The 57,671-nt window shown below is 42.0% G+C and carries 53 protein-coding genes (2 of these 53 running past the window's edge); 9 read left to right on the forward strand and 44 right to left on the reverse strand.

The genetic code is table 11. The features are described 5' to 3' along the window. Nucleotides 1-20,374, forward strand: the 3' portion of a protein-coding gene (locus tag LY387_RS08185; protein WP_234496023.1) for a tandem-95 repeat protein. Its footprint begins 8,708 nt before the window's first position; the window shows 20,374 of its 29,082 coding nt (coding positions 8,709-29,082); the start codon falls outside the window, past its left edge; the stop codon is at nt 20,372-20,374. Nucleotides 20,375-20,729: 355 nt separating this feature from the next. After that, the gene (locus LY387_RS08190) at nt 20,730-22,082 is read left to right on the forward strand and encodes an ISNCY family transposase (RefSeq protein ID WP_234496077.1); all 1,353 of its coding nucleotides are present in this window, start codon (nt 20,730-20,732) and stop codon (nt 22,080-22,082) included. 274 nt (nt 22,083-22,356) lie between these two features. On the opposite strand, the gene LY387_RS08195 is transcribed toward LY387_RS08190, so the two are convergent. The 10 genes from LY387_RS08195 to LY387_RS08240 all read right to left on the reverse strand — a co-directional run bounded on the left by LY387_RS08195 (nt 22,357) and on the right by LY387_RS08240 (nt 28,779). Next, nucleotides 22,357-22,866 (reverse strand): hypothetical protein, encoded by a 510-nt coding sequence (locus LY387_RS08195; RefSeq protein ID WP_234493726.1) that lies wholly within the window; start codon nt 22,864-22,866, stop codon nt 22,357-22,359. Further along, nucleotides 22,853-23,194 (reverse strand): hypothetical protein, encoded by a 342-nt coding sequence (locus tag LY387_RS08200; RefSeq protein ID WP_234493727.1) that lies wholly within the window; start codon nt 23,192-23,194, stop codon nt 22,853-22,855. The genes LY387_RS08195 and LY387_RS08200 overlap by 14 nt, the downstream gene beginning before the upstream one ends. A 49-nt stretch (nt 23,195-23,243) precedes the next feature. After that, nucleotides 23,244-23,399 carry a hypothetical protein gene (locus tag LY387_RS08205; RefSeq protein WP_234493728.1) on the reverse strand — a complete coding sequence of 52 codons (156 nt, stop codon included), beginning with the start codon at nt 23,397-23,399 and terminating at the stop codon, nt 23,244-23,246. Then, the gene (locus tag LY387_RS08210; RefSeq protein WP_234493729.1) at nt 23,400-24,575 is read right to left on the reverse strand and encodes a zonular occludens toxin domain-containing protein; all 1,176 of its coding nucleotides are present in this window, start codon (nt 24,573-24,575) and stop codon (nt 23,400-23,402) included. Nucleotides 24,576-24,585: 10 nt separating this feature from the next. Continuing rightward, the gene (locus tag LY387_RS08215) at nt 24,586-24,903 is read right to left on the reverse strand and encodes a DUF2523 family protein (protein WP_234493730.1); all 318 of its coding nucleotides are present in this window, start codon (nt 24,901-24,903) and stop codon (nt 24,586-24,588) included. Between the two features lies 1 nt (nt 24,904). After that, nucleotides 24,905-26,587, reverse strand: coding sequence for a hypothetical protein (locus tag LY387_RS08220; RefSeq protein ID WP_234493731.1), 1,683 nt, complete (start codon nt 26,585-26,587; stop codon nt 24,905-24,907). Between the two features lie 119 nt (nt 26,588-26,706). Beyond that, on the reverse strand, nt 26,707-26,919 hold the full coding sequence (locus tag LY387_RS08225) for a phage coat protein (protein WP_234493732.1): 213 nt from the start codon (nt 26,917-26,919) through the stop codon (nt 26,707-26,709). 12 nt (nt 26,920-26,931) lie between these two features. Further along, on the reverse strand, nt 26,932-27,168 hold the full coding sequence (locus LY387_RS08230; RefSeq protein ID WP_234493733.1) for a hypothetical protein: 237 nt from the start codon (nt 27,166-27,168) through the stop codon (nt 26,932-26,934). 9 nt (nt 27,169-27,177) lie between these two features. Further along, nucleotides 27,178-27,465, reverse strand: coding sequence for a G5P family DNA-binding protein (locus tag LY387_RS08235; RefSeq protein WP_234493734.1), 288 nt, complete (start codon nt 27,463-27,465; stop codon nt 27,178-27,180). Between the two features lie 9 nt (nt 27,466-27,474). Beyond that, nucleotides 27,475-28,779 (reverse strand): phage/plasmid replication protein, II/X family, encoded by a 1,305-nt coding sequence (locus tag LY387_RS08240; protein WP_234493735.1) that lies wholly within the window; start codon nt 28,777-28,779, stop codon nt 27,475-27,477. 145 nt (nt 28,780-28,924) lie between these two features. Between LY387_RS08240 and LY387_RS08245 the strand changes: the two genes are divergently transcribed. Further along, on the forward strand, nt 28,925-29,110 hold the full coding sequence (locus tag LY387_RS08245; protein WP_234493736.1) for a hypothetical protein: 186 nt from the start codon (nt 28,925-28,927) through the stop codon (nt 29,108-29,110). A 383-nt stretch (nt 29,111-29,493) separates the two neighbouring features. Here the strand turns inward: LY387_RS08245 and LY387_RS08250 are convergent, their stop codons facing one another. After that, nucleotides 29,494-29,742, reverse strand: coding sequence for an HU family DNA-binding protein (locus LY387_RS08250; RefSeq protein WP_234493737.1), 249 nt, complete (start codon nt 29,740-29,742; stop codon nt 29,494-29,496). Between the two features lie 338 nt (nt 29,743-30,080). On the opposite strand from LY387_RS08250, the gene LY387_RS08255 reads away from it, so the two are divergent. After that, on the forward strand, nt 30,081-31,433 hold the full coding sequence (locus tag LY387_RS08255) for an ISNCY family transposase (RefSeq protein ID WP_234496077.1): 1,353 nt from the start codon (nt 30,081-30,083) through the stop codon (nt 31,431-31,433). A 274-nt stretch (nt 31,434-31,707) separates the two neighbouring features. On the opposite strand, the gene LY387_RS08260 is transcribed toward LY387_RS08255, so the two are convergent. From LY387_RS08260 to LY387_RS08305, 10 genes are all read right to left on the reverse strand, one after another. Further along, nucleotides 31,708-32,217: a hypothetical protein gene (locus tag LY387_RS08260; protein WP_234493726.1), complete on the reverse strand. Its 510-nt coding sequence runs from the start codon at nt 32,215-32,217 to the stop codon at nt 31,708-31,710. Next, a complete protein-coding gene (locus LY387_RS08265; RefSeq protein ID WP_234493727.1) occupies nt 32,204-32,545 on the reverse strand; it encodes a hypothetical protein in 342 nt (113 codons plus the stop codon). Before LY387_RS08265 ends, LY387_RS08260 begins: the two co-directional genes overlap by 14 nt. A 49-nt stretch (nt 32,546-32,594) precedes the next feature. Further along, a complete protein-coding gene (locus LY387_RS08270) occupies nt 32,595-32,750 on the reverse strand; it encodes a hypothetical protein (RefSeq protein WP_234493728.1) in 156 nt (51 codons plus the stop codon). Next, nucleotides 32,751-33,926: a zonular occludens toxin domain-containing protein gene (locus tag LY387_RS08275; RefSeq protein WP_234493729.1), complete on the reverse strand. Its 1,176-nt coding sequence runs from the start codon at nt 33,924-33,926 to the stop codon at nt 32,751-32,753. It abuts the gene before it with no gap. 10 nt (nt 33,927-33,936) lie between these two features. Then, on the reverse strand, nt 33,937-34,254 hold the full coding sequence (locus tag LY387_RS08280) for a DUF2523 family protein (RefSeq protein WP_234493730.1): 318 nt from the start codon (nt 34,252-34,254) through the stop codon (nt 33,937-33,939). A gap of 1 nt (nt 34,255) precedes the next feature. Next, nucleotides 34,256-35,938, reverse strand: coding sequence for a hypothetical protein (locus LY387_RS08285; protein ID WP_234493731.1), 1,683 nt, complete (start codon nt 35,936-35,938; stop codon nt 34,256-34,258). 119 nt (nt 35,939-36,057) lie between these two features. Then, nucleotides 36,058-36,270, reverse strand: a complete 213-nt coding sequence (locus LY387_RS08290; protein ID WP_234493732.1) for a phage coat protein — start codon at nt 36,268-36,270, stop codon at nt 36,058-36,060. A gap of 12 nt (nt 36,271-36,282) precedes the next feature. Then, complete coding sequence (locus LY387_RS08295) at nt 36,283-36,519, reverse strand: hypothetical protein (RefSeq protein ID WP_234493733.1); 237 nt, start codon at nt 36,517-36,519, stop codon at nt 36,283-36,285. 9 nt (nt 36,520-36,528) lie between these two features. Then, nucleotides 36,529-36,816 (reverse strand): G5P family DNA-binding protein, encoded by a 288-nt coding sequence (locus LY387_RS08300; RefSeq protein WP_234493734.1) that lies wholly within the window; start codon nt 36,814-36,816, stop codon nt 36,529-36,531. 9 nt (nt 36,817-36,825) lie between these two features. Continuing rightward, complete coding sequence (locus LY387_RS08305) at nt 36,826-38,130, reverse strand: phage/plasmid replication protein, II/X family (protein WP_234493735.1); 1,305 nt, start codon at nt 38,128-38,130, stop codon at nt 36,826-36,828. 145 nt (nt 38,131-38,275) lie between these two features. Between LY387_RS08305 and LY387_RS08310 the strand changes: the two genes are divergently transcribed. After that, nucleotides 38,276-38,461, forward strand: coding sequence for a hypothetical protein (locus LY387_RS08310; protein WP_234493736.1), 186 nt, complete (start codon nt 38,276-38,278; stop codon nt 38,459-38,461). A 383-nt stretch (nt 38,462-38,844) separates the two neighbouring features. Here LY387_RS08310 and LY387_RS08315 read toward each other — a convergent pair whose 3' ends face one another. Further along, entirely contained in the window at nt 38,845-39,093 is a 249-nt protein-coding gene (locus LY387_RS08315; protein WP_234493737.1) for an HU family DNA-binding protein, read from the reverse strand. 338 nt (nt 39,094-39,431) lie between these two features. Between LY387_RS08315 and LY387_RS08320 the strand changes: the two genes are divergently transcribed. After that, the gene (locus LY387_RS08320; protein WP_234496077.1) at nt 39,432-40,784 is read left to right on the forward strand and encodes an ISNCY family transposase; all 1,353 of its coding nucleotides are present in this window, start codon (nt 39,432-39,434) and stop codon (nt 40,782-40,784) included. A 274-nt stretch (nt 40,785-41,058) separates the two neighbouring features. Here the strand turns inward: LY387_RS08320 and LY387_RS08325 are convergent, their stop codons facing one another. The 10 genes from LY387_RS08325 to LY387_RS08370 all read right to left on the reverse strand — a co-directional run bounded on the left by LY387_RS08325 (nt 41,059) and on the right by LY387_RS08370 (nt 47,481). Further along, entirely contained in the window at nt 41,059-41,568 is a 510-nt protein-coding gene (locus tag LY387_RS08325; RefSeq protein WP_234493726.1) for a hypothetical protein, read from the reverse strand. After that, on the reverse strand, nt 41,555-41,896 hold the full coding sequence (locus LY387_RS08330; RefSeq protein WP_234493727.1) for a hypothetical protein: 342 nt from the start codon (nt 41,894-41,896) through the stop codon (nt 41,555-41,557). The genes LY387_RS08325 and LY387_RS08330 overlap by 14 nt, the downstream gene beginning before the upstream one ends. 49 nt (nt 41,897-41,945) lie before the next feature. Further along, complete coding sequence (locus LY387_RS08335; protein ID WP_234493728.1) at nt 41,946-42,101, reverse strand: hypothetical protein; 156 nt, start codon at nt 42,099-42,101, stop codon at nt 41,946-41,948. Beyond that, the gene (locus LY387_RS08340; protein ID WP_234493729.1) at nt 42,102-43,277 is read right to left on the reverse strand and encodes a zonular occludens toxin domain-containing protein; all 1,176 of its coding nucleotides are present in this window, start codon (nt 43,275-43,277) and stop codon (nt 42,102-42,104) included. Nucleotides 43,278-43,287: 10 nt separating this feature from the next. Then, entirely contained in the window at nt 43,288-43,605 is a 318-nt protein-coding gene (locus LY387_RS08345) for a DUF2523 family protein (protein WP_234493730.1), read from the reverse strand. Nucleotide 43,606: 1 nt separating this feature from the next. Then, entirely contained in the window at nt 43,607-45,289 is a 1,683-nt protein-coding gene (locus LY387_RS08350; protein ID WP_234493731.1) for a hypothetical protein, read from the reverse strand. A gap of 119 nt (nt 45,290-45,408) precedes the next feature. After that, the gene (locus LY387_RS08355; RefSeq protein ID WP_234493732.1) at nt 45,409-45,621 is read right to left on the reverse strand and encodes a phage coat protein; all 213 of its coding nucleotides are present in this window, start codon (nt 45,619-45,621) and stop codon (nt 45,409-45,411) included. 12 nt (nt 45,622-45,633) lie between these two features. Then, the gene (locus tag LY387_RS08360; protein WP_234493733.1) at nt 45,634-45,870 is read right to left on the reverse strand and encodes a hypothetical protein; all 237 of its coding nucleotides are present in this window, start codon (nt 45,868-45,870) and stop codon (nt 45,634-45,636) included. A gap of 9 nt (nt 45,871-45,879) precedes the next feature. Next, entirely contained in the window at nt 45,880-46,167 is a 288-nt protein-coding gene (locus tag LY387_RS08365) for a G5P family DNA-binding protein (RefSeq protein WP_234493734.1), read from the reverse strand. A gap of 9 nt (nt 46,168-46,176) precedes the next feature. Further along, complete coding sequence (locus LY387_RS08370; protein WP_234493735.1) at nt 46,177-47,481, reverse strand: phage/plasmid replication protein, II/X family; 1,305 nt, start codon at nt 47,479-47,481, stop codon at nt 46,177-46,179. Nucleotides 47,482-47,626: 145 nt separating this feature from the next. Here LY387_RS08370 and LY387_RS08375 point away from each other — a divergent pair, with 145 nt between their 5' ends. Next, a complete protein-coding gene (locus LY387_RS08375; protein ID WP_234493736.1) occupies nt 47,627-47,812 on the forward strand; it encodes a hypothetical protein in 186 nt (61 codons plus the stop codon). Nucleotides 47,813-48,195: 383 nt separating this feature from the next. On the opposite strand, the gene LY387_RS08380 is transcribed toward LY387_RS08375, so the two are convergent. Beyond that, entirely contained in the window at nt 48,196-48,444 is a 249-nt protein-coding gene (locus LY387_RS08380) for an HU family DNA-binding protein (RefSeq protein ID WP_234493737.1), read from the reverse strand. Between the two features lie 338 nt (nt 48,445-48,782). Between LY387_RS08380 and LY387_RS08385 the strand changes: the two genes are divergently transcribed. Beyond that, the gene (locus LY387_RS08385) at nt 48,783-50,135 is read left to right on the forward strand and encodes an ISNCY family transposase (protein WP_234496077.1); all 1,353 of its coding nucleotides are present in this window, start codon (nt 48,783-48,785) and stop codon (nt 50,133-50,135) included. Nucleotides 50,136-50,409: 274 nt separating this feature from the next. Here LY387_RS08385 and LY387_RS08390 read toward each other — a convergent pair whose 3' ends face one another. The 10 genes from LY387_RS08390 to LY387_RS08435 form a co-directional block, all read right to left on the reverse strand. Next, nucleotides 50,410-50,919 (reverse strand): hypothetical protein, encoded by a 510-nt coding sequence (locus tag LY387_RS08390; RefSeq protein WP_234493726.1) that lies wholly within the window; start codon nt 50,917-50,919, stop codon nt 50,410-50,412. Next, nucleotides 50,906-51,247, reverse strand: coding sequence for a hypothetical protein (locus LY387_RS08395; protein ID WP_234493727.1), 342 nt, complete (start codon nt 51,245-51,247; stop codon nt 50,906-50,908). The genes LY387_RS08390 and LY387_RS08395 overlap by 14 nt, the downstream gene beginning before the upstream one ends. Nucleotides 51,248-51,296: 49 nt before the next feature. After that, the gene (locus LY387_RS08400) at nt 51,297-51,452 is read right to left on the reverse strand and encodes a hypothetical protein (RefSeq protein ID WP_234493728.1); all 156 of its coding nucleotides are present in this window, start codon (nt 51,450-51,452) and stop codon (nt 51,297-51,299) included. Further along, a complete protein-coding gene (locus LY387_RS08405) occupies nt 51,453-52,628 on the reverse strand; it encodes a zonular occludens toxin domain-containing protein (RefSeq protein WP_234493729.1) in 1,176 nt (391 codons plus the stop codon). Nucleotides 52,629-52,638: 10 nt separating this feature from the next. Continuing rightward, on the reverse strand, nt 52,639-52,956 hold the full coding sequence (locus LY387_RS08410; protein ID WP_234493730.1) for a DUF2523 family protein: 318 nt from the start codon (nt 52,954-52,956) through the stop codon (nt 52,639-52,641). Between the two features lies 1 nt (nt 52,957). Continuing rightward, nucleotides 52,958-54,640, reverse strand: a complete 1,683-nt coding sequence (locus tag LY387_RS08415; RefSeq protein WP_234493731.1) for a hypothetical protein — start codon at nt 54,638-54,640, stop codon at nt 52,958-52,960. Between the two features lie 119 nt (nt 54,641-54,759). Further along, entirely contained in the window at nt 54,760-54,972 is a 213-nt protein-coding gene (locus LY387_RS08420) for a phage coat protein (protein ID WP_234493732.1), read from the reverse strand. A gap of 12 nt (nt 54,973-54,984) precedes the next feature. Then, entirely contained in the window at nt 54,985-55,221 is a 237-nt protein-coding gene (locus LY387_RS08425) for a hypothetical protein (RefSeq protein ID WP_234493733.1), read from the reverse strand. Nucleotides 55,222-55,230: 9 nt separating this feature from the next. Further along, complete coding sequence (locus tag LY387_RS08430; protein ID WP_234493734.1) at nt 55,231-55,518, reverse strand: G5P family DNA-binding protein; 288 nt, start codon at nt 55,516-55,518, stop codon at nt 55,231-55,233. A gap of 9 nt (nt 55,519-55,527) precedes the next feature. After that, nucleotides 55,528-56,832: a phage/plasmid replication protein, II/X family gene (locus LY387_RS08435; RefSeq protein WP_234493735.1), complete on the reverse strand. Its 1,305-nt coding sequence runs from the start codon at nt 56,830-56,832 to the stop codon at nt 55,528-55,530. Between the two features lie 145 nt (nt 56,833-56,977). Here LY387_RS08435 and LY387_RS08440 point away from each other — a divergent pair, with 145 nt between their 5' ends. After that, nucleotides 56,978-57,163, forward strand: a complete 186-nt coding sequence (locus LY387_RS08440; protein ID WP_234493736.1) for a hypothetical protein — start codon at nt 56,978-56,980, stop codon at nt 57,161-57,163. A 383-nt stretch (nt 57,164-57,546) separates the two neighbouring features. Here the strand turns inward: LY387_RS08440 and LY387_RS08445 are convergent, their stop codons facing one another. After that, nucleotides 57,547-57,671, reverse strand: partial view of an HU family DNA-binding protein gene (locus LY387_RS08445; protein WP_234493737.1) — the 3' portion only. Its footprint extends 124 nt past the window's final position; the window shows 125 of its 249 coding nt (coding positions 125-249); its start codon lies off the right edge, out of view; its stop codon occupies nt 57,547-57,549.

Consider the following 57,671-nt stretch of genomic DNA (forward strand, 5'->3'; position numbering starts at 1 on the left):
CCAAGTCACAGACGGCGAACTCGTTGATGACAACATCATCAACATCAACTTTGAAGCCGTGAACGACGCGCCAATTGTCTCTGGTCCAATTGTACTCTCTACTGACGAAGACGTTGGTATTACTTTCAGTGTCGACGATCTGCTCGCTAACGCCAGCGATATCGAAGGCGATGACCTGACTATCTCTGATATCACATACAATGGTGACGACGGCGAACTTGTTGATAATGGCGATGGTACATACACCTTCATGCCGGATGAAAATTTCAACGGTGACATTGATATCAACTACAGCGTTTCCGACGGTCAAGACACAACAGAAACGCACTTAGATCTTACTGTTGTTCCAGTCAACGATATTCCTGTGCCGGGTGCTCCGCTACAGACTCAAATGCTCGAGAATGGCTCAATTGTCATTGAAGCAAAAGACTTGTTGTCTGGAGCGAGTGATGTAGACGGCGACATTCTCCATATTGAGAACTTACTGCTAGCCGACCAGACACAAGGTACGTTAACAGACAATGGCGATAACACCTTTACCTTCGAACCAGCAACGGATTTCCATGGTGAAGTGAACCTTACGTTCGATATTAGCGACGGACAAGCAAGCGCACCTAGCACCGCTTCAATTGATGTTGAAATGGTTAATGAAGGTCCTGAAGTGTCGGGCCCATTAGATGCGAGTGTCGATGAAGATGGCTCAATCACTATCACACAAGAGGAATTACTAGCGAATGCTTCTGATGTTGATGGCGACTCGCTAGAAGCGACAAATCTTCAAACCAACGACCTTAACGCGACAATTGTAGAAAACTCAGATGGCAGTTTCACCATTACACCAAGCCAAGATTTCAATGGCGAGATTGAGTTCACCTATGATGTCACGGATGCGATAGAGACGGTCTCGACAGGTCTGAACTTGACCGTCAATCCAGTCAACGATCTTCCTGATGTTCCTGACCTAAGCTTCGCTACTCAAGACGGTGAATCTATTACGTTGACCCAAGAGCAGTTGTTAGAGCAAGCAACCGACATTGATGGTGATGCGCTTACCGCTATAAACGTTACCAGCCAGAATGACAGTGTTGAAGTGGTTGATAATGGAGATGGTACGTTCACCATAACTACCGACCAAGGTTACTTTGGTAATGCAGATCTCACGTTTGATGTCAGTGATGGTACAGACGTTGTTAGCGCTAATATCGATCTAAAAGTTGAGTTCGTTAATGATGCGCCTGAGGCGGACGCCGTATCGGCGACTATCGATGAAGATGGCAGTATTGTCGTCACCCAAGAAATGTTGCTAGAAAACGCTAGCGATATTGATGGCGATGACTTGTTCGCGACAGGACTTACAACCAACGACCCTAACGCAACTGTCGTAGATAATGGCGATGGTACCTATACCGTTACACCTTCAGAAGACTTCAACGGCCAGATCCAGTTCGATTATGAAGTCAACGATGGTGAACTGAGTACAACAACTCAGTTGAACCTCGACGTAACCCCTGTTAATGATGCACCTGAAGTACAAGCCGCCAACTATTCAATTGATGAAGACGGCACGATCACCTTCACTCAAGAGGATCTATTAAGTGGAGCGACCGATGTTGATGGTGATGACTTAACGGTCACCGACGTTGCCTACAGTGGCTCTGATGGCGCTATGGTAGCTAATGATGATGGTACATTTACCTTTACGCCGAATGAACACTTTAGCGGTGAACTTCAATTTGACTTCACGGTGTCAGATGGCACAACAGAAGTGCAACAAACTATTGATCTTAATGTCGAAGCAGTGGCTGATGCACCAGATTTAACGGTGACCGATGGCGATGGCCAGAGCGTTATGGATTCGACCATTGTTACAGCGCCAGGTGAGGTTGTAGAACTCAACATTGGGGCAAGCCTCGTCGACCAAGATCTATCCGAAACGCTCACTGTTGATATCGATGGCGTACCAGAAGGCACCGTCATTCGCTACGACAATGAAGCGGTTCTTAATGATCAAGACAACGGTATTACCAGTTACAACGACTCTGAAATTACCGTGACCTTTGAGGGTGAGACAGCTGGCTTCCAAAATGCAGCGGGTTATTACAAAGTTGATGACGAAGGTAACATCACTGGAGTCGAGGTTGTTTACGAGAATGCGTCACAAGTAGGAGGTGGTGGTGACCTTGTACCAGGACAGGACTCTTTTACTTTCCAAGTAGATGAAGGTGAAAGCTTCAACCTATTCTTGATACCTAACGGCTTTAATTACAATGACTTTGACTCAATGCAAGACGGTAGTTTTGAGTTTAGAGCAGCTGACGGTTCTCCAGCTACAATGGACACTGTCGATCCTCAGTTAGTCTTTGTCGATGCCAACGGTGACACTACAGTAATACAAGGTCAGTTCGGTGATACCGTGTTCCACGGTGGTTCAAGCGCTCAACTCAACCAAGATGGCATGGAGCACACTCGCACAACCGTCAATGAAGATGGTGAGTTAGTCTATGGATTTGAAGATCTATATGGCGGGGGCGATGCCGACTTCAGTGATTTCAACTTTACGATTGATGTCGGTGAGGTGAACAGTCAGATTTATAGTGGTGAAATAGTTGTAGGCGAGGATGGTAATGTTGTTTTACCGACTGTAGCGATTGATCAGACGCTCGAGTTCACACTGCCAGAAGAGGTCGTTGATCCGTTTGACATCACGGTAAGTGCAACCGCGACAGAGCTATCCAATGATGATTCCGAGACCGTCTCGACAACCATTACTATCGATGTAGAACACGCCCCTGAAGCAACCGGTGTCCAAGCGACGGTTGAAGAGGACGGTTCTATTACCATTACTCAAGAAGAGTTACTAGCTAACGCGAGCGATCTTGATGGTGACGACTTAACGGCGTTGAATCTGTCGACTGACGACGAAAACATAACGATTACGGCCAACGAAGATGGCTCGTACACACTTACACCAGATGCAGACTTCAATGGTGATGTTCAATTTACCTTTGATGTATCCGACGGTGACCAAATCGTCACAACGAATCTGGATCTTACTGTATCACCAGTTAACGACGGTCCCGTGGCACAGGACCTCGCCTATACGGTGGAAGAAGATGGTTCTCTCACCTTTACCGATGCACAGCTACTTGCCAATGCAAGTGATGTCGATGGCGACGCGCTTACTGTTGAATCTGTTGACTACAACGGTGCTGAAGGGGTCTTTACTAACAACGGTGACGGCACCTATACCTTTGCGCCAAATGAGAACTTCTCTGGCGATGTTGATTTATCATTCCAAGTCTCAGATGGTACAGAGACAGTCACTGCCAATATCGATATCACCGTCACCGAAGTGAATGATGCGCCTGTTGCTGGTTCGACATCCTATTCGGTTCTTGAAGATAACTCGATCACTATTAATGATGGTCAGCTCCTTGCGAACTCAAGCGATGTAGAGGGAGGGGTGTCGGTTTCAGAGGTGACATACAGTGGGACCGATGGCGTGTTTGCCGATAACGGTGATGGCACTTATACCTTCACGCCAAACGAAAACTTCTCTGGTGATATCAGTCTAGATGTCAAAGTAGCCGATGAAAATGGTGAGATTGTAGAGACGAGTGCTGGTATTAACGTCATTGAAGTCAATGACCCACCAATAGCCGGGCCAACGTCTTACACGATCAATGAAGACAGTGTTCTAACATTTAGTGAATCACAGGTTCTAGCGAATGCATCTGACATAGAGGGCGACGTATCTCTGGTTGGCATCAGCTACGATGGTCCGGACGGTATCTTCTCTGTCAACGGTGATGGGACTTGTAGTTTTGCACCAAACGAGAACTTCAACGGCGAAGTCCAGCTTAACGTTACGATTAAAGACGAAAGCGGCGCAACGGTCGATACTGTCATTAATGTTGATGTACTTCCTATCAACGATGCACCAGTTTCTGGAGACTTGGCTTACTCAGTCGATGAAGACGGTAGTGTGACATTGTCACAAGAGCAACTTCTGTCACAAGCCTCTGACGTAGAGGGCGATGAGTTAACCGCTTCAAATCTCAGCGCCGGAGATAATGCAACTGTCACTGCGAATGAAGACGGCTCATTTACCATTACACCTGACGCCGACTTCAATGGCGATATCGACCTAAGCTTCGATATTTCTGACGGCACTGATACAACCGTTGCGACTGCTGATCTGACTGTCAATCCGGTTAATGATGCGGCAGTGGTAGAAGATGTCGGCTACACCATCCAAGAAGATGGTTCATTGACGTTTACTGATGAGCAACTACTCGCCGGCGCCTCAGATATTGACGGCGATGATTTATCCGTAGCCGATGTTTCATACGCAGGCACAGACGGTGTATTCACCGACAATGGTGACGGTACCTACACATTCTCACCAAACGAAAACTTCAATGGTGACGTAAACTTAAGCTTCTCTGTTAGCGATGGCACAACGACCACCGAAGCAAACATTGATGTGACTGTTGAGTCTGTCAATGATATTCCAGTGGCCGGTTCAACCACATACTCAGTGAATGAAGACGGAATCATCACAATCTCAGATGATCAGCTTCTAGCGAATAGCTCTGATATTGAAGGCGAGGTGAGTGTAAGCGATGTGTCTTACTCGGGCACCGACGGTATCTTCACGAACAACGGCGATGGTACCTATAGCTTCGCACCAAACGAAAACTTCAATGGAGATGTAGCACTCGATGTAACCATCATCGATCAAGATGGTGCAACGGCAGAGACAACCGCAGGCATTGACGTTATCGCTGTAAATGATGCTCCAGTATCGGGTGATTTAGCCTATGGCGTTGATGAAGATGGTTCGATAACCATCAGTCAAGAACAGCTATTGGCACAAGCATCGGATGTCGAAGGTGATGTGCTCACTGCGGCAAATCTTGAGGCAGGAGACAATGCGACAGTTACGGCGAATGATGATGGCTCATTTACCATCACACCGGATGCCGATTTTAACGGCGATATCGACCTGACTTTTGATATCTCGGATGGCACAGACACCATCGTGGCTAACGCTGATCTCACAGTCAACCCGATAAACGATGCGGCTGTTGTAGAAGATGTCGGCTATACGATTCAAGAGGATGGATCGCTTACCTTTACAGACGAACAGCTATTGGCTGGCGCATCGGATATAGATGGCGATGACCTGTCTGTGGCGGATGTGTCTTATACCGGTACTGATGGTGTCTTCACTGATAATGGCGACGGCACCTATACCTTCTCACCAAACGAAAACTTCAATGGCGAAGTGGACCTAAGCTTCTCAGTAAGTGATGGCACGACTACGACTGAAGCTAATATCGATGTGACGGTTGAGTCGGTAAACGATATTCCTGTGGCAGGTTCAACATCTTACTCTGTAAATGAAGATGGTGTTATTACTATCTCAGACAACCAACTTCTTGCAAACAGCTCTGATGTCGAAGGAGAGGTTGCCGTTGATGATGTCTCTTACTCAGGTTCTGATGGTATCTTCACCGATAACGGCGATGGTACATACAGCTTCGCACCTAACGAGAACTTTAACGGTAATGTGAGCTTAGATGTCGTTGTAGTTGATGAAGACGGCGCGTCAGTTAATACCTCTGCAGGTATAGAAGTCATTGCTGTCAATGACGCTCCAGTCTCTGGTGACCTAGCGTATAGCATTGACGAAGATGGTTCTATCACGCTATCGCAAGAGCAGCTATTGTCACAAGCAAGCGATGTCGATGGTGATGAACTGACAGCTGCAAACCTAAGTGCAGGAGCAAACGCTACAGTCACTGAAAATGAAGATGGTTCATTTACCATCACGCCAGATGAGAACTTCAATGGCAGCATCGACCTAAGCTTCGATATCTCTGACGGCACTGAAACCATAAGTGCGGGCGTGGATTTAACTGTCGATCCTGTCAATGATCTACCAACTACTTCCGATACATCGGCGAGGGTAGATGAAGACCACTCAATTACGATCACTCAAGAACAGTTGTTGGCAAACGCCGCTGATATCGATGGAGATGATTTAACGGCTTCTGATCTCACGGCAGAAAACGCGACTATCGATGATAACGGTGACGGCACATTCACTATTACACCGGATGAAAACTTCAATGGACACATTGATGTAGGCTACAGTATTAGCGATGGTGATACACCAATCGCCGCTAACCTAGGTCTAACCGTCGATCCGGTTAACGACGCACCAATAGTCTCTGCCGATGTAGCCATCACCATTGAAGAAGATGGCTCGTACACCATCACCCAAGAAGAGCTACTGCAGTTTGCGACTGATATCGAAGACGATGATATGACCGCAATCATCGGCGAGCAGGGTGATGACACGACTGTCACTGGTACAGTACTCGATGCTGAAACCAGTAATCCTGTCGTTGGAGCAGAAGTAACGCTCACTGACTCTGCAGGCAACAGCTATACCACAGTAACGGACGAATCAGGTAACTACTCAGTCAGCGGCTCTGTCGTCGACCAAGGTACCGTATCCATTGAACAAGAAGGTTCAATCAGCACCAGCTTTATCGTTCCGGCAGGTGAAGATACTAACGGTGGTGTAACTGCGCTATCGGAAGTGTTGGAAGAAACCGATATGCGTGTTGTGGTCACCTGGGGTGAGCAGCCAACGGATATGGATAATCACCTATGGCTATATGACACAGAGACTGGCGCAGAGCTCGACCACATCTTCTGGGCGGACATGAGCCATGACCTGGGCGAGGGTAACGTTGTCCAACAAGATGTTGATGACGTGAATGGGCATGGTCCAGAAACCATTACTATCCCTAACTATCAAGATGCCAATATGCACTATTCAGTGCATAACTACTCTGACCGCAGTTGGGATGTCGATGGCGTTGAAGATGTACAGGTACAGATCTTTGTAGGTGATACGCTTGTCCAAACCTTTACCCCAGATCTTCCTGATAATCCTACCGGTGATCACTGGCACGTATTCGACATCGTCGATGGTGTAATCGTCCCAAGCCAAGATGTAGGTTCGATGTCTAGCTTCGAGCTTCCTTCGTCAGAAGAAGCAGCGAATGCCGAAAACGGCATCGATATTTCTGAAGTAATGTCGCCAGATAATGATGACGACAATTCCGCAAACGAAGAAGGCAGTAACGAACAAAGTATCAGCGACATTGCTATTGAGAATGCACTTATCACCGACAACGGTGATGGCACCTATACCATTACCCCAGAAGAAAACTTCAATGGTGAGTTCTCGATAAGCTACAACGTGGATGACGGTAATGGTGGTGTTACGCCAGCAGAACTAGACGTCACCGTTACAGCAGCCAATGATGCATCGATCATCTACGATCATGACTACACCATCAACGAAGACGGTTCGCTTACCTTTACCGATGAGCAGCTTCTACAAGGTGCGACGGATATTGATGGTGACGACCTCACTGTTGAATCCGTCAACTACGATGGCGCGGAAGGTGTGTTTACTGACAACGGAGATGGAACCTATACCTTCGCACCAAACGAGAACTTCAACGGTAACGTTGACCTAAGCTATAGCGTTAGCGATGGTACGGACACAGTCACTGCAAACATTGATGTTCAAGTAGTGCCTATTAATGATGTGCCAGTTGCCGGTTCAACAACTTACTCGGTTGAAGAAGACAACTCGATCACTATTACAGACGAGCAATTACTGGCAAATAGCTCTGACGTAGAAGGTGACGTAACCGTTCAAGATGTCTCTTACTCAGGAACAGACGGCGTCTTTGCCGACAATGGAGATGGAACCTATACCTTCACACCAAATGAGAACTTCTCTGGCGATGTCAGTTTCGATGTCACTATTGAGGACTCAGAAGGCGCGACGGCAACCACTACTGCCGGGCTAGATGTCATAGAAGTTAATGACCCACCAATCGCTGGACCAACGTCTTACACCATAAACGAAGATAGCGTGTTGACCTTCAATGAGTCTCAAGTACTGGCAAATGCTTCTGATATCGAGGGAGATGTATCGCTCGTTGGTATTAGCTATGACGGTCCTGATGGTATCTTCACAGTGAACAACGACGGCACTTGTAGCTTTGCTCCAAATGAAAACTTCAATGGTGAAGTGCAGCTTAACGTCACTATTCAAGATGAAGATGGCGCAACAGTAGACACTGTAATCAATGTCGACGTATTGCCGGTTAATGACCTACCAATCGCAGGCACGACTTCATATTCGGTTGATGAAGATGGCGTAATCACATTAAGTGAAGATCAGCTACTAGCGAACAGTACAGATGTTGAGGGCGAGCTTTCAGTCAGCGACTTATCATACTCTGGTGACAACGGTACGCTAACTGCCAATGATGACGGTACCTATAGTTTTGCGCCAAGCGAAAACTTTAGTGGTGACCTCACACTTGATATGACCGTTGTAGATTCAGATGGAGCAACAGCAGAAACCAGCGTCGGCATTGAAGTTCAATCCATTGTTGATATGCCTGAACTGTCGATCACGCCAGATCTTTCTATTACGCCGGATCTTATCCTTGCAACCGACAACTTTGAGTCTGGTTCTGAGGGTTGGAACACGGGCACCGAGAGTTCTCAAGGCTTTGATAGTGGTGATATGCTTGGTCGAATAGGTGGCACGGACGGCGAAGAAGCTGTCAGTAAAACCTATAATATTCCGACTGATGTCGATGAGGTCGATATTTCATTCAGTTTCTATGAAATAGATTCTTGGGATGGAGAATCGTTCCAGATCTTCGTGGGTGGTGAAGAGCTAACATCGTTCGACAATTCTGCATTTAGAACACAAGATGGCACCACAACGCTTTATGACTCAGATGGAAATGAAGTAGGCGAAGTCGTGCATGGCACTTCACAAGGCGAAGGTTTCAGTGGTTGGAATGAACAAGCGCATGAAGTTCACCTCACAGTGCCAATTGAAGACGGACAACTTCAACTCGGTTTTGGTTCGACACTCAACCAAGAGCTAAGAGATGAATCCTTCGGTATCGATAATATCGAGATTTCAGTCGCTAATGCCGACTTCCAAATCATTGGTGTTGAAGACTCGAGTATTCCTATCGAGATTAACGCGAATCTAACCGACACAGATGGCTCCGAAGCACTATCAATCCTCATTGAAAACGTTCCAGAGGATGGCGAGCTTTCCGCAGGTACTGATAACGGTGATGGAACATGGTCACTTGAGCCGGGAGAACTAGAAGGATTGGAGTTCACGCCAGCCGCCGATTTCAGTGGCAGCGTTTCTCTGACGGTGAATGCAACCTCAACAGATCTTAATACTGGTGATACCGCCACTGCCACGGAAGAAGTAAACATCTATGTATCTCCAATCAATGATGGCCCAGAAGCTGAGGATAAGGCTTACACCGTAGAAGAGGATGGTTCGCTTACCTTTACCAATGAGCAATTGCTGGTTGGAGCCACCGATATCGAAGGGGATGACCTGTCGATCGCCGATGTTTCTTATTCGGGAACGGATGGTGTGTTCACCGACAATGGTGATGGAACCTATACCTTCTCTCCAAACGAGAACTTTAATGGCGAAGTCGACATCAGCTTCTCTGTCAGTGATGGAACTGATACGACCCAAGCGAACATAGATGTCACCGTTGACGCGGTGAACGATATACCAGTCGCTGGGTCTACAACGTACTCTGTCAATGAAGATGGCATCATAACAATTTCGGACGCCCAGCTTCTCGCTAATAGTTCAGATGTCGAAGGTGAGGTGAGTGTAAGCGATGTCTCTTACTCAGGTACGGACGGTATCTTTACCGACAATGGTGACGGCACGTATAGCTTCGCTCCAAATGAAAACTTCAACGGAGATGTCTCTCTCGATGTAACAATTGTTGATGAAGATGGTGCCACAGCCGATACAACGGCTGGGATTGAAGTCATTGCTATCAATGATGCACCGGTCTCCGGAGACTTGGCTTACTCTGTCGATGAAGACGGTTCAATCACATTATCTCAAGAACAATTGTTGTCCCAAGCATCCGACGTCGATGGTGATGATCTTACAGCGTCCAATCTAAACGCTGGCGACAACGCCACAGTGACGCAAAATGAAGATGGCTCATTCACTATCACACCAAATGCGGATTTCAATGGCGATATCGATTTAAGCTTCGAAATCTCAGACGGTACAGACACCATCGTTGCTAACGCTGACCTCACAGTTAATCCTGTGAATGATGCTGCTGTGGTAGAAGATGTCGGTTATACCATCGAAGAGGATGGCTCACTTACGTTTACTGACGAGCAATTGCTTGCTGGAGCCTCAGATGTAGACGGTGATAACCTGGTTGTGGCTGATGTGTCATATTCCGGCACTGACGGTATCTTCACTGACAACGGAGACGGTACTTACACCTTTGCACCAAACGAGAACTTCAATGGTGAAGTCGACCTAAGTTTCTCGGTCAGCGACGGCACGACAACGACTGATGCAAACATCGATGTTACTGTTGAATCGGTGAATGATCTTCCAATCGCGGGGTCAACGACGTATTCAGTTGATGAAGACGGCGTCATTACCTTAAGTGAAGCTCAACTACTCGCGAATAGTTCGGATGTAGAAGGCGATCTATCCGTTAGTGATGTGTCTTATAGCGGCGATAACGGAACCTTAACGTCAAACGATGACGGCAGCTATAGTTTCGCGCCGAGCGAAAACTTCAGCGGCGACTTGACGTTGAACATGACCGTGATTGACTCTGACGGTGCCACAGCTGACACGACAGTGGGAATTGAAGTTCAGTCCGTAGTGGATATGCCGGAGCTATCGGTCACGCCTGACTTGTCCATTACTCCAGATTTAATTTTGGCAACCGACAATTTTGAATCGGGTTCTGAAGGGTGGAACGCCGGTACAGAAAGTTCTCAAGGCTTTGATAGCGGAGACATGCTGGGTCGAATTGGTGGCACAGACGGCGAAGAGGCCGTCAGTAAAACCTACAATATTCCTACTGATGTCGATGAAGTCGATATATCGTTCAGCTTCTATGAGATAGATTCTTGGGATGGTGAATCATTCCAGATCTTTGTTGGCGGTGAACCACTAACGTCTTTCGATAACTCCGCATTTAACACGCAAGACGGAACAACCACACTGTATGACTCTGAAGGCAACCAAGTCGGCGAAGTCATTCATGGAAGCGCGCAAGGCGAAGGGTTCAGTCAATGGAACGAGCAATCTCATGAAGTACACCTCACTGTTCCAATCGAGGATGGCCAGTTGCAATTGGGCTTTGGCTCAACGCTAAATCAAGAGCTTAGCGATGAGTCATTTGGCATCGATAACATCGAGATATCTGTCGCTAACGCTGACTTCCAGATCATCGGTGTTGAAGACTCGACGATTCCTATCGAGATCAATGCAAACCTTACCGATACTGATGGCTCCGAAGCTCTGTCGATTCTCATTGAAAATGTACCTGAAGATGGCGAGCTATCAGCTGGTATCAATAATGGAGACGGAACTTGGTCGTTGGAACCACAAGATCTAGCCGGACTTGAATTTACACCTGCGAGTGACTTTAGCGGTAGCGTTTCACTCACTGTAAATGCCACATCCACTGACCTAAACACAGGCGACACAGCAACTGCGACCGAAGAGGTCAATATCTATGTGTCTCCAATCAACGATGGTCCAGAAGCAGAAGACAAAGCCTACACTGTCGAAGAAGATGGTTCGCTAACCTTTACCAATGAACAGCTATTAGTAGGGGCGACGGACATCGAAGGTGACGACTTGTCTATAGCTGATGTTTCGTATTCTGGCACTGATGGTGTGTTTACCGATAATGGCGACGGCACCTATACCTTCGCACCAAATGAAAACTTCAGTGGCAACGTTGAACTGCTGTTCGAGGTATCGGACGGTAAAGATGTTACTCCTGCAACCATTGACGTCACCGTTACTGAGGTTAACGATGCGCCTGTTGCTGGCTCAACGTCTTACAGCGTTGACGAAGATAATGTACTCACATTCAGTAATGAACAGCTTCTCGCTAACAGCTCCGATATCGAAGGCGAAGTAGCGGTTAGTGATGTGAGTTACTCCGGCTCAGATGGCATATTCACCGATAACGGTGATGGTACCTACAGCTTTGCACCGAACGAGAACTTCAATGGTGATGTATCACTCGATGTTAGCGTTGTTGATGAAAGCGGAGAAATCGTCAATACAAGCGCAGACATAGAAGTGATCGCGGTTAATGATGCTCCGGTCACTGGAGATTTGTCTTACTCAGTCAGTGAAGATGGATCAATTACTCTGTCGCAAGAGCAGCTTTTATCGCAAGCATCTGACATCGACGGAGATGACTTGACAGCGACCGACCTTAGTGCCGGAGATAATGCGACCGTTACTGCTAATGAAGATGGTTCATTTACCATTACTCCCGATGCGGATTTCAACGGCGATATTGACTTAACCTTCAATATCTCTGATGGAACGGATACGATCGTAGCAAATGCAGATCTCACTGTTAATCCAGAGAATGATGCAGCGGTTGTTGAAGATGTGGGTTACACCATTCAAGAAGATGGCTCGTTAACCTTTACTGATGAACAGCTTCTTGCTGGCGCATCCGATATTGATGGCGACGACTTATCAGTTGCTGATGTCAGTTATTCTGGTACAGAAGGCGTATTCACTGATAACGGTGACGGTACTTATACCTTCGCGCCAAACGAGAACTTCAACGGTGAAGTGGACTTAAGCTTCTCAGTAAGCGACGGTACAACCACCACAGAAGCCAACATTGATGTGACGGTTGAGTCGGTTAACGACATTCCTGTTGCGGGTTCTACTACTTACTCAGTGAATGAAGACGGCATAATCACTATCTCTGACGAGCAACTTCTAGCGAACAGCTCGGATGTAGAAGGTGAAGTCGCTGTTGATGATGTGTCCTACTCAGGTACAGACGGTATCTTCACTGATAACGGCGATGGTACTTACAGCTTCGCACCAAATGAGAATTTCAACGGCAACGTTTCTCTTGACGTGACCGTTGCTGATGAAGATGGTGCAACGGCAGAAACTACGGCAGGTATTGACGTCATCGCAGTGAACGATGCACCAGTCTCAGGTGACTTAGCTTACTCGGTTGACGAAGACGGCTCTATCACGCTGACTCAAGAGCAACTTCTGTCACAAGCAAGTGATGTGGACGGTGATGATCTGACGGCCGCTAACTTGTCAGCAGGTGACAATGCTACAGTTACTGCCAACGAAGACGGATCATTCACTATTACTCCCGATGCGGACTTCAATGGTGACATTGACCTCAGCTTCGACATTTCTGATGGCATCGACACCATCGTCGCCAATGCAGATTTGACTGTGAATCCAGTGAATGACGCAGCGGTTGTTGAAGATGTGGGTTACACCATCCAGGAAGATGGCTCGTTGACCTTTACTGATGAGCAACTTCTAGCAGGTGCATCCGATATTGATGGTGACGACCTATCCGTTGCTGATGTTAGCTACTCAGGCACGGAAGGTGTGTTCACCGACAATGGTGATGGCACTTATACCTTTGCACCAAACGAGAACTTCAACGGTGAAGTGGACCTAAGCTTCTCAGTAAGTGACGGTACAACCACCACAGAAGCTAACATTGATGTGACGGTTGAGTCGGTAAACGACATTCCTGTGGCCGGTTCTACCACATACTCAGTCAATGAAGACGGCATAATCACTATCTCTGACGACCAATTGCTTGCTAACTCAAGTGATATCGAAGGCGAGGTGAGCGTCAACGATGTGTCTTACTCAGGCACTGACGGTATCTTCACTGATAACGGTGACGGTACATACAGCTTCGCGCCAAACGAAAACTTCAACGGCAACGTATCGCTTGATGTGTCTGTTGTTGATAAAGACGGTGCAACAGCGGATACCACAGCGGGTATTGACGTCATCGCAGTGAACGACGCACCAGTCTCAGGTGACCTAGCTTACTCAGTTGATGAAGATGGCTCAATTACTCTGACTCAAGAGCAGTTGCTGTCTCAAGCTAACGATGTAGATGGCGATGATCTGACAGCTGCTAACCTAAGCGCAGGTGACAATGCTACGGTAACGGCCAACGAAGACGGTTCATTCACCATCACACCAGACGCAGACTTCAATGGCGACATTGACCTCAGCTTCGATATCTCTGATGGCACCGACACCATCGTGGCCAACGCAGACCTGACTGTAAACCCTGTCAACGATGCAGCAGTTGTGGAAGATGTGGGTTACACCATCCAAGAAGATGGCTCGTTGACCTTTACTGATGAGCAACTTCTAGCAGGTGCATCCGATATTGATGGTGACGACCTATCAGTTGCTGATGTTAGCTACTCAGGCACAGAAGGTGTGTTCACCGACAATGGTGATGGCACTTATACCTTTGCGCCAAACGAGAACTTTAATGGTGACGTAGACCTAAGCTTCTCAGTAAGCGATGGTACGACCACCACAGAAGCTAATATTGATGTGACGGTTGAGTCGGTCAACGACATTCCTGTTGCCGGTTCTACCACATACTCAGTGAATGAAGACGGTATCATCACTATCTCTGACGACCAATTGCTTGCTAACTCAAGTGATGTGGAAGGCGAGGTGAGTGTCAGCGATGTTTCTTACTCGGGTACAGACGGCATCTTTACCGATAACGGTGATGGAACCTACAGCTTCGCTCCGAACGAAAACTTCAACGGTAACGTATCTCTAGATGTGACTGTCGCTGACGAAGATGGTGCAACAGCAGAGACCACCGCTGGTATTGATGTTATCGCAGTTAACGATGCACCGGTTTCAGGTGACCTGGCTTACTCAGTTGATGAAGATGGCTCGATTACTCTGACTCAAGAGCAATTGTTATCGCAAGCGAGTGATGCGGACGGCGAAGATCTCACTGCGGCTAACCTAAGCGCAGGTGATAACGCAACGGTTACGGCTAACGAAGACGGTTCATTCACCATCACACCAGACGCGGACTTCAATGGCGACATTGACCTTAGCTTCGATATTTCTGATGGTACCGACACCATCGTCGCGAATGCAGACCTGACTGTAAACCCAGTGAATGATGCAGCGGTTGTGGAAGATGTGGGTTACACCATCCAAGAAGACGGTTCGTTAACCTTTACTGATGAGCAGCTTCTCGCTGGTGCATCAGATATTGACGGGGACGACCTATCAGTCGCTGACGTTAGCTACTCTGGTACAGAAGGTGTGTTCACAGACAACGGTGACGGCACTTATACCTTTGCACCAAACGAGAACTTCAATGGAGAAGTTGACTTAAGCTTCTCGGTTAGTGATGGCACAACCACAACAGAAGCCAACATTGATGTGACTGTAGAGTCCGTCAACGATATTCCTGTTGCAGGTTCTACCACATACTCCGTCAATGAAGACGGCATCATCACTATCTCTGACGACCAATTGCTTGCTAACTCAAGTGATGTGGAAGGCGAGGTAAGTGTCAGCGATGTTTCTTACGCTGGCACAGACGGTATCTTCACTGACAACGGTGATGGCACCTACAGCTTTGCACCAAACGAAAACTTCAACGGTAGCGTATCACTTGATGTGACAGTTGTTGACGAAGATGGTGCAACGGCAGACACCACCGCAGGAATTGATGTCATCGCAGTCAACGATGCACCAGTTTCAGGTGACTTAGCTTACTCAGTTGACGAAGATGGTTCGATTACTCTGACTCAAGAGCAACTTCTGTCTCAAGCGAGTGATGTGGACGGAGATGATCTAACAGCAGCTAACCTAAGCGCGGGTGATAACGCCACAGTCACTGCCAACGAAGACGGCTCATTCACCATTACGCCTGACGCGGACTTCAATGGCGACATTGACCTCAGCTTCGACATCTCTGATGGCACCGATACCATCGTCGCCAATGCAGACCTTACTGTAAATCCAGTGAATGACGCCGCGGTTGTGGAAGATGTGGGTTACACCATCCAAGAAGACGGTTCGTTGACCTTTACTGACGAACAACTTCTTGCAGGTGCATCGGATATTGATGGCGACGAGCTATCTGTTGCGGATGTTAGCTACTCAGGTACAGAAGGTGTGTTCACCGATAATGGTGATGGTACGTATACCTTCGCTCCAAACGAGAACTTCAACGGTGAAGTCGACTTAAGTTTCTCAGTAAGCGACGGTACAACCACCACAGAAGCTAACATTGATGTGACGGTTGAGTCGGTTAACGACATTCCTGTTGCGGGTTCTACTACTTACTCAGTGAATGAAGACGGTATTATTACCATCTCTGACGAGCAACTTCTAGCGAACAGCTCGGATGTAGAAGGTGAAGTCGCTGTTGATGATGTGTCTTACTCAGGTACAGACGGTATCTTCACTGATAACGGCGATGGTACTTACAGCTTCGCACCAAACGAAAACTTTAACGGCAATGTATCGCTTGATGTGACGGTTGTTGATGAAGACGGTGCAACGGCAGAAACTACGGCAGGCATTGACGTTATTGCTGTGAACGATGCGCCTGTCTCAGGTGATCTAGCATACTCCGTTGACGAAGACGGTTCGATAACTCTGACTCAAGAGCAGTTGCTGTCTCAAGCTAACGATGTAGATGGCGATGATCTGACAGCTGCTAACCTAAGCGCAGGTGACAATGCTACGGTAACGGCCAACGAAGACGGTTCATTCACCATCACACCAGACGCAGACTTCAATGGCGACATTGACCTCAGCTTCGATATCTCTGATGGCACCGACACCATCGTGGCCAACGCAGACCTGACTGTAAACCCTGTCAACGATGCAGCAGTTGTGGAAGATGTGGGTTACACCATCCAAGAAGATGGCTCGTTGACCTTTACTGATGAGCAACTTCTAGCAGGTGCATCCGATATTGATGGTGACGACCTATCAGTTGCTGATGTTAGCTACTCAGGCACAGAAGGTGTGTTCACCGACAATGGTGATGGCACTTATACCTTTGCGCCAAACGAGAACTTTAATGGTGACGTAGACCTAAGCTTCTCAGTAAGCGATGGTACGACCACCACAGAAGCTAATATTGATGTGACGGTTGAGTCGGTCAACGACATTCCTGTTGCCGGTTCTACCACATACTCAGTGAATGAAGACGGTATCATCACTATCTCTGACGACCAATTGCTTGCTAACTCAAGTGATGTGGAAGGCGAGGTGAGTGTCAGCGATGTTTCTTACTCGGGTACAGACGGCATCTTTACCGATAACGGTGATGGAACTTACAGCTTTGCGCCAAACGAAAACTTCAACGGTAACGTATCGCTTGATGTAACGGTTGTAGATGAAGACGGTGCAACGGCAGAGACCACTGCAGGCATTGACGTCATTGCAGTCAACGATGCGCCAGTTTCAGGTGGCTTGGCTTACTCAGTTGACGAAGATGGTTCTATTACGCTGACTCAAGATCAATTGCTATCGCAAGCAGGGGACGTCGATGGAGATGCACTAACTGCATCGAACCTCAGCGCGGGAGACAACGCAACAGTAACGGACAATGGCGATGGTAGCTTTACTATTACGCCAGATGCCAATTTCAACGGAGATATCGACCTTAACTTTGATATCTCTGATGGAGCAGAAACGATCGTTGCAAACGCTGATCTTACGGTCAATCCGGTAAATGACGCTGCAACATCGGATCCTGTGAGTCTTGCAGGTGTAGAAGACAACGCCATCATCATTTCTCAAGAAGATTTGTTGATGCATGCTCAAGACATTGATGGAGACGACCTAACCGCGAAAGATCTATCTATCGATGAATCGTTTGGTTCACTGGTTGATAATACTGATGGCACTTGGACATTCACACCAACGGAAAACTTCAACGGCGACGTTCCATTCAACTTTAACGTTGATGACGGTACTGAACTGACACCTGTTCAAGGCAACATCGACATTGCTGCTGTTAACGATGAACCTCAGGCACCTGCAATCGAAATGCAGGGAGAAGAAGACCAAGTTATGGTCATCGATCCTGAATTCATCTTGGCACAAGCAAGTGATTTAGATGGCGATGAACTCACACTTGAAAGTATCAGTGTTAAGTCACCACAAAATGCGCAATTGCAACAGCAACCGGATGGTATGTATCACCTCGTTACTTCACAAGATTTCAACGGATTAGTTGAACTGGCTTACGAAATCACAGATGGAGAAGCGACGGCAGAAGGCTCGTTAAATGTTGATGTCATTCCTGTAAATGATGCTCCATTTGCAGATGGAAACGCCTTCTTAACGACCAATGAGGATGGGGCATTTACCTTCGATTCATCCGATATGCTCGACCTGTTTGGTGATATAGACACAGAAAGCCTAGTTATTTCACGAATCATCATGCCAGATGGTGAAGATGCCGGTGATCTGAATGACAACGGTGATGGTACCTGGACATTCACACCAACGGGTGATTTCGCCGGAACGTCAGGGCTTCAAGTTATCGCTTCAGATGGAGAGTTTGAAACCTCACTCGATGTTCCTGTCTTTGTTCGTCCAGTCGCGGATGGAGCCGTTATTACAACAGATCATGACGGTCCATTGGTGTTCTCTGAAGATTCAACCGGTCACTTAGGGCTTAACGTTGACCTCATTGATGATTCGGAAATGCTCAGCAACTTGGTTATGACTGGTTTCCCTGTCGGGTTTGAAGTAAGCGATGGTGAAAATACTGTCATTATTACAGAGCCTGGACAAATGATCAGTATCACCAACTGGAACATAGACGATCTACAGTTAACACCACCTGAAGACTTCTCTGGAAACTTCTTCGTAACTGTTAGTGCAACCACGGTTGACTATGGTGACGAACCGTTGCCAGAACCAGAAGGTAGTGAAATTGCAGGCGACTTTGATACAACGCTAGGCGAACCAATTATCCTCACAGAAGAAGACTTGATTGGCATGGCACAAAACATCGACGCTAATGATGATGACGCTATCCAGATGGTTCACTTAGTTGATCCTAACCAAGGCTCGATGGTTGACAATGGTGACGGTACCTGGACCTTTAGTCCGGCCGATGGCTTTACAGGCGAAGTAGACTTTGCGTATGTCGTTGAACGTGATGGTATTCTTCATGATGAACAAAGCACTATTGGTGTTCATGAAAATGAAGGACAAATCACCGATGGACCGCAGATTGAATCAATCGCTTCTGCTAGTGTGGAGGAAAGTGAACCACTTAACTTCACCGATAGCGATATGCTTAGCACCTTGAGCTCCGAATCTGGAGAAATGAGTATTGAATCCGTTACATTGCTTGAAGGTGAAGGGCTAATTGAATCTGACGGGCAGGGTGGTTATCAATTCACCCCAGCTGAAGGATACACTGGAAGTGCTCAAATCGGCTTTGTCGCGAGTGATGGTGAGAACAGTGTCGAAAGCCACTTCAATATCAATGTAGACGAGCAAGAACCTTCAACGGTTGAAGCGCTAAGTCAAGCGGATGATGGTTCGGTTAGCATCAGTGGCGAACAAGTGCTTTCAAGTCTTGATGTCGCGGACGATGCAAGCTTATCTGATCTTAGCTATACAGGCGACGAAGGCGCACTAGTTCCTGCAGGAGACGATCAATGGACATTCTGGCCAGACTCTGAGTTTAGCGGTGATATCCCACTGGAAGCAACAGTTCAATCTGGTGGCGAAGAGCAAACTCTAACTACAACGATGAACGTTGAGACTGCACCTGAATCGACAGAAGCAACTCCTGAGCAAGCGACGGCTGAAACAGAAACTACGCAAGAATCTGTAGAAGCTTCAGCAAGCGACGATTCAGCCACATCAGATGACGAAGCCGCTGACATGACAGCTGCGCCAGGCGATGATGTCAGTCTATCAATTCCTGATGAGGTAGCTTCAGCAGAAGGTGTTGAACAGGTTGAACTATCGGGTATTCCAGATGGTGCATCTGTGAGTGGAGCGCTAGATAATGGCGATGGTACTTACACGGTATCTGGTGACTTGTCACAACCGGTCACGATGTCGCTGGGTGATTCGTTTGAAGGTGAAGCAGAGATCTCGTTCCAAGGTGTGGATGAACTTGATACTCCAATAGATGGCGCTTCGGCAACAACAACAATTGAAGTTGATGACCAATATGCGATGCAAGCGAGTAGCCAAACTCCAGCAGATACGTCAGGTCTACAAGATGCAGGTGGCAGCGGCGATTGGACATCTGGGGACAACACAGATACTGGTGTTGACTTTACAGATGACTCGGGAAGCTTCGGTCATGATGATCAATCATCAGGAGGCAGTCAACACGACTTTGACGATAACAACTTCTAGTGAGTAATTGATAAAAGCTAGAGTCATAAAGCCCATGTGAATTGTTGAAATGATCATGGGCTTTTTCTAATAGTCACAATTACTAATCTCTGATTAAGTAATGTGATTATTAGGTATTTTATGGTAAATCATGATTATCGTTAAATACGATGATGAAATGAGGGAATAGTGGCAAGGAGAACATAGATTTCAAGCTAACGCACATTCAATTTAACATAAGATAGATAATACGCACTAAATCTGTAAGCGCAAAGTTGTAATGTCACTATTTACCAAAGTTAAAATGTCTCTTTAGCTCGTGGTCACTAAGCTTTACTTACAACCAGCTAAGGATGCGTTTAAGATGCTAGTGACTATGAATGATTCTGATATCAATCGTTTTAAAGTAATCCAAGATGTTTGCGATCGTAGGATCCGACGAGTCGACGCGGCAGACATCCTTGATTTGAGTGTTCGCCAAGTTCAGAGGCTTATGAATCGCCTGAGGGAATTCGGTGCTGTAGGATTGACTCACCAAGCTCGAGGTAAGCCAAGTAATAACCGCTATCCTAGTGACTACCGAGACACAGTTTTAAAACTGATTCGTGATCACTATTCTGATTTTTCTCCAACGCTTGCTAGAGAAAAACTATTGGAGTTACATAGCCTTCCAGTATCTAACGAGACCTTACGAAGTTGGATGATTGCAGATGGTTTATGGACGCCACATTCGCAACGCAAGCCTAAAGTTTACCAACCTCGCTACCGACGTGATTGTTTGGGCGAGCTCGTTCAAATTGATGGCTCTCACCATGATTGGTTTGAAGGACGCGCTGACAAATGTTGTTTACTGGTCTTTATCGATGATGCGACTGGCCGCCTGATGAATTTAAGGTTCAGCGAAACCGAATCGGCCTTTGATTACATGCTAACAACGAGAGAATATCTTAATGAACACGGCAAACCCGTAGCGTTCTACAGCGATAAGCATTCGATTTTTCGGGTGAATCAGGAAAAGCAAAAACAAGTCGGTCAAACTCAATATGCCCGTGTATTAAAAGAGTTAGGTATTGAACTGATATGTGCGAACAGCTCTCAAGCTAAAGGTCGTGTGGAGCGAGTAAACTTGACGCTACAAGACCGACTCGTCAAAGAGATGCGCTTACAAGGAATTAACACCATCGAAGAAGCGAATGCTTGGCTTCCCTACTTCATTGCCGATTTCAATCGACGCTTTGCTAAGCCGGCAATGTATCCGAAAAACATGCATCGAAAAGTGCGTGAAACCACACAGGAACTCGACGATATTTTCAGTTGGCAAGAAATACGTAAACTCTCTAAATCGTTGACATTTCAATATGACAAAGTGGTTTATCTTATTGAGCCAAATGAAGAAAATACTCGCTTAGTTCACGAGCATGTCAAAGTCTTAGACTATCCCAACGGAGACATTGCGATTGTGTATGGCCACAGAAAGTTGGAATTCAAAATTTTCGATAAGCTTGAGCATGTTCAACAAACCCAAATTGTCGACAACAAGCGATTAGGTCAAGTACTAAAGTTTGCTCAACAGCAGCAAGAAGAATTCGAGCGACAACAGAAACGCACACGGAGCAAAAAAGCCCCTAAACGCAGAGCTCAACAAAGAGCGCTTCAGGAACAACTAAGGGCTATAAACCCAGTTCTCATCACACCAGAAACCTTCAAAGCATCTAAGAGTAAAACCTAACTCACCTACTCTATTTAGCTCATAAAGAGACATTTCTACCTGGGAGAAAAGAGGACATTTTAAAATGGGATTGACAAAATCGAATTTATCCAAAACAGCATTTTATCCTGTGGTTATCCCGTCAAACTTCACAAAATCCACTATCGAGACCCAAACCGGTCATGACTTTATACTGCCACCTCCGCTCTCAATGCGAAAAACTTAGCACAAAATAAAATGACATACCAATCGACTCAGTATGTCATTTTTTTACTCTGTCCATTCTTTACAACGGTTACGGCTCGTCCAGTAACCCAAGCTTTTTAGCCACCTTTATTAGGTCGAATGGCTGTTGAAATTGAGCTTGTATCTTTTGCACTTCCAAAATGTCGAGTCCTGAAATTTCCGAACTATAATCCACGTTTTCAACAAGATTGAGACTACTTCGAATTTCATCCAAAGTCATACCATTAGGGTATTCTTCAGATCGAATGGTTATCTGTGGGTATTGGTCTAAAATCTCAACCACTTTCAAACGTTCTTGTTCCGAGCACTTTTCTCTATTGTCCAAAGAAAGATATAGAAGCACCTTTTTTTTATCGTCATTTCCTAATGATGAAAACCAGCTTGTAGTTGGAAATCTTTTTGAAGCCGCTCTTGATTGAAGTAAACAATACTCAACTCGATTACCATAAGCTTGCATAGCATCAGACAAAGCTAAAGAACGTAACTCATTAGAGCCAGCATAAGAAAAAGGTAAGAAACACATTAAAAATAAGCAGGTTAAACCTTTACAAAGCCGCATTTGATACGCACCTCCAAAATTCGCCCTCAGCAGTATAACTACCAGTTCTTAAGCTCATGGTTTCCGCAATAGAAAATACACGCCCTTTTGCAGTTTTATTAATAGCGTTCAGAGTTTTACTAAACTCAACCCAATCATAGCCAGCTATACTCAGCATGGTTTGACTCGTATTTGCTTTACCAAGAAACAAATCAAACAATGGAACGGTGCTCGTTGCAACTGCTAGCATGTTCGCCCTATCTACGATATCTCTAATCTCATCAACTGCCTCTATACTTTCACGAGACAATTTTAAATTATCAATCCGACAATACCCTACATTTGCCATTTATTAAGCCCTTATGAAACCAATATAGTATCGTAAATCTTACTATACACTAAGAAGCCTTTTCTAATCTCCTCTCAAGCTCTCGAATAACACGGCAAAGCTCAACAATTCGCTCAAACATTAAAGACGAAGGCTCACGTTCGTAAGCCTCCATAGCTAAAGCTAATTCATCACGCAAACGAGATAAAGAAAAATCCAAAACCATCTAGTCACCACCAAACGCCGATGAAAAAGACGAAGCTAAATCAATATTAGGATGTTGGCCTGTAGGCCGTTCACCCTCGCAGTAAACGAAATCTGAATAGCCCTCAAACTTCAATTCAACCAAACAAGGACCCATTACCGCCACATCATAGCCTGCCATATATAAGTCCTGAAGCTTCAAGGGGAATTCATAACGAGATTTATTCACTGCCTTAAAATAAACCTCTGTTTGTCGATGCAAACGCCCTCTATCGTCTTTGTAGAACGAATCAGACGACCCTGTGATAGCCAGTTGAAGTTTACCAAATGGATGCACTGTATCAGCCTTACGCTGCCTAGAAGACGGTCTTTTCTTCTCTGGCTCTGAATTTTGCTTATCTTCCACTACGACACGCTTAGATTCTACTACGGGCTCAGGCTCTGATTTGTTGCCAAACAACGCTAAACCACTCGTTATAGACATAGGCAACGCAATGATAATTGCAGGGATACCTACCCAGAAATACCAACGCTTCCAGATAGGCTTAATGTCACTAGCGTGAGCTTCATTCACCGATTGGTCAGATTGAGTATGCGAAGTATAGAACGGGAAAAATCGAGGCTTATATGTTCGAACGTTGGTGTTCAACTCAGCAGGCCGACCCTCAGCACCGTCTAATACTTTTTGCGTATAAGTTTTATCAGACCCAGCTGCGGAATGCTTCGACACTCGATACTGAATTTGTATCATTGCTCGAACATCTTTGTGAAGTTTTCCAAGGCTTTGAGTCATTAACAAAATATCATGGCCATAATGACGGTGCATCGACATATATTCCAATACATCCGCCAAATTCTCAGATGCTTTCTTGCCTCTGCCTTGACTAGGTAAAACAAAGTGACATTCATCAATGACGAACAATGCACCAACGCCCTCGTCATTCTTCCACTCGTCAGACGTAAAACAATCCTTTGTAGAGAAAGCTTTGACCGCCCCAACCTCACGGGAATAGCTATCTTCTCGAACCTCGATAAGATCTAATATTTCCTTGCCAAAAACCGATTCGAAATGATCTAAATTTAAAGGCACATTAGTGATAACTTTGCGCCCTTCCTTAAGCGCAGGAATGATGTGATACACCACAGATTCGTAAGATTTACCCGAACCTGGTCTACCCACGATAATGTTAATTGGCATCAGTCACCCCCTAAGAACCTAAACGTGTAAACGGAATAATCTGCAAACCTAGACGAATCAAGATTGCAGACACGATAATTACACTTGCTTCATTCACGCCCACTAAAGCCATGATAGATTTTGCTTCGTCAGGAATCAGGTCGATATATTGAATCACGTTCAAGGCCGAAAACGCCGAACCAAAACCATTGATAGCAACTAAAGCTATCGATAACACGCTATCAAAAAAGAATATGCCAATATCTTTCAACAAATCGTAGAGCGACAATAAAATAGACAAGCAAAAGTTAACAAAGTCATTCCAACGCTCAGCAAACCAATCCAACATACTAACCTCCAAATACTAAGCGACGTGCTAAAAGTGCAGCCGTAAATAAAATGAACGCTCTAATCGCCAACCATACACGGCTATCAATTTCGATAGGCTGACAACCAAAATCAACAAAACCCAAATCAAAACACATCGTCCAAGTAGGAATCCCTTCTGACACATAACTTAATTTAAAGGAATTGACCCAGCCAGATAAGGCTGTATTTTGAAAGTCATTATTAAAATTATTCCAAACACCTTGAAAGCCATTTGGATAATTGGAAGTCCAAAAGCTTGAAGCTCTGCTACTATCAGGAGTCGTACTTATAGGAACGGTAGTTGTAGATAAACCCCCTATTAATTCATTTGTTCTATCAATCCTCTCTTCAACCCCAGTCATATCAACATCAACGTTAATATTCATATTTTCTAGAAGTTGATTTGTCATATCTAAACGTGATTCGATACCTGTTAAGTTTGAAACAGCAACGACACTACCGCCCTCAATAGGCGGGTCAATTGGAGGGTATATCGGTGGGTCAACTGGAACATCAATATCAACTATTGGTTTAACACCATCGACAATAGGCTTAATAATATCTTCTGCAATAGTATCGGTATCAGGGTCACCCGTTAATATTCCAGAAATAACAGAATTAATAGCATCACCATAAATAGGGTCGAAAATTGGCGGAAGCGGTCTATCAGAAGGCAATGACACAGGAGGGAGTCCAATAGCAGGAGGAATAGGAATGTTGTTATCATCAACAGGGATAACCACCGTATTATCGACAAAATATTGAGGAGGAACATCGACACAACCATCATTACCGCAATAACTTACGTCAGGGTCACTAAAATACCAAACAGGAATTTCATCATTGACTGCTTCATTATCTAAAACATCCTCAATTGCACCTTCCATTACAGAATCTTGTGTGGAAGCTACAGGAAATAATACTTCAATTTCATTAATGCTTACACGATTTTTAATTGTTAACTCGCCATTAAAATGAACCTCATGGAAAAACTCACCCTTTAAGATAAAGGAATTACCTGACATCCCCCAGTGAATAATAGAGTGACTATCGAAACAACTTTTACGTCCTTGCTCTTCACCAACAGTCACCCATTGACCACAATCTGGCTCAAGATTATTATTTTCCCATGAGCGATATTTTAACCACCAATTATCAGATAACGCCTGTCCACAATCAAATAAAGTGTTTTTCCCGTTTTCATCAGCAAAACCAACGTTAATAGGACAAACTAATTTAGTTCCTGTTTTATACAAACCTTTATCCCACGTAGAAGACCAACTACCATCTGCCATTTTAAAAGAAACACTCTTACCGCAATAATCCGATAAGAAACATTCGTCATCCTTGATTACCATCTCTCCGCCATCAAGATGAAAACCAACTTTTTCTAATGCATACGCCCAAGTTCCCCAAGGTCTAAGCGCATATTCAGAAGTCATATAATCTTTTATCATTGGAGTGGTAGCAACGGCGGCTGTAGCTAAAACACCTAAATCAGCACCATAATTAACCGCCATGCGAGCAACCAATGTTCTACCTGTCCACATCGCTGCTTGACCAGTCAGACCAACAACGACAGGAAAAAAAGCACGAGCTGGACGAACGGGAATATAAACAATGAAAAAACAAAGAAAATATATCGATAGCCGCTTAATAATCATTTTGCCCACCATAAAAAAAGGGGCTTAAACGCCCCTCATACCTAACACAAATGCTATTCCAGCTAGACCGCCGATAACCATAACAGCGGAATAGAACTGGAGGGTAGATACCGCAACAATCATGCTCGACTAACGAGACGTTTAGCTAGGCTAATACCCTTAACAGCTAGCGCAATACCAACAATGACCACACCGGTAGTACCAATAAACGCTGTTACAGTAGAAAGGTCTACTGCTGCAAAAATTGAATCGATAGTTGTAGTGTCAGCCATTGCTTGAGGTGCAAGAGAAGCAAGAGTTAACGCTGCTATAGTTGAAGCTGCTTTTTTCATAATAAAATCCCTCTATACGAGTTGTATCATTTTTTTAGCTATGCCAATGACAAAGCCACCAAAATAACCTACCACTACAACCGCACCAAAAGCCCAAGCGAAAACTAATCCAATATCGGACGATGATACAAAAACGTGTGATAAATTATATTCATCGGCAGTCTGTAGAACATACGTAGAGCAATTTTCGATAGGTGTTTCACTAACATATAAAAAATCATCTACAGTTTTTTCAATACAAATTGCCATAATTAGAACCTAAGTATTAGAAGCTACAGGAATTAGAGTAATATTACGCTCAAACTCTAAACGACCAAATTGACCTACTTTAAAAGACGTTTGGTCTAGGTAATATTTACCCGATGCATAATGTGTTTCATCTTCTTGAAGTGGTAAAGAAAATTCAACAGGGAAACGACCGCCAAGATGAACAAAGGCAACTTGACTATATAGTTTCATTTCTGCCCTATCGCCTTTAGGTGGAATGGTGCGAATGTCTTTTGTTTCATTATCTTTAAATATTTCTACTATTAATGCGTTTTTCATAATAATTACCTATGCTACTAAACTAATTACGCTATCTTCTTGACCGTATAATTTGGTGATATCCCCTGCTTGAGGCTCTATCCAGTCAGACGGTCTTTGCTGACTAAAATCAATTTCTATAACTTGTAATAAAGGAACTACGTTATCCTTACCGTGCCCTTTGAGGTTTTGAAGTTGAGCTTTAGAAAATCCAACTTCCAATAATGGATTTAATTGGTTATAAAATGACTTTTTATTTGATTTACTAAAAGAATCAAAAACTGCGTGATAACCATCGCTAACAAGAGAACGATAGAATCTAAATATTCTATCTGCCTTAGAATAAGTAATATTGCCTTTCTTAGTGACAGTAAAAAATTCTTTCTTTAGTGTGTTATGTACTTGTTCATCATTAAATATGTTCATTTTTTGACCCTCCAATGCCTCCATTAATGGCGAAAATGCTTTAATCCAAATATCTTTAATTAAACAACGTCCGTCTTTTTCATACTCTAATTGAAACCGACAAGCTTCAAATAGGTTTTTGGGTATATTAAACTCATCTAAATATCTACGCTTAGCACTTGCTTCAAAGCGGATTAAATTTCTAGCAAAGTTAATTAATTCAGGGTTAGACATAACATCAATAACTCTATCATGCGTACGGTCTCCCTTTTCCTGTAAAGAACGCAAGCTATTAAGCTGTCTATTAAATTCACAACCCTTTAAATATGCCTTTCTATCTACATGACGTGAGCCACGACTAAAGTAACAAGTAGTTTCATGTTCATTTCTAACACTAGCTCTCATATGCTTATTGGAGACTGATTTTAACTGACCAATAACTTGCTTAGCTTGTAAATCTGTTTTTGCTCTAGCTGAAAATGTGCAATCTATAGCATCTAGTGTAGTTCTATAGATGTCTAACATTTCGTAAAAATCTGGATAAGCATGATAAAGAGCCATGAGCATTTCATAAGAACCGACCACCATCTGAGTAGAGCCGTAAACGTTATGACCTTGAAGAATTTTAGCTGGAGAGGCTTTTAGCTCGACACAGGCATCTCGTAACTTTGTACCTTGAAAAATTTTGAACGCAATACCAGTAAAAGAAGTCGGAAGCGTTTGATATGGGTGACGCAAATCTGCAACTTCAAGCTCATCCTGAGAGCCTGAGCCAGTAAAAAAAATAGACTTAGCTTCAAGACCAACACCCCCAATCAAAGAGCAAGCACGTATATCAACATAAGATACAAACTCACCCTTAGAACTTTGTTGAGTTTCCAAAAGATAGTCTTGCTTGAATGGTATTGAAATTTTAAGCATGTCTATCATGAGACCCCTTCTATACATCCATACCTACATTTATCTATAGAATCGACCATGAAAATCAATCTGTCCATACAAAAATACATGTATACACGTGTAACTGTGTTAGAAATCACATAAAATACAAAAAAATGTAAAGGTATGAAGAACCATGACACAACGAACAACTATGCAAGTAACAGAGAAAAGAAAGCAGAAGCTAGAAAGAGCAGCTATAGAGATAAGCTACAGAACGGGAAAGCCGATAAAATGGACTGAACTAGCAAACAAACTTTTCGACGAAAAATTAGATGAACTGAAAAAAGACATGATAAATGAACGTGGCATAACAAAATGACACAAGAGCCCAGGAGATCAAATAGGAAGTGAAAGTGTAATATTTACACAAAAGTACACTATTAAAGATAGTGTACCCTCTCTTTGCATTAGCGAAAGCTAATCCACAAAATCAAGGCAACCACCCCGCAAGCGGGGCCCCCTCCTTTAATTTTGTGGATTAGCTTTCTTAACTGAAAAATCGACGGGTTGCAGTGGCAGAAATCGCCTCTTTCGTGGTGAGTCTCTGCAAGGCTGGCTTAACAGAAAGGAAGGGTATTTATTTTTTGTCTTTGAATGGAGATTGGCTTCGGGCGTTTGGAGGAGTCATACCCAAGAACTACAACAAGCGCCCTTTTATCGCTGCGCGATGAAGTTAGATTTAGGGTTCAACTGCTTTCTTAGTTAAATGATAGGCCTAAAACGAATTACATGATTATCTCGAATTGTAATCGTTTCACCTCTGCGATTCTCACTCAATTTTTCTTTTCTGGTTTTTGCCAAGAAATCACCAAGCTCTGAAATCTCGATAAATTCACGATCTAACAAAGCCCTGGCCATTTCATCAAAAGTTACTTCAAAAAGAACAGAAATGCTCTTTTGGTCTAAGTCGTACTTAGTTGAAATTCTTGAGATTAATTCAGTTTTGTTCATTGTGGCTTACCTCATTCACATAAGAATAACTACAATACCACACCGTCATAACTTAATGCGCATTATCGAAATTATGTTACGGGCTAACCTTGTAAAACGATTCTCCCTCCTAGCATGCACGGCCTTGACAGACCGACATTGAGCAAGTCTATCGCCCACTTTTTACTGCTGTTAGGCAAAGCAAACCCTCAACATAATTCCATGCAGATAATACGCACTAAATCTGTAAGCGCAAAGTTGTAATGTCACTATTTACCAAAGTTAAAATGTCTCTTTAGCTCGTGGTCACTAAGCTTTACTTACAACCAGCTAAGGATGCGTTTAAGATGCTAGTGACTATGAATGATTCTGATATCAATCGTTTTAAAGTAATCCAAGATGTTTGCGATCGTAGGATCCGACGAGTCGACGCGGCAGACATCCTTGATTTGAGTGTTCGCCAAGTTCAGAGGCTTATGAATCGCCTGAGGGAATTCGGTGCTGTAGGATTGACTCACCAAGCTCGAGGTAAGCCAAGTAATAACCGCTATCCTAGTGACTACCGAGACACAGTTTTAAAACTGATTCGTGATCACTATTCTGATTTTTCTCCAACGCTTGCTAGAGAAAAACTATTGGAGTTACATAGCCTTCCAGTATCTAACGAGACCTTACGAAGTTGGATGATTGCAGATGGTTTATGGACGCCACATTCGCAACGCAAGCCTAAAGTTTACCAACCTCGCTACCGACGTGATTGTTTGGGCGAGCTCGTTCAAATTGATGGCTCTCACCATGATTGGTTTGAAGGACGCGCTGACAAATGTTGTTTACTGGTCTTTATCGATGATGCGACTGGCCGCCTGATGAATTTAAGGTTCAGCGAAACCGAATCGGCCTTTGATTACATGCTAACAACGAGAGAATATCTTAATGAACACGGCAAACCCGTAGCGTTCTACAGCGATAAGCATTCGATTTTTCGGGTGAATCAGGAAAAGCAAAAACAAGTCGGTCAAACTCAATATGCCCGTGTATTAAAAGAGTTAGGTATTGAACTGATATGTGCGAACAGCTCTCAAGCTAAAGGTCGTGTGGAGCGAGTAAACTTGACGCTACAAGACCGACTCGTCAAAGAGATGCGCTTACAAGGAATTAACACCATCGAAGAAGCGAATGCTTGGCTTCCCTACTTCATTGCCGATTTCAATCGACGCTTTGCTAAGCCGGCAATGTATCCGAAAAACATGCATCGAAAAGTGCGTGAAACCACACAGGAACTCGACGATATTTTCAGTTGGCAAGAAATACGTAAACTCTCTAAATCGTTGACATTTCAATATGACAAAGTGGTTTATCTTATTGAGCCAAATGAAGAAAATACTCGCTTAGTTCACGAGCATGTCAAAGTCTTAGACTATCCCAACGGAGACATTGCGATTGTGTATGGCCACAGAAAGTTGGAATTCAAAATTTTCGATAAGCTTGAGCATGTTCAACAAACCCAAATTGTCGACAACAAGCGATTAGGTCAAGTACTAAAGTTTGCTCAACAGCAGCAAGAAGAATTCGAGCGACAACAGAAACGCACACGGAGCAAAAAAGCCCCTAAACGCAGAGCTCAACAAAGAGCGCTTCAGGAACAACTAAGGGCTATAAACCCAGTTCTCATCACACCAGAAACCTTCAAAGCATCTAAGAGTAAAACCTAACTCACCTACTCTATTTAGCTCATAAAGAGACATTTCTACCTGGGAGAAAAGAGGACATTTTAAAATGGGATTGACAAAATCGAATTTATCCAAAACAGCATTTTATCCTGTGGTTATCCCGTCAAACTTCACAAAATCCACTATCGAGACCCAAACCGGTCATGACTTTATACTGCCACCTCCGCTCTCAATGCGAAAAACTTAGCACAAAATAAAATGACATACCAATCGACTCAGTATGTCATTTTTTTACTCTGTCCATTCTTTACAACGGTTACGGCTCGTCCAGTAACCCAAGCTTTTTAGCCACCTTTATTAGGTCGAATGGCTGTTGAAATTGAGCTTGTATCTTTTGCACTTCCAAAATGTCGAGTCCTGAAATTTCCGAACTATAATCCACGTTTTCAACAAGATTGAGACTACTTCGAATTTCATCCAAAGTCATACCATTAGGGTATTCTTCAGATCGAATGGTTATCTGTGGGTATTGGTCTAAAATCTCAACCACTTTCAAACGTTCTTGTTCCGAGCACTTTTCTCTATTGTCCAAAGAAAGATATAGAAGCACCTTTTTTTTATCGTCATTTCCTAATGATGAAAACCAGCTTGTAGTTGGAAATCTTTTTGAAGCCGCTCTTGATTGAAGTAAACAATACTCAACTCGATTACCATAAGCTTGCATAGCATCAGACAAAGCTAAAGAACGTAACTCATTAGAGCCAGCATAAGAAAAAGGTAAGAAACACATTAAAAATAAGCAGGTTAAACCTTTACAAAGCCGCATTTGATACGCACCTCCAAAATTCGCCCTCAGCAGTATAACTACCAGTTCTTAAGCTCATGGTTTCCGCAATAGAAAATACACGCCCTTTTGCAGTTTTATTAATAGCGTTCAGAGTTTTACTAAACTCAACCCAATCATAGCCAGCTATACTCAGCATGGTTTGACTCGTATTTGCTTTACCAAGAAACAAATCAAACAATGGAACGGTGCTCGTTGCAACTGCTAGCATGTTCGCCCTATCTACGATATCTCTAATCTCATCAACTGCCTCTATACTTTCACGAGACAATTTTAAATTATCAATCCGACAATACCCTACATTTGCCATTTATTAAGCCCTTATGAAACCAATATAGTATCGTAAATCTTACTATACACTAAGAAGCCTTTTCTAATCTCCTCTCAAGCTCTCGAATAACACGGCAAAGCTCAACAATTCGCTCAAACATTAAAGACGAAGGCTCACGTTCGTAAGCCTCCATAGCTAAAGCTAATTCATCACGCAAACGAGATAAAGAAAAATCCAAAACCATCTAGTCACCACCAAACGCCGATGAAAAAGACGAAGCTAAATCAATATTAGGATGTTGGCCTGTAGGCCGTTCACCCTCGCAGTAAACGAAATCTGAATAGCCCTCAAACTTCAATTCAACCAAACAAGGACCCATTACCGCCACATCATAGCCTGCCATATATAAGTCCTGAAGCTTCAAGGGGAATTCATAACGAGATTTATTCACTGCCTTAAAATAAACCTCTGTTTGTCGATGCAAACGCCCTCTATCGTCTTTGTAGAACGAATCAGACGACCCTGTGATAGCCAGTTGAAGTTTACCAAATGGATGCACTGTATCAGCCTTACGCTGCCTAGAAGACGGTCTTTTCTTCTCTGGCTCTGAATTTTGCTTATCTTCCACTACGACACGCTTAGATTCTACTACGGGCTCAGGCTCTGATTTGTTGCCAAACAACGCTAAACCACTCGTTATAGACATAGGCAACGCAATGATAATTGCAGGGATACCTACCCAGAAATACCAACGCTTCCAGATAGGCTTAATGTCACTAGCGTGAGCTTCATTCACCGATTGGTCAGATTGAGTATGCGAAGTATAGAACGGGAAAAATCGAGGCTTATATGTTCGAACGTTGGTGTTCAACTCAGCAGGCCGACCCTCAGCACCGTCTAATACTTTTTGCGTATAAGTTTTATCAGACCCAGCTGCGGAATGCTTCGACACTCGATACTGAATTTGTATCATTGCTCGAACATCTTTGTGAAGTTTTCCAAGGCTTTGAGTCATTAACAAAATATCATGGCCATAATGACGGTGCATCGACATATATTCCAATACATCCGCCAAATTCTCAGATGCTTTCTTGCCTCTGCCTTGACTAGGTAAAACAAAGTGACATTCATCAATGACGAACAATGCACCAACGCCCTCGTCATTCTTCCACTCGTCAGACGTAAAACAATCCTTTGTAGAGAAAGCTTTGACCGCCCCAACCTCACGGGAATAGCTATCTTCTCGAACCTCGATAAGATCTAATATTTCCTTGCCAAAAACCGATTCGAAATGATCTAAATTTAAAGGCACATTAGTGATAACTTTGCGCCCTTCCTTAAGCGCAGGAATGATGTGATACACCACAGATTCGTAAGATTTACCCGAACCTGGTCTACCCACGATAATGTTAATTGGCATCAGTCACCCCCTAAGAACCTAAACGTGTAAACGGAATAATCTGCAAACCTAGACGAATCAAGATTGCAGACACGATAATTACACTTGCTTCATTCACGCCCACTAAAGCCATGATAGATTTTGCTTCGTCAGGAATCAGGTCGATATATTGAATCACGTTCAAGGCCGAAAACGCCGAACCAAAACCATTGATAGCAACTAAAGCTATCGATAACACGCTATCAAAAAAGAATATGCCAATATCTTTCAACAAATCGTAGAGCGACAATAAAATAGACAAGCAAAAGTTAACAAAGTCATTCCAACGCTCAGCAAACCAATCCAACATACTAACCTCCAAATACTAAGCGACGTGCTAAAAGTGCAGCCGTAAATAAAATGAACGCTCTAATCGCCAACCATACACGGCTATCAATTTCGATAGGCTGACAACCAAAATCAACAAAACCCAAATCAAAACACATCGTCCAAGTAGGAATCCCTTCTGACACATAACTTAATTTAAAGGAATTGACCCAGCCAGATAAGGCTGTATTTTGAAAGTCATTATTAAAATTATTCCAAACACCTTGAAAGCCATTTGGATAATTGGAAGTCCAAAAGCTTGAAGCTCTGCTACTATCAGGAGTCGTACTTATAGGAACGGTAGTTGTAGATAAACCCCCTATTAATTCATTTGTTCTATCAATCCTCTCTTCAACCCCAGTCATATCAACATCAACGTTAATATTCATATTTTCTAGAAGTTGATTTGTCATATCTAAACGTGATTCGATACCTGTTAAGTTTGAAACAGCAACGACACTACCGCCCTCAATAGGCGGGTCAATTGGAGGGTATATCGGTGGGTCAACTGGAACATCAATATCAACTATTGGTTTAACACCATCGACAATAGGCTTAATAATATCTTCTGCAATAGTATCGGTATCAGGGTCACCCGTTAATATTCCAGAAATAACAGAATTAATAGCATCACCATAAATAGGGTCGAAAATTGGCGGAAGCGGTCTATCAGAAGGCAATGACACAGGAGGGAGTCCAATAGCAGGAGGAATAGGAATGTTGTTATCATCAACAGGGATAACCACCGTATTATCGACAAAATATTGAGGAGGAACATCGACACAACCATCATTACCGCAATAACTTACGTCAGGGTCACTAAAATACCAAACAGGAATTTCATCATTGACTGCTTCATTATCTAAAACATCCTCAATTGCACCTTCCATTACAGAATCTTGTGTGGAAGCTACAGGAAATAATACTTCAATTTCATTAATGCTTACACGATTTTTAATTGTTAACTCGCCATTAAAATGAACCTCATGGAAAAACTCACCCTTTAAGATAAAGGAATTACCTGACATCCCCCAGTGAATAATAGAGTGACTATCGAAACAACTTTTACGTCCTTGCTCTTCACCAACAGTCACCCATTGACCACAATCTGGCTCAAGATTATTATTTTCCCATGAGCGATATTTTAACCACCAATTATCAGATAACGCCTGTCCACAATCAAATAAAGTGTTTTTCCCGTTTTCATCAGCAAAACCAACGTTAATAGGACAAACTAATTTAGTTCCTGTTTTATACAAACCTTTATCCCACGTAGAAGACCAACTACCATCTGCCATTTTAAAAGAAACACTCTTACCGCAATAATCCGATAAGAAACATTCGTCATCCTTGATTACCATCTCTCCGCCATCAAGATGAAAACCAACTTTTTCTAATGCATACGCCCAAGTTCCCCAAGGTCTAAGCGCATATTCAGAAGTCATATAATCTTTTATCATTGGAGTGGTAGCAACGGCGGCTGTAGCTAAAACACCTAAATCAGCACCATAATTAACCGCCATGCGAGCAACCAATGTTCTACCTGTCCACATCGCTGCTTGACCAGTCAGACCAACAACGACAGGAAAAAAAGCACGAGCTGGACGAACGGGAATATAAACAATGAAAAAACAAAGAAAATATATCGATAGCCGCTTAATAATCATTTTGCCCACCATAAAAAAAGGGGCTTAAACGCCCCTCATACCTAACACAAATGCTATTCCAGCTAGACCGCCGATAACCATAACAGCGGAATAGAACTGGAGGGTAGATACCGCAACAATCATGCTCGACTAACGAGACGTTTAGCTAGGCTAATACCCTTAACAGCTAGCGCAATACCAACAATGACCACACCGGTAGTACCAATAAACGCTGTTACAGTAGAAAGGTCTACTGCTGCAAAAATTGAATCGATAGTTGTAGTGTCAGCCATTGCTTGAGGTGCAAGAGAAGCAAGAGTTAACGCTGCTATAGTTGAAGCTGCTTTTTTCATAATAAAATCCCTCTATACGAGTTGTATCATTTTTTTAGCTATGCCAATGACAAAGCCACCAAAATAACCTACCACTACAACCGCACCAAAAGCCCAAGCGAAAACTAATCCAATATCGGACGATGATACAAAAACGTGTGATAAATTATATTCATCGGCAGTCTGTAGAACATACGTAGAGCAATTTTCGATAGGTGTTTCACTAACATATAAAAAATCATCTACAGTTTTTTCAATACAAATTGCCATAATTAGAACCTAAGTATTAGAAGCTACAGGAATTAGAGTAATATTACGCTCAAACTCTAAACGACCAAATTGACCTACTTTAAAAGACGTTTGGTCTAGGTAATATTTACCCGATGCATAATGTGTTTCATCTTCTTGAAGTGGTAAAGAAAATTCAACAGGGAAACGACCGCCAAGATGAACAAAGGCAACTTGACTATATAGTTTCATTTCTGCCCTATCGCCTTTAGGTGGAATGGTGCGAATGTCTTTTGTTTCATTATCTTTAAATATTTCTACTATTAATGCGTTTTTCATAATAATTACCTATGCTACTAAACTAATTACGCTATCTTCTTGACCGTATAATTTGGTGATATCCCCTGCTTGAGGCTCTATCCAGTCAGACGGTCTTTGCTGACTAAAATCAATTTCTATAACTTGTAATAAAGGAACTACGTTATCCTTACCGTGCCCTTTGAGGTTTTGAAGTTGAGCTTTAGAAAATCCAACTTCCAATAATGGATTTAATTGGTTATAAAATGACTTTTTATTTGATTTACTAAAAGAATCAAAAACTGCGTGATAACCATCGCTAACAAGAGAACGATAGAATCTAAATATTCTATCTGCCTTAGAATAAGTAATATTGCCTTTCTTAGTGACAGTAAAAAATTCTTTCTTTAGTGTGTTATGTACTTGTTCATCATTAAATATGTTCATTTTTTGACCCTCCAATGCCTCCATTAATGGCGAAAATGCTTTAATCCAAATATCTTTAATTAAACAACGTCCGTCTTTTTCATACTCTAATTGAAACCGACAAGCTTCAAATAGGTTTTTGGGTATATTAAACTCATCTAAATATCTACGCTTAGCACTTGCTTCAAAGCGGATTAAATTTCTAGCAAAGTTAATTAATTCAGGGTTAGACATAACATCAATAACTCTATCATGCGTACGGTCTCCCTTTTCCTGTAAAGAACGCAAGCTATTAAGCTGTCTATTAAATTCACAACCCTTTAAATATGCCTTTCTATCTACATGACGTGAGCCACGACTAAAGTAACAAGTAGTTTCATGTTCATTTCTAACACTAGCTCTCATATGCTTATTGGAGACTGATTTTAACTGACCAATAACTTGCTTAGCTTGTAAATCTGTTTTTGCTCTAGCTGAAAATGTGCAATCTATAGCATCTAGTGTAGTTCTATAGATGTCTAACATTTCGTAAAAATCTGGATAAGCATGATAAAGAGCCATGAGCATTTCATAAGAACCGACCACCATCTGAGTAGAGCCGTAAACGTTATGACCTTGAAGAATTTTAGCTGGAGAGGCTTTTAGCTCGACACAGGCATCTCGTAACTTTGTACCTTGAAAAATTTTGAACGCAATACCAGTAAAAGAAGTCGGAAGCGTTTGATATGGGTGACGCAAATCTGCAACTTCAAGCTCATCCTGAGAGCCTGAGCCAGTAAAAAAAATAGACTTAGCTTCAAGACCAACACCCCCAATCAAAGAGCAAGCACGTATATCAACATAAGATACAAACTCACCCTTAGAACTTTGTTGAGTTTCCAAAAGATAGTCTTGCTTGAATGGTATTGAAATTTTAAGCATGTCTATCATGAGACCCCTTCTATACATCCATACCTACATTTATCTATAGAATCGACCATGAAAATCAATCTGTCCATACAAAAATACATGTATACACGTGTAACTGTGTTAGAAATCACATAAAATACAAAAAAATGTAAAGGTATGAAGAACCATGACACAACGAACAACTATGCAAGTAACAGAGAAAAGAAAGCAGAAGCTAGAAAGAGCAGCTATAGAGATAAGCTACAGAACGGGAAAGCCGATAAAATGGACTGAACTAGCAAACAAACTTTTCGACGAAAAATTAGATGAACTGAAAAAAGACATGATAAATGAACGTGGCATAACAAAATGACACAAGAGCCCAGGAGATCAAATAGGAAGTGAAAGTGTAATATTTACACAAAAGTACACTATTAAAGATAGTGTACCCTCTCTTTGCATTAGCGAAAGCTAATCCACAAAATCAAGGCAACCACCCCGCAAGCGGGGCCCCCTCCTTTAATTTTGTGGATTAGCTTTCTTAACTGAAAAATCGACGGGTTGCAGTGGCAGAAATCGCCTCTTTCGTGGTGAGTCTCTGCAAGGCTGGCTTAACAGAAAGGAAGGGTATTTATTTTTTGTCTTTGAATGGAGATTGGCTTCGGGCGTTTGGAGGAGTCATACCCAAGAACTACAACAAGCGCCCTTTTATCGCTGCGCGATGAAGTTAGATTTAGGGTTCAACTGCTTTCTTAGTTAAATGATAGGCCTAAAACGAATTACATGATTATCTCGAATTGTAATCGTTTCACCTCTGCGATTCTCACTCAATTTTTCTTTTCTGGTTTTTGCCAAGAAATCACCAAGCTCTGAAATCTCGATAAATTCACGATCTAACAAAGCCCTGGCCATTTCATCAAAAGTTACTTCAAAAAGAACAGAAATGCTCTTTTGGTCTAAGTCGTACTTAGTTGAAATTCTTGAGATTAATTCAGTTTTGTTCATTGTGGCTTACCTCATTCACATAAGAATAACTACAATACCACACCGTCATAACTTAATGCGCATTATCGAAATTATGTTACGGGCTAACCTTGTAAAACGATTCTCCCTCCTAGCATGCACGGCCTTGACAGACCGACATTGAGCAAGTCTATCGCCCACTTTTTACTGCTGTTAGGCAAAGCAAACCCTCAACATAATTCCATGCAGATAATACGCACTAAATCTGTAAGCGCAAAGTTGTAATGTCACTATTTACCAAAGTTAAAATGTCTCTTTAGCTCGTGGTCACTAAGCTTTACTTACAACCAGCTAAGGATGCGTTTAAGATGCTAGTGACTATGAATGATTCTGATATCAATCGTTTTAAAGTAATCCAAGATGTTTGCGATCGTAGGATCCGACGAGTCGACGCGGCAGACATCCTTGATTTGAGTGTTCGCCAAGTTCAGAGGCTTATGAATCGCCTGAGGGAATTCGGTGCTGTAGGATTGACTCACCAAGCTCGAGGTAAGCCAAGTAATAACCGCTATCCTAGTGACTACCGAGACACAGTTTTAAAACTGATTCGTGATCACTATTCTGATTTTTCTCCAACGCTTGCTAGAGAAAAACTATTGGAGTTACATAGCCTTCCAGTATCTAACGAGACCTTACGAAGTTGGATGATTGCAGATGGTTTATGGACGCCACATTCGCAACGCAAGCCTAAAGTTTACCAACCTCGCTACCGACGTGATTGTTTGGGCGAGCTCGTTCAAATTGATGGCTCTCACCATGATTGGTTTGAAGGACGCGCTGACAAATGTTGTTTACTGGTCTTTATCGATGATGCGACTGGCCGCCTGATGAATTTAAGGTTCAGCGAAACCGAATCGGCCTTTGATTACATGCTAACAACGAGAGAATATCTTAATGAACACGGCAAACCCGTAGCGTTCTACAGCGATAAGCATTCGATTTTTCGGGTGAATCAGGAAAAGCAAAAACAAGTCGGTCAAACTCAATATGCCCGTGTATTAAAAGAGTTAGGTATTGAACTGATATGTGCGAACAGCTCTCAAGCTAAAGGTCGTGTGGAGCGAGTAAACTTGACGCTACAAGACCGACTCGTCAAAGAGATGCGCTTACAAGGAATTAACACCATCGAAGAAGCGAATGCTTGGCTTCCCTACTTCATTGCCGATTTCAATCGACGCTTTGCTAAGCCGGCAATGTATCCGAAAAACATGCATCGAAAAGTGCGTGAAACCACACAGGAACTCGACGATATTTTCAGTTGGCAAGAAATACGTAAACTCTCTAAATCGTTGACATTTCAATATGACAAAGTGGTTTATCTTATTGAGCCAAATGAAGAAAATACTCGCTTAGTTCACGAGCATGTCAAAGTCTTAGACTATCCCAACGGAGACATTGCGATTGTGTATGGCCACAGAAAGTTGGAATTCAAAATTTTCGATAAGCTTGAGCATGTTCAACAAACCCAAATTGTCGACAACAAGCGATTAGGTCAAGTACTAAAGTTTGCTCAACAGCAGCAAGAAGAATTCGAGCGACAACAGAAACGCACACGGAGCAAAAAAGCCCCTAAACGCAGAGCTCAACAAAGAGCGCTTCAGGAACAACTAAGGGCTATAAACCCAGTTCTCATCACACCAGAAACCTTCAAAGCATCTAAGAGTAAAACCTAACTCACCTACTCTATTTAGCTCATAAAGAGACATTTCTACCTGGGAGAAAAGAGGACATTTTAAAATGGGATTGACAAAATCGAATTTATCCAAAACAGCATTTTATCCTGTGGTTATCCCGTCAAACTTCACAAAATCCACTATCGAGACCCAAACCGGTCATGACTTTATACTGCCACCTCCGCTCTCAATGCGAAAAACTTAGCACAAAATAAAATGACATACCAATCGACTCAGTATGTCATTTTTTTACTCTGTCCATTCTTTACAACGGTTACGGCTCGTCCAGTAACCCAAGCTTTTTAGCCACCTTTATTAGGTCGAATGGCTGTTGAAATTGAGCTTGTATCTTTTGCACTTCCAAAATGTCGAGTCCTGAAATTTCCGAACTATAATCCACGTTTTCAACAAGATTGAGACTACTTCGAATTTCATCCAAAGTCATACCATTAGGGTATTCTTCAGATCGAATGGTTATCTGTGGGTATTGGTCTAAAATCTCAACCACTTTCAAACGTTCTTGTTCCGAGCACTTTTCTCTATTGTCCAAAGAAAGATATAGAAGCACCTTTTTTTTATCGTCATTTCCTAATGATGAAAACCAGCTTGTAGTTGGAAATCTTTTTGAAGCCGCTCTTGATTGAAGTAAACAATACTCAACTCGATTACCATAAGCTTGCATAGCATCAGACAAAGCTAAAGAACGTAACTCATTAGAGCCAGCATAAGAAAAAGGTAAGAAACACATTAAAAATAAGCAGGTTAAACCTTTACAAAGCCGCATTTGATACGCACCTCCAAAATTCGCCCTCAGCAGTATAACTACCAGTTCTTAAGCTCATGGTTTCCGCAATAGAAAATACACGCCCTTTTGCAGTTTTATTAATAGCGTTCAGAGTTTTACTAAACTCAACCCAATCATAGCCAGCTATACTCAGCATGGTTTGACTCGTATTTGCTTTACCAAGAAACAAATCAAACAATGGAACGGTGCTCGTTGCAACTGCTAGCATGTTCGCCCTATCTACGATATCTCTAATCTCATCAACTGCCTCTATACTTTCACGAGACAATTTTAAATTATCAATCCGACAATACCCTACATTTGCCATTTATTAAGCCCTTATGAAACCAATATAGTATCGTAAATCTTACTATACACTAAGAAGCCTTTTCTAATCTCCTCTCAAGCTCTCGAATAACACGGCAAAGCTCAACAATTCGCTCAAACATTAAAGACGAAGGCTCACGTTCGTAAGCCTCCATAGCTAAAGCTAATTCATCACGCAAACGAGATAAAGAAAAATCCAAAACCATCTAGTCACCACCAAACGCCGATGAAAAAGACGAAGCTAAATCAATATTAGGATGTTGGCCTGTAGGCCGTTCACCCTCGCAGTAAACGAAATCTGAATAGCCCTCAAACTTCAATTCAACCAAACAAGGACCCATTACCGCCACATCATAGCCTGCCATATATAAGTCCTGAAGCTTCAAGGGGAATTCATAACGAGATTTATTCACTGCCTTAAAATAAACCTCTGTTTGTCGATGCAAACGCCCTCTATCGTCTTTGTAGAACGAATCAGACGACCCTGTGATAGCCAGTTGAAGTTTACCAAATGGATGCACTGTATCAGCCTTACGCTGCCTAGAAGACGGTCTTTTCTTCTCTGGCTCTGAATTTTGCTTATCTTCCACTACGACACGCTTAGATTCTACTACGGGCTCAGGCTCTGATTTGTTGCCAAACAACGCTAAACCACTCGTTATAGACATAGGCAACGCAATGATAATTGCAGGGATACCTACCCAGAAATACCAACGCTTCCAGATAGGCTTAATGTCACTAGCGTGAGCTTCATTCACCGATTGGTCAGATTGAGTATGCGAAGTATAGAACGGGAAAAATCGAGGCTTATATGTTCGAACGTTGGTGTTCAACTCAGCAGGCCGACCCTCAGCACCGTCTAATACTTTTTGCGTATAAGTTTTATCAGACCCAGCTGCGGAATGCTTCGACACTCGATACTGAATTTGTATCATTGCTCGAACATCTTTGTGAAGTTTTCCAAGGCTTTGAGTCATTAACAAAATATCATGGCCATAATGACGGTGCATCGACATATATTCCAATACATCCGCCAAATTCTCAGATGCTTTCTTGCCTCTGCCTTGACTAGGTAAAACAAAGTGACATTCATCAATGACGAACAATGCACCAACGCCCTCGTCATTCTTCCACTCGTCAGACGTAAAACAATCCTTTGTAGAGAAAGCTTTGACCGCCCCAACCTCACGGGAATAGCTATCTTCTCGAACCTCGATAAGATCTAATATTTCCTTGCCAAAAACCGATTCGAAATGATCTAAATTTAAAGGCACATTAGTGATAACTTTGCGCCCTTCCTTAAGCGCAGGAATGATGTGATACACCACAGATTCGTAAGATTTACCCGAACCTGGTCTACCCACGATAATGTTAATTGGCATCAGTCACCCCCTAAGAACCTAAACGTGTAAACGGAATAATCTGCAAACCTAGACGAATCAAGATTGCAGACACGATAATTACACTTGCTTCATTCACGCCCACTAAAGCCATGATAGATTTTGCTTCGTCAGGAATCAGGTCGATATATTGAATCACGTTCAAGGCCGAAAACGCCGAACCAAAACCATTGATAGCAACTAAAGCTATCGATAACACGCTATCAAAAAAGAATATGCCAATATCTTTCAACAAATCGTAGAGCGACAATAAAATAGACAAGCAAAAGTTAACAAAGTCATTCCAACGCTCAGCAAACCAATCCAACATACTAACCTCCAAATACTAAGCGACGTGCTAAAAGTGCAGCCGTAAATAAAATGAACGCTCTAATCGCCAACCATACACGGCTATCAATTTCGATAGGCTGACAACCAAAATCAACAAAACCCAAATCAAAACACATCGTCCAAGTAGGAATCCCTTCTGACACATAACTTAATTTAAAGGAATTGACCCAGCCAGATAAGGCTGTATTTTGAAAGTCATTATTAAAATTATTCCAAACACCTTGAAAGCCATTTGGATAATTGGAAGTCCAAAAGCTTGAAGCTCTGCTACTATCAGGAGTCGTACTTATAGGAACGGTAGTTGTAGATAAACCCCCTATTAATTCATTTGTTCTATCAATCCTCTCTTCAACCCCAGTCATATCAACATCAACGTTAATATTCATATTTTCTAGAAGTTGATTTGTCATATCTAAACGTGATTCGATACCTGTTAAGTTTGAAACAGCAACGACACTACCGCCCTCAATAGGCGGGTCAATTGGAGGGTATATCGGTGGGTCAACTGGAACATCAATATCAACTATTGGTTTAACACCATCGACAATAGGCTTAATAATATCTTCTGCAATAGTATCGGTATCAGGGTCACCCGTTAATATTCCAGAAATAACAGAATTAATAGCATCACCATAAATAGGGTCGAAAATTGGCGGAAGCGGTCTATCAGAAGGCAATGACACAGGAGGGAGTCCAATAGCAGGAGGAATAGGAATGTTGTTATCATCAACAGGGATAACCACCGTATTATCGACAAAATATTGAGGAGGAACATCGACACAACCATCATTACCGCAATAACTTACGTCAGGGTCACTAAAATACCAAACAGGAATTTCATCATTGACTGCTTCATTATCTAAAACATCCTCAATTGCACCTTCCATTACAGAATCTTGTGTGGAAGCTACAGGAAATAATACTTCAATTTCATTAATGCTTACACGATTTTTAATTGTTAACTCGCCATTAAAATGAACCTCATGGAAAAACTCACCCTTTAAGATAAAGGAATTACCTGACATCCCCCAGTGAATAATAGAGTGACTATCGAAACAACTTTTACGTCCTTGCTCTTCACCAACAGTCACCCATTGACCACAATCTGGCTCAAGATTATTATTTTCCCATGAGCGATATTTTAACCACCAATTATCAGATAACGCCTGTCCACAATCAAATAAAGTGTTTTTCCCGTTTTCATCAGCAAAACCAACGTTAATAGGACAAACTAATTTAGTTCCTGTTTTATACAAACCTTTATCCCACGTAGAAGACCAACTACCATCTGCCATTTTAAAAGAAACACTCTTACCGCAATAATCCGATAAGAAACATTCGTCATCCTTGATTACCATCTCTCCGCCATCAAGATGAAAACCAACTTTTTCTAATGCATACGCCCAAGTTCCCCAAGGTCTAAGCGCATATTCAGAAGTCATATAATCTTTTATCATTGGAGTGGTAGCAACGGCGGCTGTAGCTAAAACACCTAAATCAGCACCATAATTAACCGCCATGCGAGCAACCAATGTTCTACCTGTCCACATCGCTGCTTGACCAGTCAGACCAACAACGACAGGAAAAAAAGCACGAGCTGGACGAACGGGAATATAAACAATGAAAAAACAAAGAAAATATATCGATAGCCGCTTAATAATCATTTTGCCCACCATAAAAAAAGGGGCTTAAACGCCCCTCATACCTAACACAAATGCTATTCCAGCTAGACCGCCGATAACCATAACAGCGGAATAGAACTGGAGGGTAGATACCGCAACAATCATGCTCGACTAACGAGACGTTTAGCTAGGCTAATACCCTTAACAGCTAGCGCAATACCAACAATGACCACACCGGTAGTACCAATAAACGCTGTTACAGTAGAAAGGTCTACTGCTGCAAAAATTGAATCGATAGTTGTAGTGTCAGCCATTGCTTGAGGTGCAAGAGAAGCAAGAGTTAACGCTGCTATAGTTGAAGCTGCTTTTTTCATAATAAAATCCCTCTATACGAGTTGTATCATTTTTTTAGCTATGCCAATGACAAAGCCACCAAAATAACCTACCACTACAACCGCACCAAAAGCCCAAGCGAAAACTAATCCAATATCGGACGATGATACAAAAACGTGTGATAAATTATATTCATCGGCAGTCTGTAGAACATACGTAGAGCAATTTTCGATAGGTGTTTCACTAACATATAAAAAATCATCTACAGTTTTTTCAATACAAATTGCCATAATTAGAACCTAAGTATTAGAAGCTACAGGAATTAGAGTAATATTACGCTCAAACTCTAAACGACCAAATTGACCTACTTTAAAAGACGTTTGGTCTAGGTAATATTTACCCGATGCATAATGTGTTTCATCTTCTTGAAGTGGTAAAGAAAATTCAACAGGGAAACGACCGCCAAGATGAACAAAGGCAACTTGACTATATAGTTTCATTTCTGCCCTATCGCCTTTAGGTGGAATGGTGCGAATGTCTTTTGTTTCATTATCTTTAAATATTTCTACTATTAATGCGTTTTTCATAATAATTACCTATGCTACTAAACTAATTACGCTATCTTCTTGACCGTATAATTTGGTGATATCCCCTGCTTGAGGCTCTATCCAGTCAGACGGTCTTTGCTGACTAAAATCAATTTCTATAACTTGTAATAAAGGAACTACGTTATCCTTACCGTGCCCTTTGAGGTTTTGAAGTTGAGCTTTAGAAAATCCAACTTCCAATAATGGATTTAATTGGTTATAAAATGACTTTTTATTTGATTTACTAAAAGAATCAAAAACTGCGTGATAACCATCGCTAACAAGAGAACGATAGAATCTAAATATTCTATCTGCCTTAGAATAAGTAATATTGCCTTTCTTAGTGACAGTAAAAAATTCTTTCTTTAGTGTGTTATGTACTTGTTCATCATTAAATATGTTCATTTTTTGACCCTCCAATGCCTCCATTAATGGCGAAAATGCTTTAATCCAAATATCTTTAATTAAACAACGTCCGTCTTTTTCATACTCTAATTGAAACCGACAAGCTTCAAATAGGTTTTTGGGTATATTAAACTCATCTAAATATCTACGCTTAGCACTTGCTTCAAAGCGGATTAAATTTCTAGCAAAGTTAATTAATTCAGGGTTAGACATAACATCAATAACTCTATCATGCGTACGGTCTCCCTTTTCCTGTAAAGAACGCAAGCTATTAAGCTGTCTATTAAATTCACAACCCTTTAAATATGCCTTTCTATCTACATGACGTGAGCCACGACTAAAGTAACAAGTAGTTTCATGTTCATTTCTAACACTAGCTCTCATATGCTTATTGGAGACTGATTTTAACTGACCAATAACTTGCTTAGCTTGTAAATCTGTTTTTGCTCTAGCTGAAAATGTGCAATCTATAGCATCTAGTGTAGTTCTATAGATGTCTAACATTTCGTAAAAATCTGGATAAGCATGATAAAGAGCCATGAGCATTTCATAAGAACCGACCACCATCTGAGTAGAGCCGTAAACGTTATGACCTTGAAGAATTTTAGCTGGAGAGGCTTTTAGCTCGACACAGGCATCTCGTAACTTTGTACCTTGAAAAATTTTGAACGCAATACCAGTAAAAGAAGTCGGAAGCGTTTGATATGGGTGACGCAAATCTGCAACTTCAAGCTCATCCTGAGAGCCTGAGCCAGTAAAAAAAATAGACTTAGCTTCAAGACCAACACCCCCAATCAAAGAGCAAGCACGTATATCAACATAAGATACAAACTCACCCTTAGAACTTTGTTGAGTTTCCAAAAGATAGTCTTGCTTGAATGGTATTGAAATTTTAAGCATGTCTATCATGAGACCCCTTCTATACATCCATACCTACATTTATCTATAGAATCGACCATGAAAATCAATCTGTCCATACAAAAATACATGTATACACGTGTAACTGTGTTAGAAATCACATAAAATACAAAAAAATGTAAAGGTATGAAGAACCATGACACAACGAACAACTATGCAAGTAACAGAGAAAAGAAAGCAGAAGCTAGAAAGAGCAGCTATAGAGATAAGCTACAGAACGGGAAAGCCGATAAAATGGACTGAACTAGCAAACAAACTTTTCGACGAAAAATTAGATGAACTGAAAAAAGACATGATAAATGAACGTGGCATAACAAAATGACACAAGAGCCCAGGAGATCAAATAGGAAGTGAAAGTGTAATATTTACACAAAAGTACACTATTAAAGATAGTGTACCCTCTCTTTGCATTAGCGAAAGCTAATCCACAAAATCAAGGCAACCACCCCGCAAGCGGGGCCCCCTCCTTTAATTTTGTGGATTAGCTTTCTTAACTGAAAAATCGACGGGTTGCAGTGGCAGAAATCGCCTCTTTCGTGGTGAGTCTCTGCAAGGCTGGCTTAACAGAAAGGAAGGGTATTTATTTTTTGTCTTTGAATGGAGATTGGCTTCGGGCGTTTGGAGGAGTCATACCCAAGAACTACAACAAGCGCCCTTTTATCGCTGCGCGATGAAGTTAGATTTAGGGTTCAACTGCTTTCTTAGTTAAATGATAGGCCTAAAACGAATTACATGATTATCTCGAATTGTAATCGTTTCACCTCTGCGATTCTCACTCAATTTTTCTTTTCTGGTTTTTGCCAAGAAATCACCAAGCTCTGAAATCTCGATAAATTCACGATCTAACAAAGCCCTGGCCATTTCATCAAAAGTTACTTCAAAAAGAACAGAAATGCTCTTTTGGTCTAAGTCGTACTTAGTTGAAATTCTTGAGATTAATTCAGTTTTGTTCATTGTGGCTTACCTCATTCACATAAGAATAACTACAATACCACACCGTCATAACTTAATGCGCATTATCGAAATTATGTTACGGGCTAACCTTGTAAAACGATTCTCCCTCCTAGCATGCACGGCCTTGACAGACCGACATTGAGCAAGTCTATCGCCCACTTTTTACTGCTGTTAGGCAAAGCAAACCCTCAACATAATTCCATGCAGATAATACGCACTAAATCTGTAAGCGCAAAGTTGTAATGTCACTATTTACCAAAGTTAAAATGTCTCTTTAGCTCGTGGTCACTAAGCTTTACTTACAACCAGCTAAGGATGCGTTTAAGATGCTAGTGACTATGAATGATTCTGATATCAATCGTTTTAAAGTAATCCAAGATGTTTGCGATCGTAGGATCCGACGAGTCGACGCGGCAGACATCCTTGATTTGAGTGTTCGCCAAGTTCAGAGGCTTATGAATCGCCTGAGGGAATTCGGTGCTGTAGGATTGACTCACCAAGCTCGAGGTAAGCCAAGTAATAACCGCTATCCTAGTGACTACCGAGACACAGTTTTAAAACTGATTCGTGATCACTATTCTGATTTTTCTCCAACGCTTGCTAGAGAAAAACTATTGGAGTTACATAGCCTTCCAGTATCTAACGAGACCTTACGAAGTTGGATGATTGCAGATGGTTTATGGACGCCACATTCGCAACGCAAGCCTAAAGTTTACCAACCTCGCTACCGACGTGATTGTTTGGGCGAGCTCGTTCAAATTGATGGCTCTCACCATGATTGGTTTGAAGGACGCGCTGACAAATGTTGTTTACTGGTCTTTATCGATGATGCGACTGGCCGCCTGATGAATTTAAGGTTCAGCGAAACCGAATCGGCCTTTGATTACATGCTAACAACGAGAGAATATCTTAATGAACACGGCAAACCCGTAGCGTTCTACAGCGATAAGCATTCGATTTTTCGGGTGAATCAGGAAAAGCAAAAACAAGTCGGTCAAACTCAATATGCCCGTGTATTAAAAGAGTTAGGTATTGAACTGATATGTGCGAACAGCTCTCAAGCTAAAGGTCGTGTGGAGCGAGTAAACTTGACGCTACAAGACCGACTCGTCAAAGAGATGCGCTTACAAGGAATTAACACCATCGAAGAAGCGAATGCTTGGCTTCCCTACTTCATTGCCGATTTCAATCGACGCTTTGCTAAGCCGGCAATGTATCCGAAAAACATGCATCGAAAAGTGCGTGAAACCACACAGGAACTCGACGATATTTTCAGTTGGCAAGAAATACGTAAACTCTCTAAATCGTTGACATTTCAATATGACAAAGTGGTTTATCTTATTGAGCCAAATGAAGAAAATACTCGCTTAGTTCACGAGCATGTCAAAGTCTTAGACTATCCCAACGGAGACATTGCGATTGTGTATGGCCACAGAAAGTTGGAATTCAAAATTTTCGATAAGCTTGAGCATGTTCAACAAACCCAAATTGTCGACAACAAGCGATTAGGTCAAGTACTAAAGTTTGCTCAACAGCAGCAAGAAGAATTCGAGCGACAACAGAAACGCACACGGAGCAAAAAAGCCCCTAAACGCAGAGCTCAACAAAGAGCGCTTCAGGAACAACTAAGGGCTATAAACCCAGTTCTCATCACACCAGAAACCTTCAAAGCATCTAAGAGTAAAACCTAACTCACCTACTCTATTTAGCTCATAAAGAGACATTTCTACCTGGGAGAAAAGAGGACATTTTAAAATGGGATTGACAAAATCGAATTTATCCAAAACAGCATTTTATCCTGTGGTTATCCCGTCAAACTTCACAAAATCCACTATCGAGACCCAAACCGGTCATGACTTTATACTGCCACCTCCGCTCTCAATGCGAAAAACTTAGCACAAAATAAAATGACATACCAATCGACTCAGTATGTCATTTTTTTACTCTGTCCATTCTTTACAACGGTTACGGCTCGTCCAGTAACCCAAGCTTTTTAGCCACCTTTATTAGGTCGAATGGCTGTTGAAATTGAGCTTGTATCTTTTGCACTTCCAAAATGTCGAGTCCTGAAATTTCCGAACTATAATCCACGTTTTCAACAAGATTGAGACTACTTCGAATTTCATCCAAAGTCATACCATTAGGGTATTCTTCAGATCGAATGGTTATCTGTGGGTATTGGTCTAAAATCTCAACCACTTTCAAACGTTCTTGTTCCGAGCACTTTTCTCTATTGTCCAAAGAAAGATATAGAAGCACCTTTTTTTTATCGTCATTTCCTAATGATGAAAACCAGCTTGTAGTTGGAAATCTTTTTGAAGCCGCTCTTGATTGAAGTAAACAATACTCAACTCGATTACCATAAGCTTGCATAGCATCAGACAAAGCTAAAGAACGTAACTCATTAGAGCCAGCATAAGAAAAAGGTAAGAAACACATTAAAAATAAGCAGGTTAAACCTTTACAAAGCCGCATTTGATACGCACCTCCAAAATTCGCCCTCAGCAGTATAACTACCAGTTCTTAAGCTCATGGTTTCCGCAATAGAAAATACACGCCCTTTTGCAGTTTTATTAATAGCGTTCAGAGTTTTACTAAACTCAACCCAATCATAGCCAGCTATACTCAGCATGGTTTGACTCGTATTTGCTTTACCAAGAAACAAATCAAACAATGGAACGGTGCTCGTTGCAACTGCTAGCATGTTCGCCCTATCTACGATATCTCTAATCTCATCAACTGCCTCTATACTTTCACGAGACAATTTTAAATTATCAATCCGACAATACCCTACATTTGCCATTTATTAAGCCCTTATGAAACCAATATAGTATCGTAAATCTTACTATACACTAAGAAGCCTTTTCTAATCTCCTCTCAAGCTCTCGAATAACACGGCAAAGCTCAACAATTCGCTCAAACATTAAAGACGAAGGCTCACGTTCGTAAGCCTCCATAGCTAAAGCTAATTCATCACGCAAACGAGATAAAGAAAAATCCAAAACCATCTAGTCACCACCAAACGCCGATGAAAAAGACGAAGCTAAATCAATATTAGGATGTTGGCCTGTAGGCCGTTCACCCTCGCAGTAAACGAAATCTGAATAGCCCTCAAACTTCAATTCAACCAAACAAGGACCCATTACCGCCACATCATAGCCTGCCATATATAAGTCCTGAAGCTTCAAGGGGAATTCATAACGAGATTTATTCACTGCCTTAAAATAAACCTCTGTTTGTCGATGCAAACGCCCTCTATCGTCTTTGTAGAACGAATCAGACGACCCTGTGATAGCCAGTTGAAGTTTACCAAATGGATGCACTGTATCAGCCTTACGCTGCCTAGAAGACGGTCTTTTCTTCTCTGGCTCTGAATTTTGCTTATCTTCCACTACGACACGCTTAGATTCTACTACGGGCTCAGGCTCTGATTTGTTGCCAAACAACGCTAAACCACTCGTTATAGACATAGGCAACGCAATGATAATTGCAGGGATACCTACCCAGAAATACCAACGCTTCCAGATAGGCTTAATGTCACTAGCGTGAGCTTCATTCACCGATTGGTCAGATTGAGTATGCGAAGTATAGAACGGGAAAAATCGAGGCTTATATGTTCGAACGTTGGTGTTCAACTCAGCAGGCCGACCCTCAGCACCGTCTAATACTTTTTGCGTATAAGTTTTATCAGACCCAGCTGCGGAATGCTTCGACACTCGATACTGAATTTGTATCATTGCTCGAACATCTTTGTGAAGTTTTCCAAGGCTTTGAGTCATTAACAAAATATCATGGCCATAATGACGGTGCATCGACATATATTCCAATACATCCGCCAAATTCTCAGATGCTTTCTTGCCTCTGCCTTGACTAGGTAAAACAAAGTGACATTCATCAATGACGAACAATGCACCAACGCCCTCGTCATTCTTCCACTCGTCAGACGTAAAACAATCCTTTGTAGAGAAAGCTTTGACCGCCCCAACCTCACGGGAATAGCTATCTTCTCGAACCTCGATAAGATCTAATATTTCCTTGCCAAAAACCGATTCGAAATGATCTAAATTTAAAGGCACATTAGTGATAACTTTGCGCCCTTCCTTAAGCGCAGGAATGATGTGATACACCACAGATTCGTAAGATTTACCCGAACCTGGTCTACCCACGATAATGTTAATTGGCATCAGTCACCCCCTAAGAACCTAAACGTGTAAACGGAATAATCTGCAAACCTAGACGAATCAAGATTGCAGACACGATAATTACACTTGCTTCATTCACGCCCACTAAAGCCATGATAGATTTTGCTTCGTCAGGAATCAGGTCGATATATTGAATCACGTTCAAGGCCGAAAACGCCGAACCAAAACCATTGATAGCAACTAAAGCTATCGATAACACGCTATCAAAAAAGAATATGCCAATATCTTTCAACAAATCGTAGAGCGACAATAAAATAGACAAGCAAAAGTTAACAAAGTCATTCCAACGCTCAGCAAACCAATCCAACATACTAACCTCCAAATACTAAGCGACGTGCTAAAAGTGCAGCCGTAAATAAAATGAACGCTCTAATCGCCAACCATACACGGCTATCAATTTCGATAGGCTGACAACCAAAATCAACAAAACCCAAATCAAAACACATCGTCCAAGTAGGAATCCCTTCTGACACATAACTTAATTTAAAGGAATTGACCCAGCCAGATAAGGCTGTATTTTGAAAGTCATTATTAAAATTATTCCAAACACCTTGAAAGCCATTTGGATAATTGGAAGTCCAAAAGCTTGAAGCTCTGCTACTATCAGGAGTCGTACTTATAGGAACGGTAGTTGTAGATAAACCCCCTATTAATTCATTTGTTCTATCAATCCTCTCTTCAACCCCAGTCATATCAACATCAACGTTAATATTCATATTTTCTAGAAGTTGATTTGTCATATCTAAACGTGATTCGATACCTGTTAAGTTTGAAACAGCAACGACACTACCGCCCTCAATAGGCGGGTCAATTGGAGGGTATATCGGTGGGTCAACTGGAACATCAATATCAACTATTGGTTTAACACCATCGACAATAGGCTTAATAATATCTTCTGCAATAGTATCGGTATCAGGGTCACCCGTTAATATTCCAGAAATAACAGAATTAATAGCATCACCATAAATAGGGTCGAAAATTGGCGGAAGCGGTCTATCAGAAGGCAATGACACAGGAGGGAGTCCAATAGCAGGAGGAATAGGAATGTTGTTATCATCAACAGGGATAACCACCGTATTATCGACAAAATATTGAGGAGGAACATCGACACAACCATCATTACCGCAATAACTTACGTCAGGGTCACTAAAATACCAAACAGGAATTTCATCATTGACTGCTTCATTATCTAAAACATCCTCAATTGCACCTTCCATTACAGAATCTTGTGTGGAAGCTACAGGAAATAATACTTCAATTTCATTAATGCTTACACGATTTTTAATTGTTAACTCGCCATTAAAATGAACCTCATGGAAAAACTCACCCTTTAAGATAAAGGAATTACCTGACATCCCCCAGTGAATAATAGAGTGACTATCGAAACAACTTTTACGTCCTTGCTCTTCACCAACAGTCACCCATTGACCACAATCTGGCTCAAGATTATTATTTTCCCATGAGCGATATTTTAACCACCAATTATCAGATAACGCCTGTCCACAATCAAATAAAGTGTTTTTCCCGTTTTCATCAGCAAAACCAACGTTAATAGGACAAACTAATTTAGTTCCTGTTTTATACAAACCTTTATCCCACGTAGAAGACCAACTACCATCTGCCATTTTAAAAGAAACACTCTTACCGCAATAATCCGATAAGAAACATTCGTCATCCTTGATTACCATCTCTCCGCCATCAAGATGAAAACCAACTTTTTCTAATGCATACGCCCAAGTTCCCCAAGGTCTAAGCGCATATTCAGAAGTCATATAATCTTTTATCATTGGAGTGGTAGCAACGGCGGCTGTAGCTAAAACACCTAAATCAGCACCATAATTAACCGCCATGCGAGCAACCAATGTTCTACCTGTCCACATCGCTGCTTGACCAGTCAGACCAACAACGACAGGAAAAAAAGCACGAGCTGGACGAACGGGAATATAAACAATGAAAAAACAAAGAAAATATATCGATAGCCGCTTAATAATCATTTTGCCCACCATAAAAAAAGGGGCTTAAACGCCCCTCATACCTAACACAAATGCTATTCCAGCTAGACCGCCGATAACCATAACAGCGGAATAGAACTGGAGGGTAGATACCGCAACAATCATGCTCGACTAACGAGACGTTTAGCTAGGCTAATACCCTTAACAGCTAGCGCAATACCAACAATGACCACACCGGTAGTACCAATAAACGCTGTTACAGTAGAAAGGTCTACTGCTGCAAAAATTGAATCGATAGTTGTAGTGTCAGCCATTGCTTGAGGTGCAAGAGAAGCAAGAGTTAACGCTGCTATAGTTGAAGCTGCTTTTTTCATAATAAAATCCCTCTATACGAGTTGTATCATTTTTTTAGCTATGCCAATGACAAAGCCACCAAAATAACCTACCACTACAACCGCACCAAAAGCCCAAGCGAAAACTAATCCAATATCGGACGATGATACAAAAACGTGTGATAAATTATATTCATCGGCAGTCTGTAGAACATACGTAGAGCAATTTTCGATAGGTGTTTCACTAACATATAAAAAATCATCTACAGTTTTTTCAATACAAATTGCCATAATTAGAACCTAAGTATTAGAAGCTACAGGAATTAGAGTAATATTACGCTCAAACTCTAAACGACCAAATTGACCTACTTTAAAAGACGTTTGGTCTAGGTAATATTTACCCGATGCATAATGTGTTTCATCTTCTTGAAGTGGTAAAGAAAATTCAACAGGGAAACGACCGCCAAGATGAACAAAGGCAACTTGACTATATAGTTTCATTTCTGCCCTATCGCCTTTAGGTGGAATGGTGCGAATGTCTTTTGTTTCATTATCTTTAAATATTTCTACTATTAATGCGTTTTTCATAATAATTACCTATGCTACTAAACTAATTACGCTATCTTCTTGACCGTATAATTTGGTGATATCCCCTGCTTGAGGCTCTATCCAGTCAGACGGTCTTTGCTGACTAAAATCAATTTCTATAACTTGTAATAAAGGAACTACGTTATCCTTACCGTGCCCTTTGAGGTTTTGAAGTTGAGCTTTAGAAAATCCAACTTCCAATAATGGATTTAATTGGTTATAAAATGACTTTTTATTTGATTTACTAAAAGAATCAAAAACTGCGTGATAACCATCGCTAACAAGAGAACGATAGAATCTAAATATTCTATCTGCCTTAGAATAAGTAATATTGCCTTTCTTAGTGACAGTAAAAAATTCTTTCTTTAGTGTGTTATGTACTTGTTCATCATTAAATATGTTCATTTTTTGACCCTCCAATGCCTCCATTAATGGCGAAAATGCTTTAATCCAAATATCTTTAATTAAACAACGTCCGTCTTTTTCATACTCTAATTGAAACCGACAAGCTTCAAATAGGTTTTTGGGTATATTAAACTCATCTAAATATCTACGCTTAGCACTTGCTTCAAAGCGGATTAAATTTCTAGCAAAGTTAATTAATTCAGGGTTAGACATAACATCAATAACTCTATCATGCGTACGGTCTCCCTTTTCCTGTAAAGAACGCAAGCTATTAAGCTGTCTATTAAATTCACAACCCTTTAAATATGCCTTTCTATCTACATGACGTGAGCCACGACTAAAGTAACAAGTAGTTTCATGTTCATTTCTAACACTAGCTCTCATATGCTTATTGGAGACTGATTTTAACTGACCAATAACTTGCTTAGCTTGTAAATCTGTTTTTGCTCTAGCTGAAAATGTGCAATCTATAGCATCTAGTGTAGTTCTATAGATGTCTAACATTTCGTAAAAATCTGGATAAGCATGATAAAGAGCCATGAGCATTTCATAAGAACCGACCACCATCTGAGTAGAGCCGTAAACGTTATGACCTTGAAGAATTTTAGCTGGAGAGGCTTTTAGCTCGACACAGGCATCTCGTAACTTTGTACCTTGAAAAATTTTGAACGCAATACCAGTAAAAGAAGTCGGAAGCGTTTGATATGGGTGACGCAAATCTGCAACTTCAAGCTCATCCTGAGAGCCTGAGCCAGTAAAAAAAATAGACTTAGCTTCAAGACCAACACCCCCAATCAAAGAGCAAGCACGTATATCAACATAAGATACAAACTCACCCTTAGAACTTTGTTGAGTTTCCAAAAGATAGTCTTGCTTGAATGGTATTGAAATTTTAAGCATGTCTATCATGAGACCCCTTCTATACATCCATACCTACATTTATCTATAGAATCGACCATGAAAATCAATCTGTCCATACAAAAATACATGTATACACGTGTAACTGTGTTAGAAATCACATAAAATACAAAAAAATGTAAAGGTATGAAGAACCATGACACAACGAACAACTATGCAAGTAACAGAGAAAAGAAAGCAGAAGCTAGAAAGAGCAGCTATAGAGATAAGCTACAGAACGGGAAAGCCGATAAAATGGACTGAACTAGCAAACAAACTTTTCGACGAAAAATTAGATGAACTGAAAAAAGACATGATAAATGAACGTGGCATAACAAAATGACACAAGAGCCCAGGAGATCAAATAGGAAGTGAAAGTGTAATATTTACACAAAAGTACACTATTAAAGATAGTGTACCCTCTCTTTGCATTAGCGAAAGCTAATCCACAAAATCAAGGCAACCACCCCGCAAGCGGGGCCCCCTCCTTTAATTTTGTGGATTAGCTTTCTTAACTGAAAAATCGACGGGTTGCAGTGGCAGAAATCGCCTCTTTCGTGGTGAGTCTCTGCAAGGCTGGCTTAACAGAAAGGAAGGGTATTTATTTTTTGTCTTTGAATGGAGATTGGCTTCGGGCGTTTGGAGGAGTCATACCCAAGAACTACAACAAGCGCCCTTTTATCGCTGCGCGATGAAGTTAGATTTAGGGTTCAACTGCTTTCTTAGTTAAATGATAGGCCTAAAACGAATTACATGATTATCTCGAATTGTAATCGTTTCACCTCTGCGATTCTCACTCAATTTTTCTTTTCTGGTTTTTGCCAAGAAATCACCAAGCTCTGAAATCTCGA

This window comes from Vibrio maritimus, from assembly GCF_021441885.1.
Lineage (GTDB): Bacteria > Pseudomonadota > Gammaproteobacteria > Enterobacterales > Vibrionaceae > Vibrio > Vibrio maritimus_B.

What these genes read in the sequence shown, in the direction of transcription:
- LY387_RS08260 (WP_234493726.1), bottom strand. Translation starts at nt 32,217, where the DNA reads ATGCGGCTTTGTAAAGGTTTAACCTGCTTATTTTTAATGTGTTTCTTA.
- LY387_RS08220 (WP_234493731.1), bottom strand. Translation starts at nt 26,587, where the DNA reads ATGATTATTAAGCGGCTATCGATATATTTTCTTTGTTTTTTCATTGTT.
- LY387_RS08285 (WP_234493731.1), bottom strand. Translation starts at nt 35,938, where the DNA reads ATGATTATTAAGCGGCTATCGATATATTTTCTTTGTTTTTTCATTGTT.
- LY387_RS08405 (WP_234493729.1), bottom strand. Translation starts at nt 52,628, where the DNA reads ATGCCAATTAACATTATCGTGGGTAGACCAGGTTCGGGTAAATCTTAC.
- LY387_RS08230 (WP_234493733.1), bottom strand. Translation starts at nt 27,168, where the DNA reads ATGGCAATTTGTATTGAAAAAACTGTAGATGATTTTTTATATGTTAGT.
- LY387_RS08310 (WP_234493736.1), top strand. Translation starts at nt 38,276, where the DNA reads ATGACACAACGAACAACTATGCAAGTAACAGAGAAAAGAAAGCAGAAG.
- LY387_RS08325 (WP_234493726.1), bottom strand. Translation starts at nt 41,568, where the DNA reads ATGCGGCTTTGTAAAGGTTTAACCTGCTTATTTTTAATGTGTTTCTTA.
- LY387_RS08240 (WP_234493735.1), bottom strand. Translation starts at nt 28,779, where the DNA reads ATGATAGACATGCTTAAAATTTCAATACCATTCAAGCAAGACTATCTT.
- LY387_RS08370 (WP_234493735.1), bottom strand. Translation starts at nt 47,481, where the DNA reads ATGATAGACATGCTTAAAATTTCAATACCATTCAAGCAAGACTATCTT.
- LY387_RS08275 (WP_234493729.1), bottom strand. Translation starts at nt 33,926, where the DNA reads ATGCCAATTAACATTATCGTGGGTAGACCAGGTTCGGGTAAATCTTAC.
- LY387_RS08410 (WP_234493730.1), bottom strand. Translation starts at nt 52,956, where the DNA reads ATGTTGGATTGGTTTGCTGAGCGTTGGAATGACTTTGTTAACTTTTGC.
- LY387_RS08245 (WP_234493736.1), top strand. Translation starts at nt 28,925, where the DNA reads ATGACACAACGAACAACTATGCAAGTAACAGAGAAAAGAAAGCAGAAG.
- LY387_RS08360 (WP_234493733.1), bottom strand. Translation starts at nt 45,870, where the DNA reads ATGGCAATTTGTATTGAAAAAACTGTAGATGATTTTTTATATGTTAGT.
- LY387_RS08290 (WP_234493732.1), bottom strand. Translation starts at nt 36,270, where the DNA reads ATGAAAAAAGCAGCTTCAACTATAGCAGCGTTAACTCTTGCTTCTCTT.
- LY387_RS08345 (WP_234493730.1), bottom strand. Translation starts at nt 43,605, where the DNA reads ATGTTGGATTGGTTTGCTGAGCGTTGGAATGACTTTGTTAACTTTTGC.
- LY387_RS08430 (WP_234493734.1), bottom strand. Translation starts at nt 55,518, where the DNA reads ATGAAAAACGCATTAATAGTAGAAATATTTAAAGATAATGAAACAAAA.
- LY387_RS08440 (WP_234493736.1), top strand. Translation starts at nt 56,978, where the DNA reads ATGACACAACGAACAACTATGCAAGTAACAGAGAAAAGAAAGCAGAAG.
- LY387_RS08350 (WP_234493731.1), bottom strand. Translation starts at nt 45,289, where the DNA reads ATGATTATTAAGCGGCTATCGATATATTTTCTTTGTTTTTTCATTGTT.
- LY387_RS08390 (WP_234493726.1), bottom strand. Translation starts at nt 50,919, where the DNA reads ATGCGGCTTTGTAAAGGTTTAACCTGCTTATTTTTAATGTGTTTCTTA.
- LY387_RS08270 (WP_234493728.1), bottom strand. Translation starts at nt 32,750, where the DNA reads ATGGTTTTGGATTTTTCTTTATCTCGTTTGCGTGATGAATTAGCTTTA.
- LY387_RS08415 (WP_234493731.1), bottom strand. Translation starts at nt 54,640, where the DNA reads ATGATTATTAAGCGGCTATCGATATATTTTCTTTGTTTTTTCATTGTT.
- LY387_RS08225 (WP_234493732.1), bottom strand. Translation starts at nt 26,919, where the DNA reads ATGAAAAAAGCAGCTTCAACTATAGCAGCGTTAACTCTTGCTTCTCTT.
- LY387_RS08335 (WP_234493728.1), bottom strand. Translation starts at nt 42,101, where the DNA reads ATGGTTTTGGATTTTTCTTTATCTCGTTTGCGTGATGAATTAGCTTTA.
- LY387_RS08380 (WP_234493737.1), bottom strand. Translation starts at nt 48,444, where the DNA reads ATGAACAAAACTGAATTAATCTCAAGAATTTCAACTAAGTACGACTTA.
- LY387_RS08250 (WP_234493737.1), bottom strand. Translation starts at nt 29,742, where the DNA reads ATGAACAAAACTGAATTAATCTCAAGAATTTCAACTAAGTACGACTTA.
- LY387_RS08425 (WP_234493733.1), bottom strand. Translation starts at nt 55,221, where the DNA reads ATGGCAATTTGTATTGAAAAAACTGTAGATGATTTTTTATATGTTAGT.
- LY387_RS08395 (WP_234493727.1), bottom strand. Translation starts at nt 51,247, where the DNA reads ATGGCAAATGTAGGGTATTGTCGGATTGATAATTTAAAATTGTCTCGT.
- LY387_RS08190 (WP_234496077.1), top strand. Translation starts at nt 20,730, where the DNA reads ATGAATGATTCTGATATCAATCGTTTTAAAGTAATCCAAGATGTTTGC.
- LY387_RS08255 (WP_234496077.1), top strand. Translation starts at nt 30,081, where the DNA reads ATGAATGATTCTGATATCAATCGTTTTAAAGTAATCCAAGATGTTTGC.
- LY387_RS08195 (WP_234493726.1), bottom strand. Translation starts at nt 22,866, where the DNA reads ATGCGGCTTTGTAAAGGTTTAACCTGCTTATTTTTAATGTGTTTCTTA.
- LY387_RS08300 (WP_234493734.1), bottom strand. Translation starts at nt 36,816, where the DNA reads ATGAAAAACGCATTAATAGTAGAAATATTTAAAGATAATGAAACAAAA.
- LY387_RS08265 (WP_234493727.1), bottom strand. Translation starts at nt 32,545, where the DNA reads ATGGCAAATGTAGGGTATTGTCGGATTGATAATTTAAAATTGTCTCGT.
- LY387_RS08340 (WP_234493729.1), bottom strand. Translation starts at nt 43,277, where the DNA reads ATGCCAATTAACATTATCGTGGGTAGACCAGGTTCGGGTAAATCTTAC.
- LY387_RS08375 (WP_234493736.1), top strand. Translation starts at nt 47,627, where the DNA reads ATGACACAACGAACAACTATGCAAGTAACAGAGAAAAGAAAGCAGAAG.
- LY387_RS08210 (WP_234493729.1), bottom strand. Translation starts at nt 24,575, where the DNA reads ATGCCAATTAACATTATCGTGGGTAGACCAGGTTCGGGTAAATCTTAC.
- LY387_RS08280 (WP_234493730.1), bottom strand. Translation starts at nt 34,254, where the DNA reads ATGTTGGATTGGTTTGCTGAGCGTTGGAATGACTTTGTTAACTTTTGC.
- LY387_RS08435 (WP_234493735.1), bottom strand. Translation starts at nt 56,832, where the DNA reads ATGATAGACATGCTTAAAATTTCAATACCATTCAAGCAAGACTATCTT.
- LY387_RS08200 (WP_234493727.1), bottom strand. Translation starts at nt 23,194, where the DNA reads ATGGCAAATGTAGGGTATTGTCGGATTGATAATTTAAAATTGTCTCGT.
- LY387_RS08385 (WP_234496077.1), top strand. Translation starts at nt 48,783, where the DNA reads ATGAATGATTCTGATATCAATCGTTTTAAAGTAATCCAAGATGTTTGC.
- LY387_RS08235 (WP_234493734.1), bottom strand. Translation starts at nt 27,465, where the DNA reads ATGAAAAACGCATTAATAGTAGAAATATTTAAAGATAATGAAACAAAA.
- LY387_RS08315 (WP_234493737.1), bottom strand. Translation starts at nt 39,093, where the DNA reads ATGAACAAAACTGAATTAATCTCAAGAATTTCAACTAAGTACGACTTA.
- LY387_RS08295 (WP_234493733.1), bottom strand. Translation starts at nt 36,519, where the DNA reads ATGGCAATTTGTATTGAAAAAACTGTAGATGATTTTTTATATGTTAGT.
- LY387_RS08365 (WP_234493734.1), bottom strand. Translation starts at nt 46,167, where the DNA reads ATGAAAAACGCATTAATAGTAGAAATATTTAAAGATAATGAAACAAAA.
- LY387_RS08330 (WP_234493727.1), bottom strand. Translation starts at nt 41,896, where the DNA reads ATGGCAAATGTAGGGTATTGTCGGATTGATAATTTAAAATTGTCTCGT.
- LY387_RS08205 (WP_234493728.1), bottom strand. Translation starts at nt 23,399, where the DNA reads ATGGTTTTGGATTTTTCTTTATCTCGTTTGCGTGATGAATTAGCTTTA.
- LY387_RS08420 (WP_234493732.1), bottom strand. Translation starts at nt 54,972, where the DNA reads ATGAAAAAAGCAGCTTCAACTATAGCAGCGTTAACTCTTGCTTCTCTT.
- LY387_RS08215 (WP_234493730.1), bottom strand. Translation starts at nt 24,903, where the DNA reads ATGTTGGATTGGTTTGCTGAGCGTTGGAATGACTTTGTTAACTTTTGC.
- LY387_RS08320 (WP_234496077.1), top strand. Translation starts at nt 39,432, where the DNA reads ATGAATGATTCTGATATCAATCGTTTTAAAGTAATCCAAGATGTTTGC.
- LY387_RS08305 (WP_234493735.1), bottom strand. Translation starts at nt 38,130, where the DNA reads ATGATAGACATGCTTAAAATTTCAATACCATTCAAGCAAGACTATCTT.
- LY387_RS08400 (WP_234493728.1), bottom strand. Translation starts at nt 51,452, where the DNA reads ATGGTTTTGGATTTTTCTTTATCTCGTTTGCGTGATGAATTAGCTTTA.
- LY387_RS08355 (WP_234493732.1), bottom strand. Translation starts at nt 45,621, where the DNA reads ATGAAAAAAGCAGCTTCAACTATAGCAGCGTTAACTCTTGCTTCTCTT.